Source organism: Microbispora sp. KK1-11 (genome assembly GCF_006874435.1).
Lineage (GTDB): Bacteria > Actinomycetota > Actinomycetes > Streptosporangiales > Streptosporangiaceae > Microbispora > Microbispora catharanthi.
This window is the reverse complement of sequence record NZ_VIRJ01000004.1, coordinates 229,121-286,791: the sequence shown is the minus strand read 5'-3', so window position 1 is coordinate 286,791 and position 57,671 is coordinate 229,121. Positions and strand designations below refer to the sequence as shown.

Below are 57,671 nucleotides of genomic sequence, written 5' to 3'. Positions count from 1 at the left end.
CCCGCAGCGAGCAGGCCCCCGTCGGGGCTGTAGGCAAGGCCGTTGGTCCAGTTGGTGTGGTCTCCGAGGGTGCGGATAAGGGCGGTGGTGCCCGCCTGCCGGATGCGCACTCCGCCGTCGTCTCCGGCGCTGGCGAGGTGGACGCCGTCCCGGCTATACGCCAGAGCCTGCACTATGCCCACGTGTCCGTCGAAGGTCCTGACGAGGTCTCCGTTTGAGGCGTCCCACAGACAGATCGCCCCTTCGGGGGTGCCCGTCGCCAGCATCTCGCTGGACGGACTCCAGGCGAGGCTGGTGATGGTTCCGGCGTTGCGGGGAATCTGCAGTGCGGGCGTGCGCGTCTGGGGAAGGGCCGCCCCCGCGTCCGCCCATCGGGTGAGGTCCTTGGGGGAGCCGGCGCTGGTGAGGAAGAGGACCGTTCGTCTCCCTCGGGCGCCGCTGAGGTCGGTATCGGTGAGATCAGCGGAGACGAGGCGTGCGAACGAGAGATCGGCCCCGGTGAGATCCGCCCGCACCAGTCGCAGCCCCTTGGCCAGCACGTGCTGGAGTCGAGCGTCACGCAGCGCCGCCTCGGACAGGTCCGCGTGGTTCAGGCGAGCGCCACGCAGGTCCGCACCGCGCAGGTCTGCACCGCGCAGATCCGCGCGGGACAGGTCTAATCCGCGGAGGTCGACGCCGTTCAGGAGGACCGGCGCGCGCCCACCGTCGCTGATCGACGCGCGGAGCCGCTTCAGCAGGGTCAGCGCGTTCACCTTGGCGGCGCCGGGCGCCGTGGCCTCCGCGAGCACGGCGCGGGCCCAGGTCTCGGTGTGAGCCCGGCCGGCCAGGGTGGACAGGAAATCGGCCATGAGATCGGAGATCGGCCGCATGGACAGTCCCTTAGGGCTGCCGCCGTCGCGGAGGGCGCGGGCCACGTGGTCGGCGACCAGCCACTCCATCACCGAGCGATGGACGAACGCGAACCGCTCGCCCTCCGCGCGGACGAGGAGTGTGCCTGAGCCGATCATGTGCGAGGCCTGCTCCGGGGTGATCTGCAGGTCCGCGAGGCGTCCGAGAGCGGTTGCGGCCTCACCCAGCTCCATCAGGCCGAGGGTGTCCTCGCCGGACTCCCACAACTGGTTGGCGAGCGTGCGAACGGCGTCCCAGCGGTCTGCGACCGGCAACGCCCGCATAGCCCCGCGTGGCTGGGCCCGCTCGAACTCGAACTCAAGCCACCGCTGGAGCAGCTCCCGGTAGAGCCGGGCGGCGCTGATCTCTCCCTCGTGGTCGCGGATCTCGCGCAGCCGCGCCTCGTCCAGGCGCGCGATGAAGCTCAGCATGCGCGGGTTGCGGGACAGGCCAAGCAGATCCCGGACATGTCCAAGGAGGTCGAGGCGGGCGCGGGCCTGTTCCCGGTCTCCGCGCATCTGTCGGGTGAGGAACTCCAGGATCTGCCCGTCGTCGAAGGGCAGGAGCTTGACCAGACGGTGTCCTGGCACCCAGGCGAGCTGGGCCGACAGGGCGGTCTCCACCTGCTGGTCCGACAGGAAATGCTGGGTGCGGCTGGTCAGCACAACCTTTGCGCGTCCCCGGGCCGCCTGCACCAGCGACTTAAGATGCTCGGTCGCCTGGTCGTAGGTGATGCGCAGGGCCAGCTCGTCGAACCCGTCGAACAGCAGCAGCACGCGGCCCTCCTCGACGAGGTAGCGCAGCCGCTGGAGATCGATCATCTCCTCGCCGCCGGCGGTCAGATGCGCCGCCAGCAGCTCGTCCAGGCTGTGGGCCTTCTCCAGCTCCCGTAACTGGATCAGGATCGGGATGACCGGTGGCCGGCCGTCCTCCCGCACGAGCCGGGTGAGCTCGCGTAACAGGAACGTCTTGCCATACCCGAAGTCACCCAGGACGACGACGAACCGGCCGTCGTGGTCGGCGACCCACTCGCGCAGACGCGCCAGCAGGTCGACCTCCGGCTCGGCCGGAGCGGTCGCGGAGCGGCCGCGCACGACCACGAACCGCTGGGGCACGAACAGCTCGGGCGGGTACACGCCGCTGCCGGCGAGCCTTTCGGCCTGGCGGGCGGCGTACGGGCGCAGGTCGTAGATGCCTTGGTACTCCACCAGGCCCTGAAGTCGCAGCCCCTGCAACTCCGCCCAGCGGCGCAGCTCGTCCGGCACCGGCTCGCCGTCGTAGACGAGAAACGACGTCAGGTAGGGGTCGCCCGCCCGGTAGAGGGCGTCGACCTCATCGAGGAACGCCTGAACCTCCTCTCTGCCGGGACGGCCCGCGCACACGCCGACCGGGAACATGGCCACATGGCGTCCGTCGGACCTGGCGACCCGCAGGTAGCTCTCCCTGCGCCCGTTCCTGACCTCCTCCACCACCGCGTCGCGATGGAGCAGCTCGCACACCCGCCGCACGCGCGAGAGCAGGTCGTCACGCCGGATGCCCGTGGCCGCGAACATGGGCAGGTCGGGGTCGAGGTCGAGGTCGTGCTTGCCCGGCCCGTCATGCTCGGGGTCGGGGAACACAGCGTGCGCCTGCCGGTGCGCCCGTCCGATCGTGAGCACGGACTGGTCGGGGTCGCGCCCGACGCCGGTGTCGGCCTCCCAACGCAGCCGGTCGGGGTTGTAGCGGCGGCCGTGGACCTTCAGCCCGGTGCGGGTGATCTCGACGAGCTGGTACTGGTTCGGGACGTCCTCAGGCCGGGCGCCCTGCCGTACGCCGACGCTGCCCGCGCAGAGCACGGGGAGGCCGTCGGGGCCGAGGCTTTCGATGCGGCCGTGATGGGTGTGGCCGTGCAGCAGCACGTGCAGACGCGGCGCGAGGATCTCGCGGAAGGCGGTGCGGTCCTTCAGGAACGCGTCGTCCTGCTCATCGCTGATCACGGGGTTGTGGTGCATGACCCCGATCCTCAGCCAGCCCTCGCGCTCGTAGGCCGAAAGCCGCTCGGCAAACGCCCGCAACTGGGCCTCGCCGCAATAGCCGTAGTGGTCCTCGTCCCGGTGGCTTTCTGCGATGGTGGAATTGAGTCCGGCGACCACGGTTTTCAGGTCGGGCATCTCGAACAGCGTCCAGGGCTCGTCGCGTGCGAAGGCGACTCCGGGGACGCCGTCGTAGAACCGTGTAATCAATCCGGCGTAAGGCTCCCACTTCGGCCAGTACGGTGGGACCGGCTCCGCGTCGTCGGCCTGGCGGTTGAGGAAATACGCCTCACACTTCTTCCGGCTTACGTCGTGGTTTCCGGGCACCATCGCCACCCGGGACCGGCTCAGCTCCAGCCCGCCGGCGAGTTCGGCCAAGAAATCATGCACCTGCGCGAACTCGGCCGGGCGCGCCCATTCCGCCAGATCGCCCGAGGCGACGACGATGTCGGGGGAGACCCCGCTCTCCTCACGGAGCCGGGCCAGATCGGCGAGTAGTCGCGTGGCGAGCGAGGCGTGCGTTCTGTCCCGCTCCGTGATGCCGTCGGTGCCGAACCGGTGGTAGGCACCGAACTGCGTGTCCGACACGTGGAGCACTGTGATCGCGTCCCGCTCCGCCACCGCGCCTCCCGCCCGTCGCGTTCCTCGTGGCTTCGCATTTCGCCGTGGCCGCTGATGCGAATCACTACCGGGCGGAAATAGTAACCCGGGCTTCCCTGACCTTCGGCGAACTCCATCAATTTGGACTTAAAGCGTATTCCGCGCAAAACGGGAGAATTGTGGACATGGAACGGCCGGGCGGGGGCGTGTGCCCCGGCCCGGCCGTTCCGTCGTGATCTCCCGGCTGTGATCTCCCGTCAGGGGGAGGCGATCCGTCCCAGGGATGGTGGGATCTTGTGCGCGGCGGCGCGGTCGAGCAGGAACAGCGTGCGCTGCCGCCCGCGCGCACCGGCGGCCGGAATCTGGAACGGTCCGGCGTCGGACAGCGCCATCCTGACCGCCTGCGCCTTCTCCTCGCCCGCCGCGACGACCCAGACCTCCCTGGCGGCCCGCAGCGCGGGGAACGTCAGCGACAGCCTGGTCGGCGGCGGCTTGGGGGAGCCGTGCACGGCCACGACCGGCCGCTCCTCCTCGTAGACGGCCGGCTGGCCGGGGAACAGCGAGGCCACGTGGCCGTCGGGGCCCATGCCGAGCAGCAGCACGTCGAACGAGGGCACCGGCCCGTGGTCCTCCGGCCTGGCCGCCTTGGCGAGCTCCACCGCGTACGCGTCGGCGGCCTCCTCGGCGGTCATCCCCGAGTCGGGGCCGGGCATCGGGTGCACCCGCGCCGGGTCCACGTCGACGTGGTCGAGCAGGGCCTGGCGTGCCCCGGTCTCGTTGCGCTCGGGATGGCCGGTCGGCAGGAACCGCTCGTCGCCCCACCAGATGTCGAGCGCCCGCCAGTCGATGGCGTCGTGCGCCGCCGTCCCCGCCAGGGCGGCCAGCGTCGCGATGCCCACGGTGCCGCCGGTCAGCACCAGGTGCGCGGAACCGCGGGCCGCCTGCGTGTCCACCAGCCCCGTGATGAGGCGGGCGGCCACGGCCTGGGCCAGCAGCTCTGCGTCCCGGTGGACGATGACGGTGGGAACGCCGGTCACACCCGTCCCCGCCCATTCATCTCCGCCAGGCGGCGGATCGAGGCGGCGTAGATGTCGTCGGGGTCGAGCCTGCGCAGCTCCTCGGCCAGCAGCTCCGAGGTCGGCCTGCGGGCCAGGGCGACCCGCCGGTCGGGGTTGCCGGGCCGCGACAGCGTGGCGAGCCTGGCGTCGGTCCTGCTCACCGTCAGCTCGCCACCGCCCTCGATGGACAGCCGCACGCCGGTCAAGCCGGGGCCGCCGGAGGGCGCGACCTCGATCGGCGCCTCCAGCCGGTCGCACAGCCAGGCGGCGAGCAGCGGCGCGCTGGGATTGCCCGCCGCGGCCTCCACCACGCCCCCGATGATCTTCCCCATGGGCTGGTCGAAGGCGGCGGCCAGCAGGCTGCGCCACGGCGTGAGCCGGGTCCAGGCCAGGTCGGTGTCGCCGGGGACGTAGCTGCCGGCCCGCGAGGAGATGGCGGCGACCGCGTCGGCGGCCGATCTGGCGTCCATGATCCGGCGGCTGCCCAGGTGGCCGATCGGGTGCTTGGCGGGGATCTCCGGGCACTCGCCCGGCCACCACACCACCACCGGCGTGTCGGTGAGCAGCAACGGCGTGATCACCGAGTCGGCGTGCTCGGTCAGCTCGCCGTACAGGCGCAGCAGCACGACCTCGCCCGGCGCCGACTCGCCCACGCGGATCTCCGCGTCCAGCCGGTTGGGCTCGGCCGGGTCGCGGATGATCACCATCAGGATGCGCGAGGGGTGCTCGCGCGCCGCGTCGGTGGCCGCGCGCAGGGCGTCGTACTGCCCCGCCTCGTCCACCACCACGACGAGGGTGAGCACCATGCCGACGGCGGGCGCGCCCATCTGGTGCCGCAGGCGGGTGAGCGTCGAAGAGATCTTCGACGCGGTCGTCTCGGTCAGGTTGAAGGTCGTCACACCGCTCTCCGCTCGCTCCGCCCCAGATGCGCCGCGCTCACAGCCGCCTCCAGGCGCGTCCGTCCCTGGCCAGCATCGCGTCGGCCGAGGCGGGACCCCAGGAACCCGACGGGTACCCCTCGGGCCTGCCCTGGGAGGCCCAGAACTCCTCGATCGGGTCGAGGATCATCCACGACAGCTCCACCTCCCGCTGGTGCGGGAACAGCGGCGGGTCGCCGATGAGCACGTCGAGCAGCAGCCGCTCGTACGCCTCGGGGGAGGACTCCATGAACGACTCGCCGTAGGCGAAGTCCATGTTGACGTCCCTGACCTCCATGGCCGTGCCCGGCACCTTGGAGCCGAAGCGCACCGTGATGCCCTCGTCCGGCTGGACGCGGATGACCAGCGCGTTGTGCCCGAGGATCTCGGTGTCGTCCTTGCTGAACGGCAGGTGAGGCGCCCGCTGGAAGACGACGGCCACCTCGGTCATGCGGCGGCTGAGCCGCTTGCCCGTACGCAGGTAGAACGGCACCCCTGCCCACCGGCGGTTGGCCACCTCCAGCTTCACCGCGGCGTACGTCTCCGTGGTGGAGTCGGGGGAGATGCCCTGCTCCTCCAGGTAGCCGACGACGGGCTCGCCGCCCTGCCAGCCTCGGACGTACTGACCGCGGGCGGTGCCCGTGGCCAGGTCGGCGGGCAGCTTGACGGCCCGCAGCACCTTCTCCTTCTCCCGGCGCAGCGCGTCGGCGTCGAAGGAGGTGGGGTCCTCCATCGCGACAAGCGCGAGGAGCTGGAGCAGGTGGTTCTGGATCACGTCACGGGCCGCGCCGATGCCGTCGTAGTAGCCGGCCCGGCCGCCGATGCCGATGTCCTCGGCCATCGTGATCTGGACGTGGTCGACGTAGCCCCGGTTCCAGATCGGCTCGTACAGCGTGTTGGCGAAGCGGAGGGCCAGGATGTTCTGGACGGTCTCCTTGCCGAGGTAGTGGTCGATCCGGAAGACCGAGCTCTCCGGGAACACCGCGCTGGTGATCGCGTTGAGCTCCTGGGCGCTCTTCAGGTCGTGCCCGAACGGCTTCTCGATGACGACCCTGCGCCAGGAGCCCTCGGGCGCCTTGGCCAGGTTCGTCCGCTTGAGCTGCTCGATCACGAGCGGGAAGAACTTCGGCGGCACCGACAGGTAGAACGCGTAGTTGCCGCCGGTGCCCCGGGTCTCGTCGATCTCCTTGAGCATCATGGCGAGCACGTCGAAGGCGCCGTCGTCGCCGAATTCGCCCGGGCAGAAGTGGATGCCCTCGCTGAGCTGCTTCCAGACCTCCTCGCGGAACGGCGTCCGCGCGTGCTCCTTGACCGCCTCGTACGTGACCTGGGCGAAGTCCTCGTGCGCCCAGTCGCGGCGGGCGAAGCCGACCAGGGAGAAGCCCGGGGGCAGCAGCCCCCGGTTCCCCAGGTCGTAGATCGCCGGCAGCAGCTTGCGCTTGGCGAGGTCGCCGGTGACGCCGAACAGCACGAGCACGCACGGCCCGGCGACCCTGGGCAGGCGCCGGTCGCGCGGGTCGCGCAGCGGGTTGGCGGCCATGGTCAGCTCGGTGGTCGCCGTCGTGGCGGCCTGAGCGGCGGCCAGGACCGTCCGCTCCGCGCTCGTCAGCTCGTCCCCCGCCTCCTGCGCGACGCTGCGCGGCTCCGGCGCCCGCAGGGCGTCGTCGGCGGGGGCCTGCGGCTCCTGTTGCTCCGTCATGTGTCCTCCCTGCGGACGGCCCCTTCGCCAGTAACGCATCGCATGGTCAGAGCTCCTCCGCCACGGAGAGCAGATGCCTGACCCCGGCGACGCGGTCGGTGAGGTGCAGGCGCACAGCCGGCCTGCCGCGGGAGGTCAGGGCTCCCAGATCGCCCAGCGCCTGCGCGAGCTGCAGCCTGCCCAGCGTGTAGGGCTTGCCCGGGACCTCGATGTCGTCGGTCACCGCCCCGGTGATCTGCAGGAACACACCCGTCGCCGGCCCGCCCTTGTGGTACTGGCCGGTGGAGTGCAGGAAGCGCGGGCCCCAGCCGAACGTGACCGCGTGGTCGGTGCGGTAGTCGAGCAGCGCCCGCAGGGTGGCGACGTCGGCGCTCGCCCAGGTCTCGGTCATCTCCTCGAAGGACGCCTCGCCGACGACCGCCGCGTCGAACGCGGCCTCGCGGTCGAGGTACGCCATGATCGCCAGGTAGCCGCGCTCGGGGATCGCGCGCAGCAGCCAGGTGAGGACGTCGGCCAGGTTCTTGAGGTCGCCGGGCAGGTCGCCGTACACCTCGACCGGGCCGTCGGTGAGCACCGGGGTGCCGGTCGGCAGCGGGCCGTCCCCGGCCTCCTGCAGGATCCGGGTGGTGTTCTCCTTCGACTCGGCGACGTTGGGCTGGTCGAACGGGTTGATCCCGAGCACCCGGCCCGCGACGGCCGTGGCGTACTCCCAGACGAGGAACTGCGCACCGAGCGGGCCGTCGACGGTCGTGCCGCTGTCGGGCCCGATGGTGACGAGGAACTGGTCGTCCGCCTCCGCGGCCTCGGCGCCGACGACGGGCAGGATGCCCTTGCCCTCCTTGCCGGTCGACTCGGCGATGAGCTGCTCGATCCAGTCGGGCAGGCCGGTGATGTCGGACATGCCGTCGCGCAGGATCAGCTTGTCGCGGCCGTGCAGCGCCTGCGCGCCGAGCAGCGCGCCGAGGTCCAGGCCCGGGTTGCCCTCGTCCTGCGCGAGCAGCGGCGCCACCGCGGCGGCGTCGTCGAGCAGCCCGGTCACGTCCGCGCCCGCCAGGGCGCTCGGGACCAGCCCGAACGCGGTGAGCGCGCTGTAGCGGCCGCCCACGTTCGGGTCGGCCAGGACGACCGGGTAGCCGGCCTCGATGGCCGTCTGCTCCAGCGGGGAGCCGGGGTCGGTGACGACCACGATCCGCTCGGCCGGGTCGATGCCGGCGTCCCGGAACGCCTTCTCGTAGATGCGCCGGTGGCTGTCGGTCTCGATCGTGCCGCCGCTCTTGCTCGACACCACCACGATGGTGCGGTCGAGCCGGTCGGCGAGCGCGCGCCGCACCTGGTGCGGGTCGGTGGTGTCGAGGACGGTCAGCGGCACGTCCTCGGTGGCGCAGATCACCTCGGGGGCGAGAGAGGAGCCGCCCATGCCGGCGAGCACGACGTGGTCCAGGCCCTCGGCGCGGGCCCGCTCCACCAGCTTGGCGATCTCCGGCAGCAGCTCCCGGCTCGTCCGGGGGAGGCTCAGCCAGCCCAGCCGGATCGCGGCCTCGGACTGCGCCTGCGGGCCCCACAGCGTGGAGTCGCCCGCGGCGAGGGCCGCGGGCACTCCCTCGGCGACGAGCTTGTCCTTCACCGCGTTGACGGCGTCCACCTCGTCGCCGAGGGTCACCTCGATTGTCATAGGTAGCTCAGGCCTTCCGCAGTTCGCCGTCGACGGTTTCGAGAAGCTCGCTCCAGGACGTCTCGAACTTCTCGACGCCCTCCTCCTCCAGCGCGCGGACGACGTCGTCGTAGTCGATGCCCGTCTGCTTCAGCGAGGCCATGACGTCCCACGCCTGCTGGTAGAAGGGGCGGATCGTGTCGCCCGAGATCCGTCCGTGGTCGGCCACCGCGTCCAGCGTCTTCTCCGGCATGGTGTTGACCACGCCGGCCGTGACCAGCTGCTCCACGTACAGGGTGTCGGGGTAGTCCGGGTTCTTCACGCCGGTGGAGGCCCACAGCGGGCGCTGCGGGTGCGCGCCGGCCGCGCGCAGCGCCTGCCACCGCGGCGAGTTCATGACCTCCTCGTACGCGGCGAACGCCAGGCGGGCGTTGGCCACGGCGGCCTTGCCCTTCAGCTCGGCGGCCTCCGGCGTGCCGATCTTGTCGAGGCGCTTGTCGATCTCGCTGTCGACGCGGCTGACGAAGAACGACGCGACCGACTCGATAGTGGCCAGGTTGAGGCCGTTGGCCTTCGCCTTCTCCAGGCCGCTCAGCCAGGCGTCCATCACCTGGCGGTACCGCTCGAGCGAGAAGATCAGCGTGACGTTGACGCTGATGCCCTCGGAGATGGCCTGCGTGATCGCCGGCAGGCCCTCGACGGTCGCCGGGATCTTGATGTGCACGTTGGGCCGGTCGACCAGCCACCACAGCGCGCGGGCCTCGGCGATCGTCGCCTCGGTCCTGCGGGCCAGGCGCGGGTCCACCTCGATCGACACGCGCCCGTCGACGCCGCGGGTGGCGTCGAAGACCGGCCGCAGCACGTCGGCCGCCCAGCGGATGTCGAACGTGGTGATCGCGCGTACGGCCTCCTCGACCGTGACGCCGCGGGTGGCGAGGTCGCGCAGCTGCGCGTCGTAGGCGTCGCCCTTGCTCAGCGCGGAGGCGAAGATCGTGGGATTGGAGGTGACCCCCGTCACGTTCTTGTCGCGGATCAGGGCGGCGAGGTTGCCGGAGCGCAGCCGCTCCCGGCTGATGTCGTCGAGCCAGATGGAGACTCCGGCGTCCGTCAGCCGCTTCAGATTCTCATTCATCCTTCGTCCCTCAGTTTCCGGTCGTCTCGCCCTTGTCGGCGCCCGTCTTGGCCAGGCTGGCCTTGGCGGCGGCGACGACGCGGTCGGCGGTGAGGCCGAACTGCTCGTAGATCGTCTTGTACGGCGCGGAGGCGCCGAAGTGCTCGAGACCCAGGACCTCGCCCGCATCTCCCACGAACTCGCGCCAGCCGAGCGTGATTCCCGCCTCGACCGCGACCCGGGCCTTGACGGCGGGGGGCAGCACGGTCTGCTTGTAGGCGGCGTCCTGCTCCCGGAACCACTCCACGCACGGCATCGAGACCACGCGGGTCGGAATGCCCTGCGACTCCAGGATCGTGCGAGCCTCGACGGCGAGCTGGACCTCGCTGCCGGTGCCGATGATCACGACCTCGGGCTGGCCGTTGGACGCGTCCTGCAGGACGTAGCCGCCCCGCGCGACGGCGTCGGGGTCGCCCGCGCCGTCCAGGGTGGGGACGTTCTGCCGGGTCAGGGCGAGGCCCGCCGGGCGGTCGTTGTGCTCGAGGACGGCCTTCCACGCGGCCGCCGTCTCGTTGGCGTCGGCCGGGCGGACGACGTCGAGGCCGGGGATCGCGCGCAGCGCCCACAGGTGCTCGATCGGCTGGTGGGTCGGGCCGTCCTCGCCGAGGCCGATCGAGTCGTGCGTCCAGACGTAGGTCACCGGCAGCTTCATCAGCGCGGCGAGCCGCACCGATGGCCGCATGTAGTCGCTGAACACCAGGAACGTGCCGCCGTAGGGGCGGGTGCCGTTGTGCAGCGCGATGCCGTTCAGGATGGCGCCCATGCCGTGCTCCCGGATGCCGAAGTGCAGCGTCCGGCCGTACCGGTTCCCCGGGAACTCCTTGGTCTGGTACTCGTCCGGGATGAAGGACGGCTCGCCCTTCATCGTGGTGTTGTTGGACTCCGCGAGGTCGGCCGAGCCGCCCCACAGCTCCGGCAGCACCGGCGCGAGCGCGCTCAGCACCTCGCCGGACGCCTTCCGGGTGGCGACCTGCGAGCCGATCTCGAACGACGGCAGCGCCTTGTCCCAGCCCTCCGGCAGCTTGCGCTTGGAGATCCGGTCGAACAGCTCCGCCCGCTCGGGGTTGGCCTCGCGCCAGCTCTGGTAGCTCTTGTCCCACTCGGCGCGCAGCGCCCGGCCGCGCTCGACGACCTCACGCGCGTGGTCGAGCACCTCGGCGGGCACCGCGAAGCTCTTTTCGGGGTCCATGCCGAGGACGCGCTTGGTCGCGGCGACCTCGTCGGCGCCCAGGGCCGAGCCGTGGATCTTGCCGGTGTTCTGCTTGTTCGGCGCCGGCCAGCCGATGATCGTGCGGAGCTTGATGAACGTCGGCCGCTCGGTCTCGGCGCGGGCCGCCTCAAGCGCGTCGTACAGCGCCTGGACGTCCTCCTTGTACTCGCCGGTCGCGGTCCAGTCGACCTCCAGGACGTGCCAGCCGTACGCCTCGTAGCGCTTGGTGATGTCCTCGGACAGGGCGATCTGGGTGTCGTCCTCGATGGAGATGTGGTTGGAGTCGAAGACCACGGCCAGGTTGCCGAGCTTCTGGTGACCCGCGAGGGCGCTGACCTCGTGGCTGATGCCCTCCTCGAGGTCGCCCTCGGAGGCGAAGCACCAGATCATGTGGTCGAACGGCGAGGCGCCGGGCGCGGCGTCCGGGTCGAACAGGCCGCGCTCGCGGCGGGCCGCCATGGCCATGCCGACCGCGTTGCCGACGCCCTGGCCGAGCGGGCCGGTCGTGGTCTCCACGCCGGCCGTGTGGCCGTACTCGGGGTGGCCCGGGGTGAGGCTGCCCCACTGCCGGAGCGCCTTGAGGTCGTCCAGGGTCAGGCCGTAGCCGGACAGGTAGAGCTGAATGTAAAGCGTCAGGCTCGAATGCCCGCAGGAAAGGACAAACCTGTCACGTCCCACCCACTTGGGATCCGAGGGGTCATGACGCAGGACCCGCTGGAAGAGAAGGTAGGCGGCGGGCGCGAGGCTCATCGCGGTGCCGGGGTGACCCGATCCCGCCTTCTCCACGGCGTCCATCGCCAGGGCCCGCACGACGTCGACCGCCTGCCGGTCAAGGTCACTCCACTCAAGGCTTGCGCTGCTCAACTGCTCGATCCCCTCTTGTTTTCGCGCCGGTTCTGGCATTTCCCGCCCACAGGGGACCCTAACGGGTTCCTCGTAATACCGTTTGGTAGCCACCTCGGTAACGGCGCCTGCGGCTTCGGCCCCGGTTCGGGGACCACCTGCGGTGGCGACTACAGTGATTTCGCAAGTGCCGGCTGCTGCCCGGAGACAGGCTGCCCGGAGATCCGCCCTAATCAGAGGTTACGCGTTGACCCCGCACGTGTTGGAAGCGCCTTGACGGTCCTGACGAACAAGCAGACGGTGGCCCCCCTCGGGTCCGCCGCGACGGCCACGGCTCCCCGCTCCATCGGGGCGCTCGTGAAGGCCTACGTGGCGCTCACCAAGCCTCGGATCATCGAGCTGCTGCTGATCACGACCCTGCCGGTCATGTTCCTCGCGGCGCATGGCCTGCCCGACCTGTGGACCGCGACGGCCACCATGGTGTTCGGCACCCTGTCGGCGGGCAGCGCGAACGTCCTGAACTGCTACATCGACCGGGACATCGACCGGACGATGCGGCGCACCCGCAGGCGGCCGCTCGCCAAGCACGACGTGTCGCCGATGGGCGCGCTGATTTTCGGTGTGATTCTCGGCACTCTTTCCACGCTCGGGCTCGCTCTCACGGTCAACGTGCTGGCAGCGGCGCTGGCGCTGGGCGCGATCCTGTTCTACGTCTTCGTGTACTCCCTGGTGCTCAAGCGGCGCACGTCGCAGAACATCGTGTGGGGCGGCATCGCCGGCTGCATGCCGGTGCTGATCGGCTGGGCGGGCATCACCGGCGGGCTGTCGTGGGCCCCGGTCGTGCTGTTCGGTGTCGTGTTCTTCTGGACGCCGCCGCACACCTGGACGCTCGCCATGCGCTACCGCGAGGACTACGCGGCGGCCGACGTGCCGATGCTCCCGGTGGTCACCACCGAGCGCCGGGTCGTCCAGCAGGTCGTCGCCTACACCTGGGCCACCGTGCTGTGCTCGCTGCTGCTGTGGCCGATCGCCGGCACCTCCCTGCTCTACCCGGCCGCCGCGCTCGTGCTCGGCGCGGTCTGCCTGGTCGAGGTCTACCGCCTGCTCGGCCGGGTGAACGCCGGCAAGACCGGCGTCGACCTGCGCCCGATGCGGTTCTTCCACTGGTCGAACATCTACCTGGCGCTGCTGTTCCTCGCCGTCGCGCTCGACTCCCTGTTCGTCTGACCCCTTCCCGCCCGGCCCGCCGCTTCGGCCGCAAACGCGTCGCCGCACGTGCCGTGGCCTCCCCGGGGAAGCAGGCGAGGTCCCGTCCGAGAGGAGTCGGACGGGGCCTCGTCTTCGTACGTGTTCGGTGTGGCGCCGGGCTTGGCCGGTCAGATGGTGATGACGACCTTGCCGAACGCCTTGCCCGAGGCGTAATAGCGGTAGGCGTCGTGAGCCTGGTCGAAGGGGAACACGCGGTCGACGACCGGATGGAGGTCGTTGACCTCGATGGCCCGGTTCATGGCGCGGAACTGGGCTCGGCTGCCGACCGCGACGGCGCGCACGGTGGCGCCGGAGGCGAAGAGTGTGCGGGCGTCGAGCGTAGGCGCGGTGTCGGAGACGAAGCCCACGCAGGCGACGTGCCCTGCCACCGCCACCGCCTTGAGGGACAGGTCCAGCAGGCCGGCGACGTCGATGACGCGGTCGGCGCCCCGCCCGCCGGTGAGTTCGCGGACCCTCGCGGGCCAGTCGGGGACGGCCCGGTAGTCGATGACCTCGTCCGCCCCGAGGTCGAGCAGGCGGGCTGCCTTCTCGGGGCCGCTGGTGGTGGCGATCACCCGTGCGCCGAGCGTCTTGGCGAACTGCAGGGCGAACAGCGACACCCCGCCCGATCCCTGCGTCACCACGGTCTGGCCCGGACGCAGGCCGTCCGCGCCGGTCACGGCGTTCCAGGCGGTGACGGCGGCGCACGGGAGCGTCGCCGCCTCCTGGTAGGACAGATGGCCGGGGACCGGCACCAAGGCGTCCTGGTCGACCACGGCGCGTTCGGTGAGCATGCCGTCCAGCGAGCCGCCGCGCTGCGGCAGGTGCTCGATGCCGAACGGGCCGTCCTGCCAGCTCGGGAAGAGGGTGGCGGTGACCCGTTCGCCGATCCGCCGGGAGTCGACCCCGGGCCCGACCGACACGATTTCGCCGGCCCCGTCGGACAGCGAGACCACGTCCGGCTTCACCGGCAGTACGTAGTCGCCGCGGGCGATCATCAGTTCCCGGAAGCTCAGAGACGCCGCGCGTACGGCGACGACGACCTGACCGGCGCCGGGGACCGGGTCGGGGTGGTCTCTGATCGTCAGACCCGCGAGCCCGGCGCCGCTGTCGAGGTGGTAGCTGCGCATCCTCAGGCCCGGGCCTCGGAGTCGGTGGCGAGCGGGACGGGGGCGCCGGTCTTGCTGTAGCCGAGAGCCGCGATGATTCTCCCGTCCCGGACCCGCATGAGGTTCACTCCGCGCACGGAGTCCTCGGGGCCCTCGCCGAAGCGGTAGCGCCACAGGATCGTCGCGCGGTCGCCGTCGACCCAGACGTCCTCGGGCCCGAACTGGGTGGTGCGATCGTCGGCGAGCGCCCGCCAGAACGTCAGGCACGCCTGGCGTCCCTCGACGCGTTCCCCGTCCGGAGCCGGCTGGATCGCCTCCATCACGCAGTCGTCGGCGATCAGGTCGTCGAGGATCTCGGGGTCGTGGTGGACGAACGCGTGGTTGAAGCGGTCGATGACCTCGGCCGTGGTTCGTTGCGGCACTTCGGCTCCCTGGGATGAATAGAACGCTTGGTCTACGAAGTTATATCGACCAGTCGATCTACTCGTCAACGGGGCCGGGCTCACGGTCAGGCCGGGTTCTTCCGCACGGGCGGCAGGCAGACCAGGACCACAGGGTCGCCACGGCGGAGCCCCGCGGCCGCCCCCGGCGACGCCGTGCGCGTCAGGCGCGGTAGGTGCGGCGGACGTTGTCGTCGGGCGTGGGAAGGCGCTCGGCGGCGGGTCCTTCGGCGAAGCCCTTCAGCAGGTTGGTCGTCGCGGTGGTGACGAAGGCCCGCGTACGCGCGTCGATCCCGTGGGCCCGGGGCAGGTCGCGGGTGCGCGCCATGAGCGTCTCGGCCCACCGCATGGTGCCCGAGGCGAACACCCCGGCCCCGCTCGGGACCGTGTAGTAGGCAGCGTCGGCGAAGCTGGGCCGCCCCACGCAGGTCACCGGCGAGTGGGCGAGGATCTGCAGCGGCCTCGGCGTCGGCACGTCCGTGTTCACCCGGTCGTACTCCACGCCCACGAGGTGCGGGAACGCGTCGCCGCCGCGCACACCGGTGCCCGCGAAGATCCAGTGACGGGGCTCGTGCACCACGAACGGCGCGTCCACGGGATATCCGTCGTAGTAGACCCCGATGAGCGACGACTCGGGATCGGCCTTCGGCGCCGCCCGGAAGTCGGTCGTCGCCAGCGACGGGCGCGTGCGGACCAGCGGGTCGCGGTCTACCGCGGTCTTGTAGCAGACCACCAGCTTGCCGTCCTCCTCCATCCGGACGCGGCGGTAGCAGGTGTTGGCGCCCAGGAAGGCCAGGTTGGCGCCGGCGTCGCGGGCCTCGGTCACCGTGCGGCGCACCCCGGGCGTCCAGTACTCGTCGTGCCCGAGGAAGATCACCGCGGAGGCGCCGGTGAGCACGTCGTCGCCGGCCTCCAGGTCGCCGCCCGTCGTGTACGCGAGGGGCAGGCCGAGCCGTTCGGCCAGCGCCACCACCGGCCGCTCGTGGATGAGGAACTTCTCCATCCCGGTGCTGTCGTAGGGCCGGTCGAAGCTGACCGCGAGCGAGCGGCTCTCGTAGCGGCCGTCCTCGCCGTAGTAGAGGCTGTAGCCGCCCCACCGGTTGTACGCCTGCCAGGTGGGGGTGGCGTGGACCAGGACCGTGCGGCCGGCCCCGGAGGCCGAGCGCACGACCAGCGGCACGTACCGCTGGTGGCCGCGCTCGGTGTCCAGGCGCAGCAGGTAGGCCCCCTCCGGCCAGCCTTCGGTGGACACGGTCAGGGAGCGCCGCCACCCGGCCCGTACGGTGCGCGTGTCGCCGGCGAGCCGTCCGCGGCCCTGGTCGCGTCCCCTCATCCACCCCGAACGCCACACCCGGCGGGCGAGCGTCCCGCCGTACCAGCCCATCCGGTAGGCCGTGACCCGGTAACGGCCCTCGGTGGTGGAGACGTGCAGCCCGAACGACTCCCCGGGCAGCACGCTCGCGCGGTCGCCGTAGCCCTCGATCGCCTCGTCGGGACCCCGCCTGCGCACCCGCCAGTCCGGGTCGCCGGGCAGCGACCGTTCCGCCGCCGGCCTCCTGGCCGGCGACGTGGAAGAGGGCGAAGGGGAGGCGGGAGAGGAGCCATCCCGGGACCCGGGCGCACATGCGGCGACCGAGCCGACGGCGGCGGCGCACGCGACACGGAGGAAACCGCGTCGTCCGAGCCCGTCACGAGGTGCGACATCCATGATCGCCCATTGTGCCCGCAACGGGGACGTGCTCGGGACGACCGGCCCGCCTGCGAGATACTTGTCTCGGCAGGGAATGCATGGGGATCTTTTGAGGCCGGAGGAGGACCGCGGCGGGCGTGGTCGGTTACAGTCGCACAGTGGCAGGCCTCGACCCCCGCGCCGTTCTCAGGGAGCGTCCGTCCATCGGCCTCATCGTGGGTCTGGTCGTCGCCGGAATCTGCGCCCTGGTGTCGTTCTCCTTCGACATCATCAACGGCGAGCCGGTCCAGTTCTTCATCGCGCTCGGGCTCGCCGTGGCTCCCGTGCCGCTGCTGCTCGCGGGCGTGCTCGCTCTCGACCGGATGGAGCCGGAACCGCGCAGCAACCTGATCTTCGCGTTCGCCTGGGGCGCCGGCATCGCCGTCCTGCTCGCCGGCGTGCTCAACTCGCTCAACCTCGTCTACGTGGCCCATCAGCTCGGGGACACGACCAGCGCGCGCAACCTCGTCGCCACGTTCGGCGCCCCGCCCGTGGAGGAGACGGCCAAGGGGCTTGTCCTGCTCGGGCTGCTGTGGTTCCGCCGGCAGGAGCTGGACGGGCCCACCGACGGGATCATCTACGCCAGCATGGTCGGGCTCGGCTTCGCCATGTCGGAGAACGTCAGCTACTACCTGGCCGCCCTGGAGGAGAACGGCGCACAGGGGCTGGCCGCCACGCTCGTGCTGCGGGCCGTGCTGTCGCCGTTCGCCCATCCGCTGTTCACCTCCCTGATCGGCATCGCCGTCGCGTACGCCGCCCAGCGCGGCGGTGCGGTGGGGGTCGTCGTCATCGTCATCGGGTGGATCGGGGCCATGCTGCTGCACGGCCTCTGGAACGGCTTCGCCTCCTTCGGCGGCCTCGGCGGGCTCGCCATCGCCTACCTGCTGCTGATGATCCTGCTCATCGTCGAGCTCATCGTGATCTTCCGGGACAGACGGCGGATCGTCGGCCTGATCCAGCACTACCTGCCGCCGTACGAGCGCAACGGGTTGATCAACCAGGCCGACATCTTCATGCTGTCGTCCCTGCGCCGCCGGCGGCAGGCCAGGGCGTGGGCCAAGGCCCACGGCGGCAGGGCCGGGGCACGGGCGATGATCGACTACCAGGTCGCCTCCACCGAACTCGGGCTGCTGCACGCCCGCGCGGCCCGGGGCGGGGTGGACGAGGAGACCTTCCGCGCTCAGCAGCGGTCGCTCGCGGACCTCATGGCCTACGCCCGGCTGTCGTTCCCGCTGCCGGAACGCCACCAGGCGAACGCCGCGCGGGGGGTGCCTCCGCCGGGGTACGCGCCGGGCGCCCCGCCCCCGGGCCGGTGGCCCGGCGCCGGCCCCGCGGCGCCCCCCTGGTACGCGCAGCAGCCGGGCGGACCGGGAAACCGGCAGCAACCGGGCGGACCGGGCTACGGTCCGCCGCCGGGCAGGCCGGAGTACGGTCCGCCGGGAGGGCCGCTTCCCGGGTACGGGCGCCCCTTGAGCGGTCCCGGACAGCCGCCGGGTCCGCCACAGGGTCCGCCACAGGGCCCGCCACAGGCCGGTCCCGAACCCGGTCCCGGGCCCGGCGATCCGCGGCGCTGATCCCGCCCGCCGCGAGACCGCGGTACCGCTTGGCCCGGGCGGCCGGTGCGTGTTTCAATCACTGTGCGCGGTGGCCACTTGATGGGTGGGCTCCAGGAGGGCGTGCGGCGATGCCGCATGCGTTCTTCTCGTACGACAGCCCGAGACGGCGCGACCTTCCCCCGAAGGCGTGCCCGCCCACCATGAGGAGAACCCCCCACCATGGGAACCCCCAGCACGAGAAGCACAGTGCAGTCCCCGCGTGCGAGATCGCTGTCCCTGAGATCCGGGCGCAAACTCGCCGTCCTCGCCGCGGTGGCGGCCGTGCTCGCCGGCCTCGTCGCGGTCCTGACGCAGACCGCGGCCGAGGCGCACGGCGCCCTGCAGGCCCCCGCGAGCCGCACGTACGCGTGTTACACCGACGGCCTCACCGGCGGCCAGATCATCCCGAACAACCCCGCCTGCAAGGACGCCGTGGCGGCCGGCGGCACCCAGCCTCTCTACGACTGGTACGGCGTGCTCCGCTCCGACGGAGGCGGCCGCACCCGGGGCTTCATCCCCGACGGCCAGCTGTGCAGCGGCGGTTTCAGCAAGTACGCCGCCTATGACGCGCCCAGGACCGACTGGCCGACCACCACGCTGAAGGCCAACAGCACGTACGACTTCGTCTACGGCGCGTGGGTGCCGCACCCCGGCGGCTTCAAGCTCTACGTCACCAAGGACGGCTACAACCCGACCAAGCCGCTGACGTGGGCCGACATGGAGGAGCAGCCGTTCCTCACGGCCGACCCCGAGCCCGCGGTGAGCAACGGCGCCTACCGCTTCTCCGGCAGGCTGCCCAACAAGAGCGGCCGGCACATCATCTACGCGGTCTGGTACCGGTCCGACAGCCAGGAGACCTTCTACGGCTGCTCGGACGTGAACTTCATCAATGACAACGCCACGCCCAGCCCCTCGCCGAGCCCGTCGCCGAGCGCCTCGCCCACCAGGAGCCCGTCGCCGAGCCCCTCGGCCTCCCCGACGTCCGGGAACCCGGCCTGCACGGCCACGGTGAAGCTGACCAACACCTGGCAGGGCGGCTTCCAGGGCGAGGTCACGATCAAGAACACCGGCACGGGCCCGCTCAACGGCTGGTACGTCCAGTGGCAGATGTCGAACGGCGCGACGATCACCCAGGCATGGAACGGGACGTCCATGCAGAGCGGGCCGTTCGCGATGATCCACGCCCCGGAGTGGAACTCCTCGCTGGCCCCGGGGGCCTCGGCCACGGCAGGGTTCCTCGGCAGCGGGTCGGCCACGCCGTCGATCAGCGACATCAGCTGCGGCTGAGCGGAGCCTGATCGCGCCGGGCACGGCCCGGCGCCGGAGTCCGCGGGAGACGCCCGGGGAGGCCGTCACGGCGGCCCCCCGGGCGTTGCGCGATGGGTGGACGGAGGAGGATCCGCCTCGTACCCGCGGTGCGATAGCCACTGTGGGTGTGGCCTCACCTCCCTCTGGGGATGGTGGGAGCGCTCCCACGTGGCCCGGACCCTAACGCGCCGCGCCGTCACCGGCCAGTGGACGGGCCTGCGCCCGTCCTGTCCGCCCAGCTCAGCGCGTGCCGCCCGATGAAAGTTTCGCCGTGCCGACCGCCGTGCCGACCGCCGTGCCGACCGCCGCGGCCCGGGGGAGGCGGGGATTCAGCCGGCCAGCGCGCGGTCGAGCGCGGTCTCGCGACGGCCGAGGAAGCGCGGCGAGGAGTGCAGGACCATGCTGTCCAGCAGGCCCTTGGCGGAGGCGGGGAACTCCCTGACGGCGTAGGCCACCGTCTCCATCGGCCAGTCGCGGCTGGAGTCGTCGCCGACGCCGAACGCGTCCAGCCCGGCCGCGCGGCACAGCGCGACGGCCCGGGGGAGGTGGAACACCTGGGTCACGACGACGAGGCGGGACGCGCCGAAGATCTCCTTGGCCCGTACGCAGGAGTCCCACGTGTCGAACCCCGCGTAGTCGAGCACGATCTTTCCGGCCGGGACGCCGTGCGCGATCAGGTAGTCACGCATGATCGAGGGCTCGTCGTAGTCCCTGCGGCTGTTGTCGCCGGACAGCAGCAGGGCCCGCACCCTGCCCGTGCGGTACAGCTCGGCGGCGATGTCGAGCCGGGCGCCCAGCATCGCACTGGGCTTCCCGTTCCAGACCCCCGCGCCCAGCACGAGCGCGGCCGGCATCGCGGGCACCTCGGCGGTCCAGCGCGTGCCCGGCTCGGCCGTCACCCGGTGGGCGGCACTGGTCAGCCAGGCCCAGGTCATCGGCGCCAGCGGCAGCACGCTCAGGGCGACCAGCCCCTGGAAACCCCGGCGCAGGGCCGTACGCGACCAGGTCCAGGGGCGGACGACCCGGGACAGGACGTCTCTGCCGGACGAGGAGGCCGGTGACCCGTCCACCTCGGGTCACACCCCCGCGTGGTGGAGCTCCGGCTGCTCGGGAGCGGGGGCGGGGACAGGGCCCCGGGTCCGCATCAGGAACACGACGCGCAGCGCGCAGACCCATACGAGCGTCGCTCCCAGCACGTGCAGGAGCACCAGGGCCGCGGGGACGGCGAGGAAGTACTGCACATACCCGACCACGCCCTGGGACAGCTCCACCCCGAGCAGCACGAGCGCGGCGCGCCGGGCGCGGCCGGGGGAGTCGGTGACGCGCAGGGCGAACAGCAGGGCGAACGTCAGCCCGACGACGACGTAGGCGATGTCGGTGTGCAGCCGCACCACGCTCTGGATGTCGAAGCCGAAGCGGGAGGCCGCGTCGTCGCCCGAGTGCGGCCCGGTGCCGGTCACCACCACCCCGGCCAGCAGCAGCGCGAAGGCGGCCGCGGCCAGCACGTACCCCAGTGTGCGGATCTCCTTGCGGACCAGGCCCTCCGCCGGGGCGTCGCCCTCGCCCGCCCGCGCGAACAGCACGACGGCGGCGGCGGTCATGCCGATGGACAGCAGGAAGTGGACGCTGACGGTCACCGGGTTGAGCATCGTGTGGACCACGAGCCCGCCCCACAGGGCCTGGACGACGACGCCGGCCGGCTGCACCAGCGCGAGCCGCAGCAGGACCGGGCGGCCGCGCTCGCCCCGCGACAGCTGCCACGCGGCGATCACACACGCGACCGCGACAGCGAGGACGAGGAACGACAGCAGCCGGTTGCCGAACTCGATCGCCATGTTGAGGGGCGCGTGCGTGTCGATCCTCGCCGGCACGAAGCTGTCCGGCGTGCAGCGCGGCCAGGTCGGGCAGCCGAGGCCGGAGCCGGTGACGCGGACGGCGGCGCCCGTGACGGTGATGCCGACGTTGACCACGATCGCCGCCAGGGCCCACCGCCGCATCGACTCGCCCGTCGGGAACATGAACGAGCGGTAGAAGGCGAGCAGCGCGCCGCGGATCCGGTCAGTCGTGGGATTCACGCAATTCATCGTAGGCGGCCCTGTGGGTGGTCCCTTCTCCGGGCCGCGCGCCGTCCTGCGAGCCCCGCGCCGCCCCCGCTCCCTCGGGCCCGCCCGGGCACGCGCTGATCGTTTTCCTGGCAGGGGCCGGTACGATCGGCCGTACGGGACCGAGGAGGGCGGTGGCCGGTCGATGGGCGGGGCGTGGGACGGACCGGCGGGCCGCGAGCGTGACGACCTCCGCGCGCCGGGCGCCGGAGCGCGGCAGAACCTGCGCGAGCAGGTGGCGCAGGCGCTGCGCGACGCGCTGGTGGCCGGTGAGATGCGGCCCGGCGTCGTCTATTCGGCCCCCGCGCTGGCGGCCAGGTTCGGAGTCTCGGCCACACCGGTGCGGGAGGCGATGCTCGACCTCGCCAAGGAGGGCCTGTTCGAGGCCCTGCGCAACAAGGGATTCCGGGTCGCGGAGGTGTCCGAGCGCGACCTCGACGAGATCATCGAGATCAGGCGGCTGCTCGAGGTGCCCACCGTGGCCCGGCTCGCCGGGCAGTCCCCGGCCGCGGAGGCCGAGGCGCTGCGCCCGATCGCCGAGGAGATCGTCTCGGCCGCCGGAAGGGGCGACCTGCTCGCCTACGTGGCCGCCGACCAGCGGTTCCACCTCGCGCTGCTGGCCCTGTCGGGCAACGCCCGCCTGGTCGAGACGGTCAGGGACCTGCGCGCCCGGGCCCGGCTCTACGGGCTGCGCGGGCTGCCCGACGCGCGGATGATGGCGGCTTCGGCGCGCGAGCACCTCGACCTTCTCGACGCCCTCGTACGCGGCGACGCCGCGGCGGCCGAGCGCCTGATGAACCACCATCTCCAGCACGTGCGCGCGATCTGGTCGGCGGATCCGTCCCCGGCCTGAGCGGTACGGCTCAGCCGTCGCCGGCGCGGGTGGCGCCGATGGAGGCGACGACCACGCAGCCGATCGCCGCCCACTCGCGGACCTGGAGCACCTCGTGCAGGACGAACAGGCCGACGAGCGCGGCGGCGGCGGGCTCCAGGCTCATCAGGATGCCGAAGACCCGCTTGGGCATCCGGCGCAGGGCCTCGAGTTCCAGCGAGTAGGGGATGACGGAGGAGAGCAGGCCGACCCCCGCGCCGATCAGCAGGATCTCGGGCCGCAGCAGGTCGCTCCCGCCCGCGGTGACGCCGATGGGCGCGACGACGATCGTGGACACGATCATGGCGAACGACAGCCCGCTCGCGCCGGGGAAGCGGGCGCCCGTGGCCGCGGAGAACACGATGTAGGCGGCCCAGCACGTCCCCGCCAGCGCCGCGAACCCGATGCCGACCCAGCTCGCGGTCCCCGCCCCTCCCCAGGGGGCGAGCAGGATCACGCCCGCGGCGGCCAGCGCCACCCACAGCAGGTCGAGCCGGCGGCGGGAGGACACCACGGCCAGCGTGAGCGGCCCGATGAACTCGATGGCCACCGCGATCCCGATCGGCAGCCGGGCGAGGGCCTCGTAGAACGACAGGTTCATCAGGCCGAGGCTGAGCCCGAACGCGACGCCGACGGCGAGGTCGCGCCGCGACAGCCCGCGCACCCTGGGCCGGACGACGGCCAGCAGCATGACGGCGCTGGTGGCGATACGCAGGAAGACCACGGCCGAAGGGGGCAGCTGCGTGAACAGGTTCTTGGCCAGTCCGGCGCCCACCTGGACCGACAGGATGCCCAGCAGCACCAGGCCCGACGGCGGTATCGCGTCCGAGGCGGCCCGCAGCGCCCTGCCCGGCGACGGCCTCATGCGATACGGCTCGGCCCCAGGAAGGGATTCAGCGGTCATGCCGGCGACCCCACAACATTGCCTAGATCACGAACAAACGCCCGCAATCATATGCGCCGGCCGTCAGACCGCAGGTAAGGCCCCCAGTGTCATGCCCGGCGGCCCGGTGTCATTCCCAGCGGAACGTGCGGGCGGCCAGGGCGAGCGCGGCCACCGTCCAGCACAGCAGCACGAGCAGCGCCCCGCCGGGGAAGCCGCCGCCGGCGCCCAGGACGGTCCGCAGGCCGGAGGTGAGCGCGCTGATCGGCAGCAGCCCGAGCACGTGCTGCACCCCGGCGGGGAACCGGTCCAGCGGGAACAGCACGCCCCCGAGCCCGAGCAGCACCAGATAGACGAGGTTGGCACCGGCCAGCGTGGCCTCCGCCCGCAGTGTGCCGGCCATGAGCAGGCCGAGGCCGCTGAAGGCCGCCGTGCCCAGCAACAGGAGCGGCACGGCCCACAGCGGGTCGCCATGCGGCGACCAGCCGAGCGCGAGCGCCACCGCGACGATCACCACGACCTGCAGCGCCTCCACGGCGACGACCGCGACGGTCTTGGCCAGCAGCAGCCCGGCCCGCGACAGCGGGGTCGCGCCCAGGCGCTTGAGCACGCCGTACCTGCGCTCGAAGCCGGTCGCGATGGCCTGCCCGGTGAACGCGGTCGACATGACCGCGAGCGCGAGGATGCCGGGGGCGACGAAGTCGACGCGCGCGCCGTCGCCGACGTCCACCAGCGGGGCCGTGGAGAAACCGACGAGCAGCAGGATCGGGATGATCATCGTGAGCAGGAGCTGCTCGCCGTTGCGCAGCATGGCCCGAATCTCCGCGCCCGCCTGGGCGAGGACCATCCGGTGCAGCGGCGCGGCTCCCGGCCGCGGCGTGAGGTCCAGCGTGGCGATCGTGCTCACCGCAGCTCCCTGCCGGTCAGTTCGAGGAAGACGTCCTCCAGCGTGCGCCGCTCGATGCGCAGGTCCTCGGTGGTGACGCCCTCGGTGGCGCACCAGGCGGTGACGGTGGCGAGCAGCTGCGGGCCGACCTGCCCCTCGATGATGTAGTGCCCCGAGGGCGACTCCTTGGCGGCGCTGCCGGGTGGCAGCGCGGCGAGCAGTTCCTCCAGGTCGAGTCCCGGGCGCGCGCGGAACCTGAGCTGGCGCTCGGCGCCGGTCAGCGACGCGGGCGTGCCCTCGGCCACCACCCGGCCGTGGTCGATGACCACCACGTGGTCGGAGAGCTTCTCGGCCTCGTCCATCTGGTGGGTCGTCAGCACCACCGACACCCCGGCGGCGCGCAGCGCGGCGACCAGATCCCAGCAGGCGTGCCGTGCCTGCGGGTCGAGCCCGGCGGTCGGCTCGTCGAGGAAGACCAGCTCGGGCCGCCCGATCACCGCCGCCGCGAGCGACAGGCGCTGCTGCTGGCCGCCCGACAGCCGCCGATAGGGCGTGCGCTGGTGGTCGGTCAGGCCGAGCACGCCGAGCAGGGCCTCGGGGTCGAGCGGGTGGGCATAGAACCGGGAGACCACCCGCAGCCACTCGCCCGCGCGGGCGGCGGGAGGCACCCCTCCCGTCTGCGGCATGATCCCCAGGCGCGGCCTCAGGGCGGGGTCGGCCGGGTCCAGGCCGAGCACGCGCACGGTCCCGCCGTCCGGCCGCCGGAAGCCCTCGCAGATCTCGATCGTCGAGGTCTTGCCCGCGCCGTTCGGCCCGAGGATCGCCGTGACGGCGCCCCGCGCGCAGGTGAGGGTCAGCCCGTCGATGGCCGTGGTGCTTCCGTAGCGCTTGACCAGCCCGTCGATCTCGACCGCCGGCGCGCCGTCGCCCGCGCTGCCGAGCGTGCTCTCGAACGTGCTGTCAACCCCCGGCACTCCCACCGGCCTCCCCTCGCAGGACCGACCGCCGGAGCCGGCCGGATGCGGGCCGCCCTGGTCAGTCGTCGACGGCATCGAGTCTAGGGAGCGGGAGGCGCGCTCTCGTCGGCGAGTGCCGCCATTCCAGCCCAGGGAGGTAAAGGATGCGGAAAAGTCCCATCGTCGCAGGTTAGGTAAGGCTTACCTGCGTGAGAAATTGCATCGCCGTCGACCTCGCCTTGGGTTTGTCGCCGGGGAAGGAATTACGGCACACTGATGTTGTGAAAAACGTGCAGGGGAAGCAGAACGCCGAGAAGGCCGTGGTGACGCGGCCCGTTCCGGCATCCCCTGTGCACATGGACATCAGTGCCGAGCGCGGCACCCGGGCCAGGGTGGCGCGGCTCATCCTGGAGCACGGCCCGGTGACCGCGGGGGCGCTCGGTGAGCGGCTCGGGCTGACCCCGGCCGCGGTGCGCCGCCATCTCGACGCGCTGCTGGCCGAGGGCATGATAGAGCCGCGTACGGCCCGCCCGCGCGGCCAGCGGGGGCGTGGCAGGCCGGCGAAGATGTTCGCGATCACCGACGCGGGCCGCAGCGCCTTCGTCCACGCCTACGACGACCTCGCCGGCAGCGCGCTGCGCTTCCTGGCCGAGCGCCTGGGCGGCGAGGCGGTGTCGGAGTTCGCGCGGGCGCAGGTGTCCGGGCTGGTCGGCCGGCTCGAGGCGCTGATGCGCGAGGTCCCCGCCGACCAGCGGGTCCGCGTGCTGGCCGAGGCCCTGTCCACCGAGGGCTACGCGGCGTCGGCGTCCGCGACGGGCAAGGGCGGCGAGCAGCTGTGCCAGCACCACTGCCCGGTCGCGCACGTCGCGGCGCAGTTTCCGCAGCTGTGCGAGGCGGAGACCGAGGCCTTCGCCCGGCTGCTGGGCACGCCGGTGCAGCGCCTGGCCACGATCGCCAACGGCGACGGGGTCTGCACCACCCACGTGAGTTCACACGCGCTCGCCGCACGGCACGCGCGCCCCGATCTATCGACCGCCGATTCATCGATCGCCGATCTATCGGCCGCACATCTATCGAGCACATCGACGAGCAAGGAGTCCGGAAGGTGACTGTCACCGACCGCCCGGAGCTGGAAGGCCTCGGGAATTACAAGTTCGGCTGGGCCGACACGGACGTGGCCGGGGCCACCGCCCGGCGTGGGCTGTCCGAAGAGGTCGTCCGCAACATCTCCGCGCTCAAGAACGAGCCGGAGTGGATGCTCGACCTGCGCCTCAAGGGCCTTCGGCTGTTCGGGAAGAAGCCGCTGCCGACCTGGGGCTCTGACCTCACCGGCATCGACTTCGACAACATCAAGTACTTCGTCCGCTCGACGGAGAAGCAGGCCGCGTCCTGGGACGAGCTGCCTCCCGACATCAAGAACACCTACGACAAGCTCGGCATCCCGGAGGCGGAGAAGCAGCGCCTCATCGCCGGCGTCGCCGCCCAGTACGAGTCCGAGGTCGTCTACCACAAGATCCGTGAGGACCTCGAGGAGAAGGGCGTCATCTTCGTCGACACCGACACGGGCCTGCGCGAGCACGAGGAGCTCTTCAAGGAGTACTTCGGCACGGTGATCCCGGTGGGCGACAACAAGTTCGCCGCGCTCAACACCGCCGTGTGGTCGGGCGGCTCGTTCATCTACGTGCCGCCGAACGTGAACGTCGAGATCCCGCTGCAGGCCTACTTCCGGATCAACACCGAGAACATGGGCCAGTTCGAGCGGACCCTGATCGTCGTGGACGAGAACTCCTACGTCCACTACGTCGAGGGCTGCACCGCGCCGATCTACTCGTCCGACTCGCTTCACTCGGCGGTCGTCGAGATCGTCGTGAAGAAGGGCGCCCGCTGCCGCTACACGACGATCCAGAACTGGTCGAACAACGTCTACAACCTGGTCACCAAGCGCGCCGTGGCGTACGAGGGCGCGACCATGGAATGGATCGACGGCAACATCGGCTCCAAGGTCACGATGAAGTACCCGGCCGTCTACCTGATGGGCGAGCACGCCAAGGGCGAGACGCTGTCGGTCGCCTTCGCCGGCGAGGGCCAGCACCAGGACGCGGGCGCCAAGATGGTGCACCTCGCGCCCAAGACGTCCTCGACGATCATCTCCAAGTCCGTGGCACGCGGCGGCGGCCGCACGTCCTACCGGGGCCTGGTGCAGATCGAGGAGGGCGCGGCCGGCTCGGCCTCGACCGTCAAGTGCGACGCGCTGCTGGTCGACCAGATCAGCCGCTCCGACACCTACCCCTACGTGGACGTCCGCGAGGACGACGTGTCGATGGGCCACGAGGCCACGGTCTCCAAGGTGTCGGAGGACCAGCTCTTCTACCTGATGAGCCGCGGCCTCGGCGAGGACGAGGCGATGGCCATGATCGTGCGCGGCTTCGTCGAGCCGATCGCCCGCGAGCTGCCCATGGAGTACGCCCTGGAGCTCAACCGCCTGATCGAGCTGCAGATGGAAGGAGCGGTCGGCTGATGGGCCTGGAGACCAAGCCGCTGTCGACACTTCACGAGAAGTCGTCGTACGAGGTGGCCGACTTCCCGGTGCCGACGGGCCGCGAGGAGGAGTGGCGCTTCACGCCGCTGTCGCGGCTGAAGGGGCTGCACAACGGCACGGCCGCCGTCACCGGCGGCGTCGTGGTGGACGTCGAGGCCGCGCCCGAGGTGCGCGTCGAGACCGTCGGCCGCGACGACGCCCGGCTCGGCAAGGCCTACACGCCGGCCGACCGGGTGAGCGCGCAGGCCTACTCGTCGTTCGAGAAGGCCACCGTCGTCACGGTGCCGAAGATGACGGCCGCCTCCCGGCCCACCGTGATCACGCTGCGGGGGTCCGGGGCCGGCGCCGCCGCGTACGGGCACATCCTCGTGTCGGTGGAGCCGATGGCCGAGGCCGTGCTGGTCCTGGACCACCGCGGCAGCGCCGTCTACGCCGACAACGTCGAGTTCGACGTGGCCGAAGGAGGGACGCTCAAGGTCGTCAGCCTGCAGGACTGGGACGACGACGCCGTGCACGTCTCCCACCACCACGCGCGGCTCGGCAAGGACGCGACGTTCCGCTCGTTCGTGGTCACCCTCGGGGGCGACCTCGTACGGCTGTCGCCCTCGGTGTCGTACACCGCCCCGGGCGGCGACGCCGACCTGACCGGCCTGTACTTCGTGGACGCGGGCCAGCACCTGGAGCACCGCCTGCTGGTGGACCACAGCGTGCCCAACTGCCGCAGCAACGTGACCTACAAGGGCGCGCTGCAGGGCGACGGCGCCCACGCGGTCTGGATCGGCGACGTGATCATCCGGGCCGAGGCCGAGGGCACCGACACCTACGAGCTGAACCGCAACCTCATCCTCACCGACGGCGCCCGCGCCGACTCGGTGCCGAACCTGGAGATCCTCACCGGCGAGGTCGCGGGAGCGGGCCACGCGTCCGCCTCCGGCCGCCTCGACGACGAGCACATCTTCTACCTGCAGGCCCGCGGCATCCCGTTCGACGAGGCCCGCCGTCTGGTCATCCACGGCTTCTTCGCCCAGCTGCTGGAGAAGATCGAGGTGCCGGAGATCCGCGAGCGCGTCCTGTCCGCGGTCGAGGCGGAGCTGGCTCGATGAGCGCCGAGACCGCCCACTGGGAGAAGGTCTGCCAGGTCGGCGACATCCCCGACGGCGGCGTCATCGGCCTGGAGGTCGGGGAGACGCCCGTCGCGCTGGTGCGGACCGGCGGCGAGGTCTTCGCCCTGCACGACGTGTGCTCCCACGCCGAGGTCCGCCTCAGCGAGGGCGAGGTCTACGACCACACGCTGGAGTGCTGGCTGCACGGCTCCTGCTTCGACCTGCGTAGCGGCAAGCCCACCGGGCCGCCCGCGACCAGGCCCGTCAACGTCTACCGAGTCAAGATCGAAGGCGACGACGTGTACGTCTCGCTCTCGAAGGAGTAAATACAAGTGTCCACCCTTGAGATTCGTGACCTGCACGTCGCCGTGGGCGACAAGGAGATCCTGCGCGGCGTCGACCTGACGGTCCGCAGCGGCGAGACGCACGCCATCATGGGCCCGAACGGCTCGGGCAAGTCCACGCTGGCGTACGCCGTCGCGGGGCACCCCAAGTACACCGTCACCTCCGGCACCGTGCTGCTCGACGGCGAGGACCTGCTGGAGATGTCGGTGGACGAGCGCGCCCGCGCCGGCCTGTTCCTCGCCATGCAGTACCCGGTCGAGGTGCCCGGCGTCAGCGTGTCGAACTTCCTGCGCTCGGCGATCACCGCGGTCCGCGGCGAGGCGCCCAAGCTGCGCGAGTTCGCCAAGGAGCTGAAGGGGGGCATGGACGCGCTGTCCATCGACCCGGCCTTCGCCCAGCGCAACACCAACGAGGGCTTCTCCGGCGGCGAGAAGAAGCGCCACGAGATCCTCCAGCTCGAGCTCCTCAAGCCCAAGATCGCGGTGCTGGACGAGACCGACTCCGGCCTCGACGTCGACGCCCTGCGCGTCGTGTCCGAGGGCATCAACCGGTTCCGCGCCTCCGGTGACACCGGCGTGCTGCTGATCACCCACTACACCCGCATCCTGCGCTACGTGAAGCCGGACTTCGTCCACGTCTTCGCCGGCGGGCGCGTGGTCGAGGAGGGTGGCCCCGAGCTGGCCGACAAGCTGGAGAACGAGGGCTACGAGGCCTACACGAAGGCGGCGTCCGCCTGATGAGTGCGCCCGGCTTCGACGTGGAGAGGATCAGGAAGGACTTTCCGGTCCTCGGCCGCGAACTCCCCGGAGGCAGGTCGCTGGTCTACCTCGACTCCGGCAACTCCTCCCAGAAGCCGACCCAGGTGATCGAGACCATGCGCGATCACCTGACCTGGCACTACGGCAACGTCGGCCGGGCGCTGCACGTGCTGGGCAGTGAGTCGACCGAGGCGTACGAGGCCGCGCGCGACAAGATCGCCGCGTTCGTGAAGGCCCCGTCGCGCGACGAGATCGTCTTCACCAAGAACGCCTCCGAGGCCCTCAACCTCGTGGCGTACGCCTTCGGCAACCCCGTCGGCGAGGACGAGCGGTTCCGGATCGGCCCCGGCGACGAGATCGTCATCTCGGAGATGGAGCACCACTCCAACATCGTGCCGTGGCAGCTGCTCGCGCAGCGGACCGGCGCGACGCTGCGCTGGTTCCCGGTCACCGACGAGGGCCGCCTCGACATCGAGGGCCTGGAGGAGCTGGTCAACGAGCGCACGAAGATCGTCTCGATCGCGCACCAGTCGAACGTGCTCGGCACGGTCAACTCGGTCTCGCCGATCCTGGCCCGCGTGCGCGAGGTCGGCGCGCTGATGATGCTCGACGCGTCGCAGTCGGTGCCCCACCAGCCCGTGGACGTGACCGAGCTGGGCGTCGACTTCGTCGCGTTCACCGGCCACAAGATGGTCGGGCCGTCCGGCATCGGCGTGCTGTGGGGCCGCCGCGAGCTGCTCGACGCCATGCCGCCGTTCCTCGGCGGCGGCGAGATGATCGAGGCGGTCTGGATGGACCGCTCGACGTACGCGCCGGTGCCGCACAAGTTCGAGGCGGGCACGCCCCCCATCGTCGAGGCGATCGGCCTCGGTGCCGCGGCCGACTACCTGACGGCCGTGGGCATGGACCAGATCAAGGCGCACGAGAAGGAACTGGTCGCGTACGCGCTGGAGGCGCTGCCGGAGATCCCCGGGCTCAGGATCATCGGCCCGCGCACGCCCATCGCCCGCGGCGGCACGATCTCTTTCACACTGGAGGGGATCCACCCGCACGACGTGGGGCAGATCCTCGACGACGTGTACGGGATCGCGGTGCGGGTAGGTCATCACTGCGCCCGGCCGCTCCACCTCAGGTTCGGAATTCCAGCGACCACGCGGGCGTCTTTCTACCTGTACAACACGACGGCCGAGATCGACGCACTGGTCCGCGGCCTCCACCACGTGCAGAAGGTGTTCGGCTGAGCCATGATCGGTGAATCCATGTACCAGGAGCTGATCCTGGAGCACTACAAGCATCCCCAGGGGCGGGGCCTGCGTGACCCGTTCGACGCGGAGGTGCACCACGTCAACCCGACCTGCGGCGACGAGGTGACGCTGCGGGTGAAGGTGGCCGACGGGGGCAAGGTGCTCGACGTGTCCTACGACGGCCAGGGCTGCTCCATCAGCCAGGCCGCCGCCTCGGTGCTGCACGAGCTCGCCACCGGCTCCACGGTGGAGGAGTCGCTGTCGGTGGTGGAGGAGTTCACCCGGCTCATGCAGGGCAGGGGCCAGGTGGAGCCCGACGAGGACGTGCTGGGCGACGCGGTGGCGTTCGCCGGTGTGGCGAAGTTCCCCGCCCGCGTCAAGTGCGCGTTGCTGGCCTGGATGGCCTACAAGGACGCGCTGATGAGGAGCCAGGGATGACCGGCCGCCCCGGCCGCGTTGAGGAGTACGGCGCCGCGCCGCGGGCGCCGCGAGGTGAGGAGACGACGTGAGCAAGCCGACCGAGACCCCGACGGGAACCGCGACAGAGGCGGCGACCGGAACCTACGACGGGGAGAGCTCCCTCGACGACGTGCTCGAGGCGCTGAAGGACGTCGTGGACCCCGAGCTGGGGATCAACGTGGTGGACCTCGGCCTCGTGTACGGCGTAAACCTCGACCCGGCCGGCGAGGGCGAGCGCCCGATCGCCACCATCGACATGACGCTGACCAGTGCGGCCTGCCCGCTGACCGACGTGATCGAGGACCAGGCCAACTCGGCGCTCGCCGACCTGGTCTCCAACGTGGTCATCAACTGGGTCTGGCTGCCGCCGTGGGGCCCCGACAAGATCACCGACGAGGGCCGCGACCAGCTTCGCATGCTCGGTTTCAACGTCTGACCGGCAGGACCGGGCCCGGTCCCGCCACCCGCGTGTGTCCGGGGCATCGCGCCCCGGACACACGCGTTCCGCCGGTCGTTCCCCGGAGTGTTCTCGACGCGGTGTTCAGGACAGGGTGTTCAAGACACGGTAGTGAAGACACGGCGCTCGCGACACGGTTGCTTGCGACACGGTGTTCACGACACGGTGCTCGCGACACGGCGCCCCCGCCGCCGTCCGCCCGGCAAATCGCCGTCGCGGCGCGGGAATGCCGTACAGTTGTTCTTTGCTTTGCTTTGTGCGACGTGAGTGACGGGCGTCCGTGGGATGCCGCCACCAGGCGGTCTCCACTTCTGCGGGACGCGCTCACGGCATCACCCGGGCGCAGGCCGCTTCATTCTCCGGCCCGCGGCGCCCCGATCGGTACGGCCTCGCTCGCCGTACGTGTACAGGCTCGTCCTTTCGCAGAAGTGACGCGCCCACGTGTTCCGGCACGTTCTTTCTACGAAAGGCACGATTTCGTGACCATGCTTGACCTCGGTGAGGGCACCGAGACCCGCGCCGAGTTCGCACTGCTGGGTCTGCCCAAGCCGCTCGTGGCGGGGCTGGCCCGGCAGGGCATCACCGCGCCGTTCCCCATCCAGCGGGCGGCCATCCCCGACATCCTCGCCGGGCACGACGTCCTCGGCCGTGGCCAGACCGGCTCCGGCAAGACGCTCGCCTTCGGCCTGCCCACGCTGACCAGGGTCGCGGGGGAGAAGGCACGCCCCGGCCGGCCCCGGGCCCTCGTCCTGGTGCCCACCCGCGAACTGGCCCTGCAGGTGGCCGACGCCCTCGAACCGCTCGGCCGCGGGCTGTCGCTGCGCACCCGCACGGTCGTCGGCGGCATGTCCATGGGCCGCCAGATCGAGGACCTGCGCCGGGGGGTCGACATCGTCGTCGCCACGCCCGGCCGCCTCACCGACCTCATCGAGCAGGGCGAGTGCGCACTGGACGACGTCCAGATCACCGTCCTCGACGAGGCCGACCACATGTGCGACCTCGGGTTCCTGCCCGTGGTCAGCGCGCTGCTGGCGCGCACGCCCGCCGACGGGCAGCGCCTGCTGTTCTCCGCGACGCTCGACGGCGACGTGGACACGCTGGTCACGCGCTTCCTGACCGACCCGGTCATCCACTCCCTTGACCCGGCCACCTCCTCGGTGGAGACGATGGAGCACCACCTGCTCCAGGTGCACCGCGACGACAAGGCGGACGTGACGGCGGAGATCGCCAACCGGGACGGGCGTACGATCATGTTCGTCCGCACCCAGCACGGCGTCGACCGCGTCGTGAAGCAGCTCGCCCGGTCGGGGATCCGCGCGGGCGGCCTGCACGGCGGCAAGCGGCAGAACCAGCGCACCCGCATCCTCGACGGGTTCCGCGAGGGCACCATCGGGGTGCTCGTCTGCACCGACGTCGCCGCCCGCGGCATCCACGTGGACGACGTGAGCCTCGTGCTGCACGTGGACCCGCCGGCCGACCACAAGAGCTACCTGCACCGGGGCGGCCGCACGGCCCGCGCGGGCGAGCGCGGCGTGGTGCTGACGCTGGTCCTGCCGAGCGAGCGCCGCGCCACCGAGTCGATGACCCGCAAGGCCGGGGTGACCCCGTCCCGTCACCGGGTGGCGCCGGGCGATCCGATCCTGGCCGAGATCGCCGGGGCCCGGCGGCCGAACGGCGCGGCCGTTCCCGTGTGGGAGCCAGACGTGCGCAGGCCGCTGCGGCCCGCGCGGGACGACCGGGCGCCCGGCCGCCGGCGGCACGGCGGGGACCGTCATCGCGGCGCCGACCGTCCGGGTGACGGCGACGGCCGGCGCAGGCGGTCCGACCAGGGCGAGCGGCCTCGCGGTCCCTGGACCGGCGACGGCCGGGCCGACGGCCGCGCCGAGTCCGGCGGCGGCCACCGTCGTGGCCGCACCGGCGGACACGGCGCCCAGTCCGGGCACAGCGGTCAGGGCGGATACGGCGGCGGCCAGGCCGGGTACAGCGGCCAGTCCGGGTACAGCGGTCAGGGCGGACGCGGAGGCTACGGCGGGGACGGCGGGCGCCGCGGCCGCGGAAGCCGCTTCACCGGCCGCTGAATCCTCCCAACCACGCTGCCTTGAGCACCACCTCCACCGGGCCGTCCGTACGGGCGGCCCGGTGGCATGTGGGGGGCCGGCCCTCAGCCAGTGCGCCTGCCAGACCCACGGCTCCAGCCCGCCCAAGCGCACGGACCCTGGCTTGAACAGAATATGTAGACCGGTCTATTCTCCTGCGCATGGTTGGAACCAAAGGAGCCGAGACCAGTGCCCGGCTGGTGGAGTCGATGCTGGAGCTGATCCAGCGGCACGGCTACAGCGGCACGGGACTCAACGCGGTGGTGGAGCACGCGGGCGCGCCGAAGGGATCGCTCTATTTCCACTTCCCCCAGGGCAAGGAGGCGCTGGGAGAGAAGGCCGTCGAACTCGCGGCGGCGCGGTTCGGCTCTCTCGTCGCCGATTCCGCTCTGGAAGCGGCCACCCCGGGCGCGGTGGTGAGCCGCGCGATCGAGACGCTGGCCGGGATCCTCACCGACAGCGACTTCCACCTGGGCTGCCCGGTTTCGGTGGTGACGCTGGAGATGGGCGCGCAGAGCGAGCGGCTGCGGGAGGCCTGCGCGAACGCCTTCGAGTCGTGGATCGCGCCGGTGACCGAGTATCTCGTCGCGCACGGCCGTGCCCGCCCCGATGCCCGTGCGACGGCCACGGCCGTCGTCAGCATGGTGGAGGGAGCAGTGATCGTGTCGCGTGCCCAGCGGTCGACCGAGCCGCTGCACTGCGCGGCGCGGGCGCTCGCCGTACTGCTGGACGGCGCACACGGGAAGGCGTCCCCGGACAAGGGGACGGAGGTCCTGTCGTGAGCGCCGGGGAGCGGCACGCGCTGGTCCTGGGCGCGACCGGCTTCGTCGGACGCCATCTGGTGCTCGCGCTCGGTCATGCCGGCGTCCGGGTGAGCACGGCCAATCGGAGTCACGAGTCCTACCGGCGGCTCGCCCGCTGGCTGGCCGAGCACGGGCACGACCAGGCCCCGGCCGACCTCCGGGTCGATTTCACGACGCCGTCCTTGATCGAGGGGGCGCTGATCGAGGGGCGACTCGACGATGTCACGGAGGTCTACAACTGCGCAGGCGCCTACCGGTTCGGCATGTCGGCGGACGAGGCCCGCCGTGCGAACGTCGGCAGCGTCCGCGCGGTCGTCGCCTTCGCGGCGCGACTGCCGCGGCTGCGCCGCCTCGTCCACGTCTCCGGCTATCGCGTGGGCGGGCAGGACCTTCGCCCCTGGACTGAGGAGCAGCGGCGGGAGACCTACCGGGCCCTGGGCGCGTACGAGGCGTCCAAGGTGGAGGCGGACGCCGTCTTCCGGACCGAGGCGGAGCGGCTGGGCGTGCCCTGGTCGGTCGTCAATCCGGCGAGCGTGATCGGCGACAGCGTCACCGGCGAGTCGGGCCAGTACCTTGGGCTCGCGTCGACCCTGCGCGACCTCTGGCAGGGCGGTCTCGCGGCGGTGCCGGGGAACGCGCGGACGTTCGTCCCCGTGGTCGCGGTCGACTACCTCGCCCGCTTCATGACCCTGCTGCCGGCGGACGAGACCGCCGAGCGCGCCTCCTACTGGCTGCTGGACGACGACACGCCCGCGCTGCCCGGCCTGATCGCGCTCGTCGCGGAGCACTACCGTGTCACGGCGCCCCGGGTGCGGGTTCCGGTGGCCGTGGTGAAGCGCCTGCCCCGCCGGCTCACCAAGGCCGATCCGGAGACGCTGACGTTCCTGTCGGACGACCGCTATCCCACCGGCTCGGCGCGTGCCCTCGCCGCCCGTCACGGGCTGGCCATGCCGGACACCGCCACGACGATCCGCCGCTGGGCCGACCACCTGGCGGCGAGCCGGTTCGGGGACGCCCCCGCCGGCGGCAGGCGGTTCACCGGCCCGGGCGGGTTGCGGACGTTCGAGCTCGGCGAGCCGGGCGCGCCCACGGTGGTGCTGCCGGGTCTGCCGGTCAACGCCGACACCTGGGCGCCGGTCGTCGCGGCGCTGGGCCGGGCCCGTGCCGCCGACCTGCCGGGGCTGGGGATGAGCACGGGAGGCCGCGACGACTGGCCGTCCTGGCTGACCGCCCTCGTCACCGAGACCGGCGCACGCCACCTGGTCGGTCACTCCATCGGCGCCGCGGCCGCCGTCGAGGCCGCGGCCGCCCATCCGGACGCGGTGGACCGGCTCACGCTCGTGGCGCCGTTCTTCCTCCAGGCGCGCCCCGCTCGCGCCGCCCGGTGGGCGCTCACGGCCCGCTGGTATCTCGGCCGGGTCTCTCCCCGGGCGCTGGCCGAGCGGCTCACCGGAGACCCGGCGCACGCGGCCGCGCTCCACTCGAGCGTGGCGGACCTGCGCCGCGGCGCCGCCGCCACCGCCGCCCGGCTCCTCGCCGCCTCGGCGTCGCCCGGGTGGCGGGCGGACCTCCGGGCCGGGCTGGCGCGCTACCCGGGGCACGTGCACGTCGTCGTGGGCTCTGGCGACCCTCTCGGCCCGGAAGGGCGGGCCCTTCTCGACGCGCTCCCGCGGGCCACCGTGACGGTGATCCCGGGCGCGGGTCACCACCCCCAGCTGACGCACCCCGAGGAGGTCGCCGAAGCCGTCGGCGCGTGGAACGCCTCCCCGGGCGCGCCTGCCGTTCCGCCCTTCAGAACGTTCAGCCCTTGAGAACGTTCAGCCCTTGAGAACGTTCAGCCCTTCAGGCCGCTCAGCACGATCCCCCGGGTGAAGTAGCGCTGGAAGGCGAGGAAGAAGGCGATCGACGGCAGGGAGGCGAGCAGGCCGCCCGCCATGATCGCTCCCTGGTTCTGCGCGCCCGTGAAGTAGGAGTTGAGGCGGGCCAGCGCGACGGGGATGTTCGCCATCTCGTCGCTCTGCACGATGATCAGCGGCCACAGGAAGTTGTTCCACTCCGCCAGCACGATGAAGATCGACATCGCGGCGAGGGCCGGGCGCAGCAGCGGCAGCACGATCTGCCACCAGATGCGCCACTCCCCGGCGCCGTCGACCCGGGCGGCCTGGATGAGCTCGTCCGGCACCGAGTGGAGGAACTGCACCAGGAAGAACAGCACGAACGCCTTGGCCAGCGCCGGGATGACGTAGCCCTGGTAGGTGTCCAGCCAGCCCAGGTTCCGCATGATGACGTAGTTCGGCACCAGGGTGGTCTGCCAGGGCACCATCATCGAGGCGACGATCAGCAGGAAGATCAGCCGCCGTCCCGGCACCCGGTGCTTGGTGATCACGTACGCCGCCAGCGAGGCGATCAGCAGCGACCCGACCGTGACGGCGACCGTGATCACCAGGCTGTTGAACATGAAGCGGCCGAACCCGAAGTCCACCTGGAACCGCTGGAAGATGCCCTGGAGATGGCCGGGGTTGACCTGGGTGGGGGAGTAGCCGGGGTCGTAGAAGTTGTTCAACGTGGGATGCTCGGGCACGAACGACGGCGGCTGCCGGTTCAGCTCCGTCACCGGCTTGAACACCGTGATCAGCATCCAGTAGAACGGCGCGATCATGGTGAGCGACAGCAGGTAGAACGGCAGGCGCAGCAGGTGGCCGCGCCAGGTGGTGCCCGTCCCGGCGGCCGGCGCCCGCCGGGGCGCGGCGGCCGGGTCGGCGACGATCGGTGTGGTCGTGGGGGCGACGGCCATCACAGCTCCTTCAGGGCGCGGCCGATGCGGAGGTTGACCATGCTGAGGGCGAAGATGATCAGGAAGAGCACCCAGGCGATGGCCGAGGCGTAGCCGAGCTTGAAGTGCGTGAAGCCCTGGTCGTAGAGGTAGGGCACGATCATCAGGCCCGAGTCGAGCACGCCGCCGATGTTGTTGGTGCCCCGGAACACGATGTAGACGGCTTCGAAGACCTGGAAGGCTCCGATCAGGCCGGTCACGACCACGTACGTGGTCACCGGGCGCAGCAGCGGCAGCGTCACCCGGCGGAACTGCTGCCAGGTGCCGGCGCCGTCGATGCGGGCCGCCTCGTAGTACTCCTGCGGGATCGTGTTGAGCCCGGCGACGTACAGGACCATCCCGTAGCCCATCCCGCCCCACACCGACATGAGCACGAGGATGGGGATCGTGAGCCCGGGGGTGGCGAGCCACTCGACGGCCCTGCCGCCGAACCAGGTCACGACGGTGTTGGCCAGGCCGAAGTCGCCGGGGTTGAGGATCCACTTCCAGAGCAGCATGAGCGCGATCGACGAGGTCACCGAGGGCAGGAAGAAGATCGTCCGCATGATGCGATGCGGCCAGTTCGACCCGCTGAAGGCCAGCGCGAGGCCGAGCGACAGCAGCGTGCCGATCCCGACGGACGCCACGACGTAGACGAACGTGTTGCCGAGGGCGTGCCGGAACCGGTCGTCGTCGAACAGCAGGCGGCGGAAGTTCTCCAGGCCCTGGAACTCGGGGGCGTTCACCCCGTCGAACTTCGTGAAGCTGAGGTAGAGCGAGTTGGCCAGAGGCCAGACCAGGAAACCGGCGAACAGGCCGAGGAACGGCAGCAGCATCAGATAGGAGGTGCCGTAGCGGCGCCATCGTTGCCGGGGCGCGGCGGCGTGAATTGCCATGTCGTTCTCCATCCGGAGGGAAACCGTGGACGGGACCCGGGCCGGTGCGGGGTCGGGCGGCACCGGCCCGGGCAGGTGTGGAGGACGGAGGCCGCGGCCGGTGAGGGGTCAGGCGTCACCGGCGAGCCACGGCCGTCCCGGCTATCCGGCGTTGCGCTCCATGACCTTGGCGGCCTCGGTCAGGGCCGTCTTCACGTCGGCCTTGCCGAGGATCGCGGCCTGGAACTGCTTGGCCACGTCGGACGCGCTCTCGTCCCAGCCGGGGCATCCGGGCGCCGCCGCGCCGGTCTTGATGATCCCCGCGAACACGGCCGAGTGCTCCGGCGTGAACGGGGAGTCGGCGACCTTGTCCGGACGGGGCGGGATGTAGGCGATGTTGCGGGCCTTCGACTCCGCCGTCACCGCGCCGACGGCCTCGTCGGTGTAGAGGAACTTGACGAAGTCCGCCGCCTGCTGGATGTGCTTGCTGTACGACGTGACCCCGACGGCCCGCCCGCCGATGAAGGTCGTGGGCGCCGCCGGGCCGGCCGGCAGCGGGGCGATCGTCCACTTGCCCTTCAGCTTGGGCTTGCTGGTGTCGATGCCCAGGGCGTTCCAGTTGCCGCCGTAGACCATCGCGATGCCCTGGTCCAGCGCGTCCGAGGTCGTCACCGTGTCGGTCGGCGCGCCGTACTTGCGGTGCAGGCCGATCCAGTACGACAGCGCCTGCTCGGCCTGCGGGGTGTCGAGTGAGGGCTTGCAGTCCGGCGTGTAGAAGCTGCCGCCGGCCTGGTAGAGGAAGTTGAAGTAGCCGATCCAGTCGAGGTTGCCCCAGTCGATGCTGAACGGCGTCTTCACCCCGGATTTCTTGAGTTTCTCGATGTCGGCGGTCAGTTCCTCCCAGGTCTTGGGCGGCTCCTTGAGCCCGGCCTTCTCGAACAGGTCGGTCCGGTAGTAGAGCGCCTCGGTGGACATGTCGAGGGGAACGCCGTAGATCGTGCCGTCGGGGGAGACGGCCGACTTCCACTGGGCGGGCTGCGCCTGGGCCTGGAGCTGCTCGACGCCGTATTTGCGCAGGTCGACCATGCCGCCGCGCAGACCGAACTGGATGGTCCAGGTCATGCCGCCGGAGATGATGTCGGGCCCGCTGCGGCTGGTCGAGGCCGCGAGCAGCTTGGCGTACGCGTCGTCCCAGGCCAGCGTCTGCACCTTGATCGTCACATTGGGGTGCGACTTCGTGTACAGGTCGGCCGCCTTCTGGAAGGCCGCGCTCTCGTCGTCGCCCCCGGTGGACCACCACGTGATCGCGGCGGGGGCGTTCGCGTCGGCCTGCTTGGTATCCGAGGTGCCGCTGGTCGCGCAGCCCGCGCCGAAGGCGGCGATCAGGGCGGCGCAGGTGGCCGCCGTCGTTCGTCGCATGGACGTCTCCGATCTCTACGGAAAGTGATCGACTGACATGTCGTGCCCCCCGAGAGGCGGCCCGCCGCGAGGCCCTGCCCGTGCGGCGCACCGCCCACGCTTCGAATTCGTGCAGAGTCCAGCACTAAACCGGATTAGTTTCAAGAGGGCGTTTCATCCCGTCAATCCGGACGTCACGCCGTTCAGGGCGTGATTTCCCAGTTCAGGTGGGTTAACGATGGTGAGGCGGATTCCGGCGGACGACTCTTAACCGGGTCAGAAGTCTGAAACAAGGCACTTGTGTAACCTTGCGGCGTACACGAGCCAGGCCCACCACCCCCACGGGAGCCCCCATGTTCGTCGACATGCCCCTCGACCAGCTGCGCGCGTACCTGCCCGAGCGCCGGGAACCCGCCGACTTCGACGCCTTCTGGGACCGCACGCTCGCCGAGGCCCGCGTGCACGACCTGAACCCCGTCTTCGAGCCGTACGAGGCCGACCTCGCGCTGGTCGACGTGGCCGACGTGACGTTCGCGGGATTCGGCGGGCATCCGATCAAGGGGTGGTTCCTCGCGCCCGCGGGCGCGTCAGGCCCGTTGCCGTGCGTGGTGGAGTTCATCGGGTACGGCGGCGGCCGCGGCCGGCCGCACGACTGGCTGCTGTGGCCGGCCGCCGGATACGCGACGTTCGTGATGGACACCCGTGGGCAGGGCGGCACCTGGCGCTCGGGCGACACCCCCGACCCCGTGGGCGGCAACGGCGCGCAGATCCCCGGCAAGCTCACCCAGGGGGTGTTCGACCGGGACGACTACTACTACCGGCGGCTCTACACCGATGTCGTGCGTGCGGTCGAGGCGGCCAGGTCGCATCCCCTGGTGGACGCCGGGCGGGTCGTCGTGGCCGGCGGCAGCCAGGGCGGCGGCATGGCGCTGGCCGCCGCCGCGCTCGTGCCGGACCTCGCCTACGCGTTCGTCAACGTGCCGTTCATGTGCGACATCCGGCGCGCCGTCGAGATCACCGACGAGGACCCGTACGGCGAGCTGGGCCGGTTCTGCGGGATCCACAGGACCCGGGTCGAGGACATCTTCGCGACCCTCGACTACTTCGACGGACTGCACTTCGCGGCGCGGGCCCGCACGCCGGCCCGGTTCTCCGTCGCCCTGCGCGACGGCGTCACCCCGGCCTCGACCGTGTTCGGGGCCTACAACCACTACGCCGGCCCCAAGGACATCACGGTCTGGCCGTTCAACGGCCACGAGGGCGGGGAGTCTCAGCAGGCGCTCGAACTGCTCAGGCTGGCCAGGAAGATCCTCGGCTGAACCCGATCCGGCAGGGCCCGAGCGGGGCCGATCTCGCAGGGTGGACGCGGGGCGCGGCGGCCCGCCCCCGCGACTACCCTGGGGCCGATACCCTGAACGCGCAGGCACACGACCCGAGAGAGACCATGAAGACCTTCGAAGAGCTGTACGCCGAGCTGGCAGAGAAGGCGCGCACCCGGCCCGCGGGGTCCGGCACCGTGGCCGCCCTGGACGCCGGCGTCCATGCCATCGGCAAGAAGGTCGTCGAGGAGGCCGCGGAGAGCTGGATGGCGGCCGAGCACGAGTCGGCGGACCGGGCGGCCGAGGAGATCTCGCAGCTGCTCTACCACGTCCAGGTCCTGATGCTGGCGCGCGGAATCGGGCTGGACGAGGTCTACAAGCATCTGTAGCCGCCACGGCGGCTGCAGATCGTCCATCGACCTCGTTCTTGCCCGAAAGGATCTCCCACTCATGCTGCGCATCGCCGTACCGAACAAGGGCGCGCTCTCCGAGGCCGCCCAGACCATGCTGAAGGAGGCGGGCTACCGCCAGCGCAGGGACAGCAAGGAGCTCGTGGTCGTCGACTCCGAGAACTCCTGCGAGCTGTTCTTCCTCCGCCCGCGCGACATCGCCGTCTACGTCGGCGAGGGCACTCTGGACGCCGGGATCACCGGGCGCGACATGCTGTTCGACTCCGGCGCCCCGGCCGAGGAGGTCATGCCGCTCGGGTTCGGCCGGTCGACGTTCCGCTTCGCCTCCACGCCGGGCGCCTACTCCGGCGTCGCCGACCTGTCCGGCCTGCGCATCGCCACCTCGTACGCGGGGCTGCTCGGCAAGTACCTCGCCGACCAGGGCGTGGACGCCCGGGTCATCAAGCTCGACGGCGCGGTCGAGACGGCGATCAGGCTCGGCGTCGCCGACGCGGTCGCCGACGTCGTGGAGACCGGCACGACGCTGCGCAACGTCGGCCTGGAGGTGTTCGGCGAGCCGATCGCGCACTCCGAGGCCGTTTTGATCAAGCGGGCCGGCGCCCCCGAGGCCAACGGGTTCCAGCAGCTCATCCGCCGCCTGCAGGGCGTGATCGTGGCCCGCGACTTCGTGATGATCGACTATGACATCCGGGCCGAGCGCATCGACGAGGCCATCGCCATCACCCCCGGTATGGAGGGGCCGACCGTCTCCCCGCTCCACCGCGAGGGCTGGGTGGCCGTGCGGGCGATGGTCCCGCGCAAGGGCCACCAGCAGGTGATGGACCAGCTCTGGGAGATCGGCGCGAAGGCGATCCTCGTCACCGCCATCTTCGCCTGCCGCCTCTGACCCGCCGCGCCTGACCCGCCGCGCCTGGCCCGCAGCGCCCGCCGGGTGGCGTCACCCGGCGGGGGCGGGAGCCGCCCGTGCTCTCCGGCCGGGCGGCGGGGGCCTCCGTCCCCCTGTCTCTTCCTTCCTCTCCACGTGTGAACCCGCGGCCTGCCCGTACAGGAGCCCCGGGCGGGGACCGTTTGACACTTCTAATGGCTAACCGCTATCCATTGGCTAACCGTTAGAGGGGGTCACGTGCAGGACGCAGTGCTGGCGATGCTCGCCAAGGAGCCGTCGCACGGGTACGACCTGCGCGCCCGGCTGCGGCGCAGTCTCGGCCCGCTGGGCGAGTCGATGAACCCCGGGCAGATCTACGTGACGCTTGCCCGGCTGGAAAAGGCCGGGCTCGTCGTCTCCGAGCGGGCCGACGGCCTGCCCGAGCGGCCGGAGCGCAAGGTCTACGCGCTGACGCCGGCCGGGCAGGAGCGGGTGGCAGCCTGGCTGACCGAGGTGGGCTGGCCGAAACCGGACCTGGCGGAGTTTCATCTCAAGCTCGTCGCGGCGGCCGCGGCCCGGCTCGCCGACCCGGTCGAGCTCGTGGCGGCGCAGCGCCGTGAGTTGCTGCGCCGCCTGCGTGAGGCCCAGCACGCGGCTCTGGCCGAGCCGGACGGCTCGCCCGCCGTCCTGCTGCTGGAAGGGGTCGTGCTGCGGCTGCAGGCGGACCTGCGCTGGCTGGAGGCCTGCGAGCGGGCCTGGTCCACCGTGTCCACGGTCGATGACGAAGCTGAGGATGCATGAACGCGTTGATCGGAGTTCGCGGCCTGGTCAAGGAGCACGGCGAGGGACAGAGCCGGGTCCGTGCGGTCGACGAGGTCGACCTGGAGGTCCCAGAGGGGCAGACGCTGGCGGTGATGGGGCCGAGCGGCTGCGGGAAGTCGACCCTGCTGCATCTGCTGGGCGGCCTCGAGCGGCCCACCGGCGGGGAGGTGTGGCTGGCCGGGCGGCGCGTCGACACCCTGAGCGAGCGGGCTCTGGCGCGGCTGCGGCGCCGGTCGGTGGGATTCGTCTTCCAGGCCTTCCATCTCATGGAGGAGCTGTCGGCGGCCGAGAACGTGGAGTTGCCCGCGTTGCTGGCCGGGCGCTCACGGCGCGAGGCGAGGCGGCGCGCGAGCCTGCTGCTGGACCGGGTCGGGCTCGCCGGCCGGGCCCGGCATCTGCCTTCGCAGCTGTCCGGCGGGCAACGCCAGCGGGTCGCCATCGCCCGCGCGCTGGTCAACGACCCGCTGGTCGTCCTGGCCGACGAGCCGACCGGCAATCTCGACACCACGGCGACACACGACGTGCTGAGGATCTTCGAGGAACTGCGTTCCGCGGGGCAGACCCTCGTGATCGTCACGCACGACGAGCGCGTCGCGGCCACTGCGGACCGGCTGGTTTCCATGCGCGACGGGATGTTCGTCGACGACACCCGGCTGGCCGGCACCGGCACCGGGTGGCTCGGCGGCCTGATCGGGCTGGACGGCTGACCGCCATGGGCCGCGCCGTGGTCGTGTTCCGTCTCGTCCTGGCCGACATCCGCCGGCACAGGGCCCAGGCCGCGATGCTCCTGCTCGCGGTGACCGTGGCCACCGCGGCCTACGCCCTGGGCCTGTCGCTGCGCGGGGCGAGCCAGGCGTTGTACCAGCAGACCCGGGAGGCGACCGCCGGGCCCGACGTGGTGGCGCTCGTCCCCGATCCGGGTCCCGCCGTGGCCCCCGCCCTGACCTCGCTGGCGCGTGCCCCCGAGGTCGTCGCCCACAACGGTCCCTACCGCATCGTCTACGCCACTCTCACCGCGGGGGACGTCACCTCCAACGTGGTGGTGCACGGCGCCGCGGAGAAACCCGGCGCGGTCGACCGCCCGCTGGTGACCTCGGGCCGCTGGGTGCGTTCCGGCGGCGCGGTGCTCGAACGGGGCTTCGCCACCGCGCTCGGTGTGCGCGTCGGCGACCAGGTCACCATCGAGGGCCGCGCGTACCCCGTCGTCGGGATCGCCGTCACCGCGGCCACCTCCATCTACCCGTGGGCGGCGCAGATCGGCCCGGGCGGCGGCCCAAGCGACCCGAGCGGCCTGGCCTGGCTCACCCGATCGGACGCCCGCGCGCTGGCCGCCCGGAATGATCTGCCGGTGACCACGGCCATGGACCTCAAGCTGCGCGACCCCGACGCCACCCAGGCCTTCGTCGACGCCGGCCACCCGGAGCTTTCCACCGTCAGGGTCAGCTTCCACACCTGGCAGTTCAAGGCCGGGCAGGACGCCGTCATGCTCAACAACAGCCAGCCGATCCTGGTCGTCGGCAGCTGGCTGCTCGGCTTCCTGGCCATCGCCGGACTGGCGGCTCTGGCCGCGGGACGCGCCGCCGAGCAGACGCGCCGGGCGGGACTGCTCAAGGCCGTCGGCGCCACCCCCGGCCTGATCGCCGCCGTCCTGCTCACCGAATATCTGGCGCCGGCACTGCTGGCCGAAGCACTGGGCCTGGCGCTCGCCCGCCTGGCCGAGCCCGCGATCGCCAGCCCCACCGCCAGCCGGATCGGCGAGGTCGCGGGCCCGGCCGGAGCCACCATCGCCGCCACGACCGCTCTCGCCGTGGCGGTGGCGGGGCTGTCCACTCTGCGTCCCACGCTGCGCGCCCTGCGCACCGCGACCGTCACCGCGCTGGGCGGCGCCGCCCGCCGGCCCCGCCACCGCCCCCTGCTGACCGCTCTGTCCGCGCTGCTGCCCACCCCGCTTCTGCTCGGGCTGCGACTGACCGCACGGCGGCCCGGCCGCGCCGTCCTGCAGGCGTGCTCCACCGCCACCACGCTGATCGCGGTCATCGCCTTGCTGGCCGTCCACGCCCAGCCCGTCAGGGAGTACGGCCTGGGCTCGTCCGCCCTGGCCAACCTGCGGGACGTCCACGACCGCCGGCTGCTGCTGGCGGTCACCGTCCTGCTGATCGCGCTCGCCGCCGTGAACACCGTCGCGCTCGCCTGGACCACGGCGATGGAGGCCCGGGCGAACATGGCCGTCGCGCGTACACTCGGCGCCACCCCCGGACAGGTCTCCGCGGGGCTGTCGGCCGCCCAGCTCCTGCCCGCCCTGCCCGGCGCCGTCGCCGGCGTGCCCCTGGGCGTCTTCGTGTTCTGGCTGTTCAGCGCTGGTGAGACGACCACGCCTCCCCTGTCCTGGATGCTCGCCGCCGCGCTCGCGGCCCTCCTGGCGACGGCGGCGCTCACCGCCCTCCCCGCACGCCTGGCGGCCCGCCGGCCCGTGGCACCGACCCTCAGCGCCGAAACGGCCTGACCTCCTTGGGAACGCGCGGATGACAAATGTCACCGCGAAGGCCGGAGACGCGGCACTGATGATCGGACCCGCCCGATCCCTACCGTGAGGGCATGAACGCCATCGCCTTCACCGACGTCACCAAGAGGTACGGGGACGTGCTCGCGGTCGACGGCCTCGACCTGGAGGTCCCGGCCGGCGCCACGGTCGCCCTCCTCGGGCCGAACGGGGCCGGGAAGTCCACCTCGATCAACATGCTGCTGGGTCTGCTGCGGCCCAGCTCCGGCGAGATCCGGGTCTTCGGCGAGCCGCCGGAGACGGCGGTCGCCAACGGGGAGATCGGCGCGATGCTCCAGGAGGGCGCGCTGATCCCCGAGCTGACCGTGGCCGAGACCGTGGACTTCGTCCGGCGGCTCTACCCCCGTCCGCTGCCGCTGGAGGAGATCCTCCGGCTCGCCGACCTCACCGAGCTCGCCCGGCGGCGGGCCGACCGGCTGTCCGGCGGACAGACCCAGCGGGTCCGGTTCGCGCTGGCGATCGCCGGCGGGCCGAGGCTGCTGCTGCTCGACGAGCCGACCGCGGCCATGGACGTCGAGTCCCGCCGTACGTTCTGGGACAACATGCGGGCGTACGCCGCGCGGGGCCGGACGATCCTGTTCGCCACCCACTATCTGGAGGAGGCCGACGAGAACGCCGACCGGGTCGTCGTGATCGCCCGCGGCCGGGTCGTCGCCGACGGCAGCGCCGCCGAGATCAAGGCCGGGGTCGCCGGTCAGGCGGTGAGCTTCCTGCTGGGCGAGCAGCCGGTCGCCGGGCTCGACGCCCTGCCGGGGACGACCGGCGTGGAACTCCAGGGCGGCCGGGTCACGCTGCGCACCAGCGACCTCGACGCCACCGTCGCCGCCTTGTATCGCAAGACCACCCTCGACATCCGCGACCTCCAGCTCCACGGGGCCGACCTGGAGGACGCCTTCCTCGCCCTCACCAAGGAGGCCTGACGATGCGGCACTACATCAAGATCGAGCTGCTGCGGATGCTGCGCAACAAGCGCTACGTCATCTTCGTGGTCGCCTTCCCCGTCGGGTTCTACCTCCTCTACTCCAACCTCTGGGGGTCGGAGTCCGACCAGGCGACCGGGCTGCGCGGCAGCGTCCTGCTGATGGTCTCGATGGCCGCGTACGGCGCGCTGGCCGCCGCCATGATGTCGACGGCCGTGCCCTGGTCGCAGGAGCGGCACAGCGGCTGGCTGCGGCAGCTCCAGATCACCCCGCTGCCGGGCCGGGCGATCATCCTCACGAAGCTGATCTCCTCGCTACTGCTGGTGCTGCCGTCGCTGCTGCTGGTCGGCCTGGCCGCGGTGCTGACCCAGCACGTGTCGCTGTCGCCGGTGCGGTGGGTGGAGCTGATCCTGGCGATGTGGGCCGGCACGATCCCCTTCGCGGCGCTGGGCCTGGCGATCGGATCCCTGCTGCCGCCCGACACCGCGCAGCCCGTCGCGATGATCGGCATGTTCGGCCTGGCCCTGCTCGGCGGGCTCTGGTTCCCCGAGAGCATCATGCCCGCGGCCATGAAGAGCATCGCCCACGTGACCCCGTCGTACGACTACGCGCGCATCGGATGGCGGATCGCGGCGGGCGAGACCCCGCACGCGGCCGACGCGGCCGGCATCCTCGCCTGGGCGGTGGCACTGGTGGCACTGGCGCTCGTCGCCTACCGTCGCGCTACGGTGCGAGCCTGATCGGACACGGCGCAACGGCGCGCGCCTGATATCCACCACGTTCGGAGGGGCAGCGGGATGAGCAGGCTGGCCAGAGTGTTCACCTTCGGCGGGATGGACGACCGTCCCTCCCGCCTGAGGCGCCTGATGGGCATGTCGCTGGGCCTGATCTACCTCTTCTACCCGGTGTCCGAGGTGGTCGACGGCACGGTGACCGGCGCGCGGGCGGTGTGGTGGATGGCCGCGCTCGCGGTCTTCGTGGCCGTCTACCTGACGGTCGTGCTGGGGCCGCGCGCCCTCGACGATCACCCCCGGTGGATGTTCCCCCTGCTCGGCGTCGCGACGATGATGGGGGCCGTCTTCCCCTTGATCTTCCGGAGCCCTTCCTGGCTGACCCTGCCGGTCTACCTCGTGGTCGCCTACGCCATGGGACTGCCGCCCCGCCGCGCCCTGCTGGGCGTCGCGGCCATGGCCGCGCTCGTCCTCGCCGAGGGCAAGGCCATGGGCGCCGACGACGGCACGGTGTGGGCGCTCGTGCTGCAGGTCGTCACGCTCGGCGTGCTGTTCATGAGCGTCCGCAACACCCGCGTGCTCGTCGTGCAGCTCAGGCAGGCGCAGAGCGAGGTCGCCAGGCTGGCCGCAACCGAGGAGCGGCTGCGGATCGCCCGCGACCTGCACGACCTGCTGGGACACAGCCTCTCGCTCATCGTGCTCAAGAGCGAGCTGGCCCGCCGTCTGGGCGAGCAGGGCTCGCCGAAGGCCGCAGGGGAGGTGGCCGACATCGAGTCGGTGGCGCGGCAGGCGCTGGCCCAGGTGCGCGAGGCCGTCAGCGGATACCGCCGGCGCCGCCTGACGGAGGAGATCGACGGCGCCAGGTCGGCGCTGGGCGCCGCCGACGTCGCCCTCACCGTGCGCACCCGCGGCACCCCGCTGCCCGAGGACCTCGACGGCCTGTTCGCCTGGGCCGTACGCGAGGCCACCACCAACGTCGTACGGCACTCCGGGGCGACCCGCTGCGAGATCGACGTGTCGTACGGCGAGGAGGGCGCGGTGCTGGAGATCGCCGACAACGGCGGCGGCGGCGGGGCGTACGGGCCGGGCAACGGCCTCACCGGGCTCGGCGAGCGGGTGCGCGCGGCGGGCGGGGACCTGGAGGTCGAGGCCGGCAAGCGGGGGTTCAGGGTGCGGATCGCGGTTCCGCCGCCCCTGGGCCGTACGGCGGAGATGATCGCGGATAGGTTGGCCGAATGATCAGGGTCGTGCTGGCGGAGGACCAGAGCATGGTGCGGGGAGCGCTCGCCTCCCTGCTCGGCCTGGAGCCCGACATCGAGGTGGTCGGAGAGGCGGCGAACGGGGACGAGGTGATCACCGTCGCCGAGGCGACCAGACCGGACATCGCGCTGCTCGACATCGAGATGCCCGGCAGGGACGGGATCTCCGCCGCCGAGGAGCTGCGCCGCCGGGTGCCCGGGTGCCGGGTGGTGATCCTCACGACGTTCGGTAGGCCCGGATACCTGCGCCGCGCGATGGAGGCCGGGGCGGTGGCCTTCCTGGTGAAGGACAGTCCCGCGAGCGAGCTGGCCGCCGCCATCAGGCGGGTGCTGCGGGGCGAGCGCGTGATCGACCCGGGTCTTGCCGCCGCCGCGCTCAGCGCCGGGCCGAACCCGCTGTCGCCGCGCGAGCGCGACGTGCTGGCCGCCGCCGCGGACGGCTCGACGATCAACGACATCTCGCTGCGGCTGCACCTGTCGGAGGGCACGGTGCGCAACTACCTCTCGGCGGCCATCCAGAAGACCGGCGCGCGCAACCGGATCGAGGCCGTCCAGAAGGCCCAGGCGCAGGGCTGGCTCTAGTCCGCGAGGGTCACCAGGCGTACGCCTCGGGCGCGGGCCTGGCTCCGTTGGGCCCGGGGGACGGGAAGAGCTCGTCCAGCTTGGCGAGCGTGCCGTCGTCGAGCGTGATCCTCAGTGCGCGCAGCGAGCCGTCGAGCTGCTCGACCGTCCGCGGCCCGACGATCGGCCCGGTCACGCCGTCCTGCGCGAGCAGCCATGCCAGTCCGACGTGGGCCGGGTCCTCGCCGATGTCGGCGCACAACTTCTCGTACGCCTCGACGGAGTCCCGGTGCTCGGCCAGCGCGGCGGCCCAGAGCCCCGAGCCGCTGCGGCCGGCGACCCCTTCACGCTGCTTGCGCAGGACGCCGCTGAGCACTCCGCCGTGCAGCGGCGACCATGGGATCACCCCCAGCCCGTAGTGCCGCGCGGCGGGCAGCACCTCCAGTTCGGCCCAGCGCGACATCAGGTTGTAGATGGACTGTTCGCTGACGAGCCCGAGGAAGTGCCGGGACCGCGCGGCCTCCTGCGCCTGAGCGATGTGCCACCCGGCGAAGTTGGACGAGCCGAAGTAGAGCACTTTTCCCTGTCGGCGAAGGACGCTGAACGCCTCCCAGATCTCCTCCCACGGCGTGCTCCGGTCGATGTGGTGCATCTGGTACAGGTCGATGTGGTCGGTCCGCAGCCGCCTGAGCGACGCCTCGCAGGCGCGCCGGATGTGCAGGGCGGACAGGAACTGTTCGTTGGGCCGGCTCCCCATCGGCTGGTAGACCTTGGTGGCCAGCACGGTCCTGTCGCGCCGGTCGCCGCCCTTGGCGAACCAGCGGCCGATGATCTGCTCGGTGACGCCTTCGCCCTGCTGCCCGCCGTACGCGTCGGCCGTGTCGAAGAAGTTGAGGCCGTGCTCGTGCGCACGGTCCATGATCGCGTGACTGTCCTCTTCGGACGTACGCGACCCGAAGTTCATGGTGCCGAGGACGAGCCGGGACACCGACAGGCCGCTGCGGCCGAGGCGGGTGTACTCCACGTGTTTCTCCCTCTCAGGGACGTCACTGATCGCATCAATCAAGATGCAGTGAAGGTACAACCTGCAACACGGGTGTTGCAATTCAGCGGCGAGCGGCGACGGCCGTACGCATCGTCCGTGAAGAAGGCGGAACGCGCTCCCGGCCGTGGTCCCGCGGCGGGCTCAGCGGGCCGGCTGCGCCTGGAGGTCGGCGGCGTGCCGCAGCAGGTCGCCGACCCGCACCACGCCCATGCACCTGCCGACTTCGTCGACCACCACGAGGTCGTCGTACACGCGGGAGTTGTCCCGCCCCGCCACCTGCATGGCCGCGATCACCGGGGTCGTCTTCGCCACGATCTTCGCGGTGTCCGCCAGGCGGCCGGCCGACTTCTTCGCATGCAGCGCGTGGCCGTACGCCCCGGCCATGAAGAGCAGGAACCGGCTGCGGTCGATGCTGCCCTGCGGCCGCTGGTATTCGTCCACCAGGATCACGCTCGTGATCGAGGGCTCGGCGCTCAGCACGGCGACCACCTCCTCGGCCGTCGACCCGGCCGGCAGCGTCACCGCGGGAAGCAGGAGCTCCTGCACCCGGGGGCCCAGCGACGCGGTGACGGCGGCCGCCTCCGGCACCGGCAGCGGCACGTGGACGCGGTTGTACCCGTGGGAGGGCCGCCAGTCGGGCGGCGCGAGCAGGGGACCCTGCGCGAGCCGGATGCCCCAGCCGCGTACGGCGGCCAGCTCCGTCTCGTCCCGCACGCCCGGCGCGAGCACGTGCGCGCCGACGCCGCGCGCCAGCCGGACCAGCGACTCCGCGAGCGCGCCGCGCCGGGGATCGCGCGGCCCGCGCGCCACCAGGTCGGGGGACAGCGCGATCACGTACGGCGAGGCGTCGGCGAGCAGGTCGAGCGGCAGCGCGGTGGTGCCGATCCCGCCGAACGCGATGAGGTAGCCGACCGCGCGCAGACCGTCGATCCCGGACAGCAGGGCCGTGCGCTCCACGGGCGCGGGATCGCCCTCGATCACGAGGATGACCTCACGGGGACGCCGGTTGCACATGCGCATGGCCTCGTGCAGCCGTGCGAGGCCGGCCGTGCCCCCGGCCACGGCGGCGGCGGAGATCGGCAGGACCAGCGGCAGCAGGGCCTCCTCGCGGGCGGCGGCCAGCAGGCCGTTCACCGTGCCCGCCACGCCCGGGCCGCCGGAGGAGGCGCCCTCGGCGATCACCTCGATGGCCACGGCGCCGCCGGTGTCGAGGTCGACCACCGGGAGAAAGAGCGGGCCGGCCGGCCCGGGGAGGCCGGGCCCGGGACCCGCGGGCGCGTACGCGCGCTGGTCGTACGGCTGGGCGGCGGCCGCCGGGGTGTACCTCCGCACCATGGTGGCCGGGCCGTGTTCCCACGCGGTGTCCGCCGGCGCGTGTTCCCGCGCGCTGTCCGGGGGGAACGGGGTCGCCGGGGCCGGACCGGACGCCGGGACGCTTTGCGAGGTCGCGGCGAGCGGCGCCGCCGAAGGCGAGGGGAGCGACACGATTGAATTGTGGGACGCCGGGCCCCCGGACTTGCCGTCCGCAGGAGGAAATTCACCTATATTTCCCCGTCAGTTGGAAGGAATCCGACAGACGGTGCACGAGTAGGCTGATCAGCCATGACGGCAGGGCCCGCCGCGGGAGGCGGCAGATGGATCCCGGTCGCCCCCGAGCGGCTCGCCGGATGGATCGCGCGCTTCGCCGAGCGGCACGGCGCGATCGAGGCCGTCGTCCTGCCCGACCTGGTCCGTCTCGACGCCGCCGACGGGGCGGTCGCCGAGTGCCACGTGCCGTTCCCGCCGCTGCGCCTCTCCCGTGACCGTGAAGGTGACGGCGCGTTCCGCCTTCCCCCGCCTGCGGCGGCGCTGGTGGCCCACGTGTGCCGTGAGCGGACCGTGGGCGTGCTGCTGGCCCGGCTCGGCGGGCACGCCGCCGGCGTCTTCACCGGCGCCCGCCTCGTGACGGGCAAGGTCGGCTCGCGTCAGGTGCACGGGCGCAGCGCGGCGGGCGGGTGGTCGCAGCAGCGCTTCGCCCGGCGCAGGGACAAGCAGTCGGCAGAGGCGCTGGGTGCCGCCGCCGACCTGGCCGTCCGGGTGCTCCTGCCGAGACTCGCGGACCTGGAGGCCGTCGTGCTCGGCGGGGACCGGCGCTCGATCGACGAGATCCGGCGCGACCGGCGCCTCGCGCCGCTGTTCGCCCTGGAGACCGGCCCCTTCCTCACCGTCCCCGACCCCCGGCCGGCGGTCCTGGAGGGCGCCCCCGCGCTGTTCCGCGCCGTACGGATCCGCCTGATCGACCCCTGACCGGCCGCGTGGCGGCGGGGCGAGGGAGGTTTCACCGCAGGCGGTGGTGGACACGGCGGCACTACACTTGAGCCCATGCGCACTCCCGATTGATCGCTCCCGGTGCCGATCCTGACCTCATCACCTACGGGAGTGTCCCCTTAACCATGATCATCGCTTCTGACATCGAACTCCGCGCCGGCTCGCGCCTGCTCATCGAGGGCGCCTCGTTCCGGGTGAACCCGGGCGACAAGATCGGTCTGGTCGGCCGCAACGGAGCCGGCAAGACCACCCTCACCAAGGTCCTGGCGGGAGAGGGCCTGCCCGCCGCGGGCACGGTCACGATCTCCGGCAGCGTCGGCTACCTGCCCCAGGACCCCCGCACCGGCGACCTGAGCGTACTGGCGCGCGACCGGATCCTGTCGGCCCGCGGCCTCGACGACGTGCTCCGCGAACTGCGCGAGGCCGAGGCCGGGATGGCGGCCGACGACCAGCGCGTACGCGACCGGGCGGTGCGCGCCTACGGTCGCCTGGAGGACCGTCTGCACGTCCTCGGCGGCTACGCCGCGGAGTCGGAGGCGGCCTCGATCGCCTCCAGCCTCGGGCTGCCCGACCGCGTCCTCGGCCAGCCGCTGGAGACCCTGTCCGGTGGCCAGCGACGGCGGGTGGAACTGGCCCGCATCCTTTTCTCCGGAGCGGAGACTCTCCTGCTTGACGAGCCGACAAACCACCTCGATGCGGACTCGATCGGCTGGCTTCGTGATTTTTTGCGCTCGCACCAGGGCGGCTTGGTGATCATCAGCCATGACGTAAACCTTCTTGATGCGACGGTAAACCGGGTGCTCCACCTCGACGCCAACCGCTGCGTGATCGACACCTACAACGTCGGCTGGAAGGCCTACCTCGCCCAGCGGGAGACCGACGAGAAGCGGCGCAAGCGCGAGCGGGTCAACGCCGAGCGGCAGGCGTCCGCCCTGCTGTCCCAGGCCGACCGCATGCGGGCGAAGGCCACCAAGGCCAAGGCGGCCCAGGACATGGAGCGGCGCGCCCGGCGGCTGCTCTCCGGCGTCGAGGGCGAGCGGCGCTCCGACCGCGTCGCCAGGCTGCGTTTCCCCGACCCCGCGCCCTGCGGGAAGACCCCGCTGACGGCCCGCGGCCTGTCCAAGTCGTACGGCTCGCTGGAGGTGTTCACCGACGTCGACGCCGCCGTCGACCGGGGCTCACGGGTCGTCATCCTGGGCCTGAACGGCGCGGGCAAGACCACGCTGTTGCGCCTGTTCGCGGGCATCGAGAAGCCCGACACCGGTGAGGTCGTGCCCGGTCACGGGCTCAAGCTCGGCTACTACGCGCAGGAGCACGAGACGCTCGACCCCGGGCGCACGGTCCTGGAGAACATGCGCTCGGCCGGGCCCGACATGGCCGACGTCGACCTGCGCAAGGTGCTGGGGTCGTTCCTGTTCACCGGCGACGACGTGGACAAGCCCGCCGGGGTCCTGTCCGGCGGCGAGAAGACCCGTCTCGCCCTCGCGACGCTGGTGCTGTCGAGCGCCAACGTGCTGCTGCTCGACGAGCCCACCAACAACCTCGATCCGGCCTCCCGCGATCAGGTGCTGGCGGCCCTCGGCTCCTACACGGGCGCGATTGTGCTGGTCACGCACGACGAGGGAGCCGTGGAGGCGCTGCGGCCCGATAGGGTGATTCTGTTGCCAGACGGAGTAGAAGACGCATGGAGCGACGAATTTTCCGATCTTGTGGCGCTTGCCTGATCTTAATTTGAGCGGGTAGGGATCTTTTCCCGCGGAGTAGGTAGCCGATCCCGTCGAAATGACTGATCATGGGCTGAAGTAACGCTGCGGAAGTCTGGCACTACAGGAGGTACTCGTGGCCGAGACTCTGAAGAAGGGCACCCGGGTGACCGGGGCCGACCGGGAAAAGCTGGCCGCTGATCTCAAGAAGCGCTATTCCGCGGGTGAGAGCATCCGCGCTCTGGCTGCTTCCACCGGCCGCTCGTACGGGTTCATCCACCGCATCCTGAGCGAGTCCGGGGTGACTCTGCGCGGGCGCGGCGGCGCGACCCGGGGCAAGTCCAAGCGCTAGAGATCCACCTCAAGACGCGCGACCGCAGCCGCTCGTTCCTGCAGGAGGAGCGGTCGCGTCCGACTCGCCAGAACGATATTCGGTAAGCTCGGGCGCGACCGCGAGATGAACAGGAGGGCGGACGCCCGGCACGGACGGTGCGCCGCACCGGACCGGCCGTGCGAGGCGACGCCGCTCCGCACCGGAGCAGGAGCAGGGCATGGCGGAAGCGGCAATGGGGGGGAATCTGGAGCACGCCCGTGAGACGGGCGACGGCTCCGATGTGTCGACGATCTCGGCGGCCGCGCCGGCCGAGGTCGGAGTGCGCTTCGAGGTGGACGGCGAGATCGCGACCGTCACTTTGGACCGGCCGGACAAGCGGAACGCTCAGACGTTCGCGACATGGTCGGCCCTGGCCCGGATCGGGGAGACCCTTCCGGAGCAGGTGAGAGTGGTCGTGGTCGAAGGCGAGGGGCCGTCCTTCTCAGCCGGGATAGACCTGCGTATGTTCACGCCTGAGGGGGTGCCCGGACAGGGATCGTTCGCGAGCGCCGCGGCGCTCGACGACACCGAGTTCGAGCAGCGGATCGCCGAAGCCCAGAAGGGCTTCCTGTGGCTGCGCAGGCCGGAGATCGTGTCGATCGCGGCCGTGCAGGGCCACGCGATCGGGGCGGGCTTCCAGCTCGCGCTCGCGTGCGACCTGCGTGTCGTCGCGGACGACGTGAAGTTCTGCATGAAGGAGCCCGCGCTGGGGCTGGTTCCCGACCTGACCGGGACCAAGCCCCTGGCCGACATCGTGGGGGTTCCCCGGGCCATCGAGATGTGCCTGACCGCGCGTACCGTCGGGGCCGCCGAGGCCGTACGGCTCGGCCTGGCCGAGATCGCGGTGCCCGCGTCCGAGCTGGCCCAGGCCGTACAGGACCTGGCCGCCGCGCTGCTGGCGACCGACCGCGCCGCCGCGGCCGCCACGAAGCGGCTGCTGCAGGCCGCGCCGGGACGCACGCTGGAGGAGCAGGCCGCAGCCGAGCGGGCCGAGCAGGCGGCGCGCATCCGGGCACTGTTCGGGTCGAACTGAGGGGCACTGTTCGGGTCGAACTGAGGGGTACGGTTCGGGGCGAACGCATAAGTCCTGTTCGCTTCGAGCTGACGGGGGAATCGGGGGAGTCCTCCCACCGCTGCACGCCTGGGAGGATGTACGACATATGTCGATGATGAACGGGGGCTACGGCCTTCAGGTGATGCGGTCCTTACGGCGTGACAGCTCCGTGACGAAAGAGCGGCTCGCGCCGGGGACCGTCCGGCGCATCGCCGGCTACGCCCGGCCGTTCCGCGCCCAGATCGCCGGTTTCCTCGCGCTGGTCGTGGTCGACGCGGTCATCGTGGTCGCCAACCCGCTGCTGATGAAGGCGATCATCGACTACGGCATCACCCCCGGGCGGGTCGACGTGGTCGTGTGGCTCGCCGCGGCGATCGGAGCGCTCGCGGTGCTGGACGCCGGGCTCGGCCTGGTGCAGCGCTGGTACTCCGCTCGCATCGGAGAGGGACTGATCTACAACCTGCGCACCGAGGTCTTCGACCACGTGCAGCGCATGCCGGTCGCGTTCTTCATGCGCGCCCAGACCGGCGCGCTGGTCTCCCGGCTGAACACCGACGTCATCGGGGCGCAGCGGGCTCTCACCAGCACGTTGTCGTCGGTGGTGTCCAACGTCATCAGCCTGGTCATGGTGCTCGGCACCATGCTCGTGCTGTCGTGGCAGGTCACGCTGGTCGCGCTGGTCCTGTTGCCGATCTTCATCTTCCCGGCCAAGTGGGTCGGCCGCCGGATGTCCGCGCTGACCCGCGAGCAGATGCAGCTCGACGCCGAGATGAGCTCGGTGATGACCGAGCGGTTCAACGTGGCCGGGGCCATGGTCGCCAAGCTGTACGGCAGGCCGGACGACGAGGCGGCCCACTTCGCGGAGCGCGCGGGCCGGGTCCGCGACGTGGGCGTGATCGTCGCCATGTACGGCGCGGTGTTCCGCATCGCGCTCGGCCTGGTCGCCGCGCTGGCGACCGCTCTCGTCTACGGTCTCGGCGGTGTGCTCGCGATCTCCGGGGCCTTCGCGCTCGGCACCCTGGTCGCCCAGTCGTCCCTGCTCATGCGCCTGTACGGCCCGCTGACCAGCCTGTCGAACGTCCACGTGGACGTGATGACCGCGCTGGTGAGCTTCGACCGGGTCTTCGAGGTGCTCGACCTCAAGCCGATGGTGGCAGAGAAGCCGGACGCGGAGCCGATCCCCGAAGGGCCGGTCACGATCGAGTTCGACGACGTCCGTTTCCGCTACCCGGCCGCCTCCGAGGTGTCGCTGGCGTCGCTCGAGTCGGTGGCCCGCCCGGACACCGGGCCCTCGCAGGAGGTGCTCAAGGGCGTGTCGTTCACCGCGCACCCGGGCGAGCTGGTGGCGCTCGTCGGCCACTCGGGCGCGGGCAAGACGACCATCACCCAACTGGTCTCGCGGCTGTACGACGTGGACGAGGGCGCCGTCCGGATCAACGGACTGGACGTCCGCGACGCCACCCTGGACGGCATCAGGGACACGGTGGGAGTGGTCATGCAGGACGCTCATCTGTTCCACGACACGATCGGCAACAACCTCCGCTACGCCCGTCCGGAGGCGACCGACGAGGAGGTCTGGGACGCCCTGCGCGCGGCCCAGATCGCCGACCTCGTCAAGAACCTGCCGGAGGAGCTGGAGACGGTCGTCGGCGACCGCGGCTACCGGCTGTCGGGAGG

At 71.7% G+C, this 57,671-nt stretch carries 50 protein-coding genes (2 of these 50 running past the window's edge); 30 read left to right on the top strand and 20 right to left on the bottom strand.

All coding sequences use genetic code 11. From position 1 onward, the window contains the following. The 7 genes from FLW16_RS08935 to tkt form a co-directional block, all read right to left on the bottom strand. Nucleotides 1–3,521, bottom strand: the 5' portion of a protein-coding gene (locus FLW16_RS08935; protein WP_142559489.1) for a pentapeptide repeat-containing protein. The gene continues 1,648 nt to the left of window position 1, outside the view; the window shows 3,521 of its 5,169 coding nt (coding positions 1–3,521); the start codon lies at nt 3,519–3,521; its stop codon lies off the left edge, out of view. 236 nt (nt 3,522–3,757) lie between these two features. Continuing rightward, the gene (gene pgl / locus FLW16_RS08930) at nt 3,758–4,537 is read right to left on the bottom strand and encodes a 6-phosphogluconolactonase (protein WP_142559488.1); all 780 of its coding nucleotides are present in this window, start codon (nt 4,535–4,537) and stop codon (nt 3,758–3,760) included. Then, entirely contained in the window at nt 4,534–5,457 is a 924-nt protein-coding gene (locus FLW16_RS08925) for a glucose-6-phosphate dehydrogenase assembly protein OpcA (protein WP_142559487.1), read from the bottom strand. Before FLW16_RS08925 ends, pgl begins: the two co-directional genes overlap by 4 nt. 37 nt (nt 5,458–5,494) lie before the next feature. Further along, nucleotides 5,495–7,015, bottom strand: coding sequence for a glucose-6-phosphate dehydrogenase (gene zwf, locus FLW16_RS08920; protein WP_142559566.1), 1,521 nt, complete (start codon nt 7,013–7,015; stop codon nt 5,495–5,497). A 205-nt stretch (nt 7,016–7,220) separates the two neighbouring features. Further along, a complete protein-coding gene (locus tag FLW16_RS08915) occupies nt 7,221–8,846 on the bottom strand; it encodes a glucose-6-phosphate isomerase (protein WP_142559486.1) in 1,626 nt (541 codons plus the stop codon). A 7-nt stretch (nt 8,847–8,853) separates the two neighbouring features. Beyond that, nucleotides 8,854–9,957, bottom strand: coding sequence for a transaldolase (gene tal / locus FLW16_RS08910; RefSeq protein ID WP_142559485.1), 1,104 nt, complete (start codon nt 9,955–9,957; stop codon nt 8,854–8,856). Between the two features lie 10 nt (nt 9,958–9,967). Next, a complete protein-coding gene (gene tkt, locus FLW16_RS08905; protein WP_185949326.1) occupies nt 9,968–12,109 on the bottom strand; it encodes a transketolase in 2,142 nt (713 codons plus the stop codon). A gap of 213 nt (nt 12,110–12,322) precedes the next feature. Here tkt and FLW16_RS08900 point away from each other — a divergent pair, with 213 nt between their 5' ends. Beyond that, nucleotides 12,323–13,276 (top strand): heme o synthase, encoded by a 954-nt coding sequence (locus FLW16_RS08900; RefSeq protein ID WP_142559484.1) that lies wholly within the window; start codon nt 12,323–12,325, stop codon nt 13,274–13,276. A gap of 149 nt (nt 13,277–13,425) precedes the next feature. On the opposite strand, the gene FLW16_RS08895 is transcribed toward FLW16_RS08900, so the two are convergent. The 3 genes from FLW16_RS08895 to FLW16_RS08885 form a co-directional block, all read right to left on the bottom strand. After that, nucleotides 13,426–14,427, bottom strand: a complete 1,002-nt coding sequence (locus FLW16_RS08895; protein ID WP_142559483.1) for an NAD(P)-dependent alcohol dehydrogenase — start codon at nt 14,425–14,427, stop codon at nt 13,426–13,428. A gap of 2 nt (nt 14,428–14,429) precedes the next feature. Next, nucleotides 14,430–14,828, bottom strand: coding sequence for a nuclear transport factor 2 family protein (locus FLW16_RS08890; RefSeq protein ID WP_142559482.1), 399 nt, complete (start codon nt 14,826–14,828; stop codon nt 14,430–14,432). 181 nt (nt 14,829–15,009) lie between these two features. Further along, nucleotides 15,010–16,554, bottom strand: a complete 1,545-nt coding sequence (locus FLW16_RS08885) for a N,N-dimethylformamidase beta subunit family domain-containing protein (protein WP_142559481.1) — start codon at nt 16,552–16,554, stop codon at nt 15,010–15,012. A 140-nt stretch (nt 16,555–16,694) separates the two neighbouring features. Here FLW16_RS08885 and FLW16_RS45905 point away from each other — a divergent pair, with 140 nt between their 5' ends. Together FLW16_RS45905 and FLW16_RS08875 are read left to right on the top strand one after the other, a co-directional pair. Further along, entirely contained in the window at nt 16,695–18,149 is a 1,455-nt protein-coding gene (locus FLW16_RS45905) for a PrsW family intramembrane metalloprotease (RefSeq protein WP_142559480.1), read from the top strand. A 201-nt stretch (nt 18,150–18,350) separates the two neighbouring features. Next, nucleotides 18,351–19,457, top strand: coding sequence for a lytic polysaccharide monooxygenase (locus tag FLW16_RS08875; protein WP_142559479.1), 1,107 nt, complete (start codon nt 18,351–18,353; stop codon nt 19,455–19,457). 350 nt (nt 19,458–19,807) lie between these two features. Here FLW16_RS08875 and FLW16_RS08870 read toward each other — a convergent pair whose 3' ends face one another. Both FLW16_RS08870 and FLW16_RS08865 read right to left on the bottom strand, forming a co-directional pair. Then, nucleotides 19,808–20,548: a vancomycin high temperature exclusion protein gene (locus tag FLW16_RS08870; protein ID WP_260615055.1), complete on the bottom strand. Its 741-nt coding sequence runs from the start codon at nt 20,546–20,548 to the stop codon at nt 19,808–19,810. A gap of 6 nt (nt 20,549–20,554) precedes the next feature. Next, nucleotides 20,555–21,562 (bottom strand): heme A synthase, encoded by a 1,008-nt coding sequence (locus tag FLW16_RS08865; RefSeq protein ID WP_142559478.1) that lies wholly within the window; start codon nt 21,560–21,562, stop codon nt 20,555–20,557. A 163-nt stretch (nt 21,563–21,725) separates the two neighbouring features. Here FLW16_RS08865 and FLW16_RS08860 point away from each other — a divergent pair, with 163 nt between their 5' ends. Continuing rightward, the gene (locus FLW16_RS08860; protein WP_142559477.1) at nt 21,726–22,433 is read left to right on the top strand and encodes a GntR family transcriptional regulator; all 708 of its coding nucleotides are present in this window, start codon (nt 21,726–21,728) and stop codon (nt 22,431–22,433) included. A gap of 10 nt (nt 22,434–22,443) precedes the next feature. On the opposite strand, the gene FLW16_RS08855 is transcribed toward FLW16_RS08860, so the two are convergent. From FLW16_RS08855 to FLW16_RS08845, 3 genes are all read right to left on the bottom strand, one after another. After that, nucleotides 22,444–23,355, bottom strand: coding sequence for a DMT family transporter (locus tag FLW16_RS08855; protein WP_142559476.1), 912 nt, complete (start codon nt 23,353–23,355; stop codon nt 22,444–22,446). 109 nt (nt 23,356–23,464) lie between these two features. Next, nucleotides 23,465–24,181, bottom strand: coding sequence for an ABC transporter permease (locus FLW16_RS08850; protein WP_142559563.1), 717 nt, complete (start codon nt 24,179–24,181; stop codon nt 23,465–23,467). 56 nt (nt 24,182–24,237) lie between these two features. After that, nucleotides 24,238–25,194: an ABC transporter ATP-binding protein gene (locus FLW16_RS08845; protein ID WP_260615053.1), complete on the bottom strand. Its 957-nt coding sequence runs from the start codon at nt 25,192–25,194 to the stop codon at nt 24,238–24,240. Nucleotides 25,195–25,532: 338 nt separating this feature from the next. On the opposite strand from FLW16_RS08845, the gene FLW16_RS08840 reads away from it, so the two are divergent. The 11 genes from FLW16_RS08840 to FLW16_RS08790 all read left to right on the top strand — a co-directional run bounded on the left by FLW16_RS08840 (nt 25,533) and on the right by FLW16_RS08790 (nt 36,791). Then, entirely contained in the window at nt 25,533–26,285 is a 753-nt protein-coding gene (locus tag FLW16_RS08840; RefSeq protein ID WP_142559562.1) for a metalloregulator ArsR/SmtB family transcription factor, read from the top strand. Next, on the top strand, nt 26,282–27,694 hold the full coding sequence (gene sufB, locus FLW16_RS08835) for a Fe-S cluster assembly protein SufB (RefSeq protein ID WP_030507291.1): 1,413 nt from the start codon (nt 26,282–26,284) through the stop codon (nt 27,692–27,694). The genes FLW16_RS08840 and sufB overlap by 4 nt, the downstream gene beginning before the upstream one ends. Further along, a complete protein-coding gene (gene sufD / locus FLW16_RS08830) occupies nt 27,694–28,818 on the top strand; it encodes a Fe-S cluster assembly protein SufD (RefSeq protein ID WP_142559474.1) in 1,125 nt (374 codons plus the stop codon). Before sufB ends, sufD begins: the two co-directional genes overlap by 1 nt. Next, nucleotides 28,815–29,144 carry a non-heme iron oxygenase ferredoxin subunit gene (locus FLW16_RS08825; protein ID WP_139573122.1) on the top strand — a complete coding sequence of 110 codons (330 nt, stop codon included), beginning with the start codon at nt 28,815–28,817 and terminating at the stop codon, nt 29,142–29,144. The genes sufD and FLW16_RS08825 overlap by 4 nt, the downstream gene beginning before the upstream one ends. 6 nt (nt 29,145–29,150) lie before the next feature. Continuing rightward, nucleotides 29,151–29,900, top strand: a complete 750-nt coding sequence (gene sufC / locus FLW16_RS08820) for a Fe-S cluster assembly ATPase SufC (protein ID WP_142559473.1) — start codon at nt 29,151–29,153, stop codon at nt 29,898–29,900. Continuing rightward, entirely contained in the window at nt 29,900–31,162 is a 1,263-nt protein-coding gene (locus FLW16_RS08815) for a cysteine desulfurase (protein WP_142559472.1), read from the top strand. Before sufC ends, FLW16_RS08815 begins: the two co-directional genes overlap by 1 nt. A 3-nt stretch (nt 31,163–31,165) precedes the next feature. After that, nucleotides 31,166–31,603, top strand: coding sequence for a Fe-S cluster assembly sulfur transfer protein SufU (gene sufU / locus FLW16_RS08810; protein ID WP_142559471.1), 438 nt, complete (start codon nt 31,166–31,168; stop codon nt 31,601–31,603). Between the two features lie 67 nt (nt 31,604–31,670). After that, nucleotides 31,671–32,060: a metal-sulfur cluster assembly factor gene (locus tag FLW16_RS08805; protein ID WP_139573118.1), complete on the top strand. Its 390-nt coding sequence runs from the start codon at nt 31,671–31,673 to the stop codon at nt 32,058–32,060. Nucleotides 32,061–32,566: 506 nt separating this feature from the next. Next, a complete protein-coding gene (locus tag FLW16_RS08800) occupies nt 32,567–34,159 on the top strand; it encodes a DEAD/DEAH box helicase (protein WP_142559561.1) in 1,593 nt (530 codons plus the stop codon). A gap of 179 nt (nt 34,160–34,338) precedes the next feature. After that, entirely contained in the window at nt 34,339–34,959 is a 621-nt protein-coding gene (locus FLW16_RS08795; RefSeq protein ID WP_142559470.1) for a TetR/AcrR family transcriptional regulator, read from the top strand. After that, nucleotides 34,956–36,791 carry an alpha/beta fold hydrolase gene (locus FLW16_RS08790; RefSeq protein WP_142559469.1) on the top strand — a complete coding sequence of 612 codons (1,836 nt, stop codon included), beginning with the start codon at nt 34,956–34,958 and terminating at the stop codon, nt 36,789–36,791. Before FLW16_RS08795 ends, FLW16_RS08790 begins: the two co-directional genes overlap by 4 nt. Nucleotides 36,792–36,814: 23 nt before the next feature. On the opposite strand, the gene FLW16_RS08785 is transcribed toward FLW16_RS08790, so the two are convergent. The 3 genes from FLW16_RS08785 to FLW16_RS08775 all read right to left on the bottom strand — a co-directional run bounded on the left by FLW16_RS08785 (nt 36,815) and on the right by FLW16_RS08775 (nt 40,086). Then, the gene (locus FLW16_RS08785) at nt 36,815–37,774 is read right to left on the bottom strand and encodes a carbohydrate ABC transporter permease (protein WP_142559468.1); all 960 of its coding nucleotides are present in this window, start codon (nt 37,772–37,774) and stop codon (nt 36,815–36,817) included. Then, nucleotides 37,774–38,688, bottom strand: a complete 915-nt coding sequence (locus tag FLW16_RS08780; RefSeq protein WP_185949325.1) for a carbohydrate ABC transporter permease — start codon at nt 38,686–38,688, stop codon at nt 37,774–37,776. Before FLW16_RS08780 ends, FLW16_RS08785 begins: the two co-directional genes overlap by 1 nt. A gap of 141 nt (nt 38,689–38,829) precedes the next feature. Then, nucleotides 38,830–40,086 (bottom strand): extracellular solute-binding protein, encoded by a 1,257-nt coding sequence (locus FLW16_RS08775; protein WP_142559466.1) that lies wholly within the window; start codon nt 40,084–40,086, stop codon nt 38,830–38,832. 332 nt (nt 40,087–40,418) lie between these two features. On the opposite strand from FLW16_RS08775, the gene FLW16_RS08770 reads away from it, so the two are divergent. The 10 genes from FLW16_RS08770 (at nt 40,419) to FLW16_RS08725 (ending at nt 49,533) form a co-directional block, all read left to right on the top strand. Beyond that, the gene (locus FLW16_RS08770) at nt 40,419–41,384 is read left to right on the top strand and encodes an acetylxylan esterase (RefSeq protein ID WP_142559465.1); all 966 of its coding nucleotides are present in this window, start codon (nt 40,419–40,421) and stop codon (nt 41,382–41,384) included. Between the two features lie 125 nt (nt 41,385–41,509). Next, complete coding sequence (locus FLW16_RS08765) at nt 41,510–41,773, top strand: phosphoribosyl-ATP diphosphatase (RefSeq protein ID WP_030507281.1); 264 nt, start codon at nt 41,510–41,512, stop codon at nt 41,771–41,773. Nucleotides 41,774–41,834: 61 nt separating this feature from the next. Then, nucleotides 41,835–42,680, top strand: a complete 846-nt coding sequence (gene hisG / locus FLW16_RS08760; RefSeq protein ID WP_142559464.1) for an ATP phosphoribosyltransferase — start codon at nt 41,835–41,837, stop codon at nt 42,678–42,680. A gap of 237 nt (nt 42,681–42,917) precedes the next feature. After that, nucleotides 42,918–43,460: a PadR family transcriptional regulator gene (locus tag FLW16_RS08755; RefSeq protein WP_142559463.1), complete on the top strand. Its 543-nt coding sequence runs from the start codon at nt 42,918–42,920 to the stop codon at nt 43,458–43,460. Beyond that, the gene (locus FLW16_RS08750) at nt 43,457–44,188 is read left to right on the top strand and encodes an ABC transporter ATP-binding protein (protein WP_142559462.1); all 732 of its coding nucleotides are present in this window, start codon (nt 43,457–43,459) and stop codon (nt 44,186–44,188) included. The genes FLW16_RS08755 and FLW16_RS08750 overlap by 4 nt, the downstream gene beginning before the upstream one ends. Nucleotides 44,189–44,193: 5 nt before the next feature. Further along, nucleotides 44,194–45,984: an FtsX-like permease family protein gene (locus FLW16_RS08745; RefSeq protein WP_142559461.1), complete on the top strand. Its 1,791-nt coding sequence runs from the start codon at nt 44,194–44,196 to the stop codon at nt 45,982–45,984. A 92-nt stretch (nt 45,985–46,076) separates the two neighbouring features. Next, nucleotides 46,077–46,961: an ABC transporter ATP-binding protein gene (locus tag FLW16_RS08740; protein WP_142559460.1), complete on the top strand. Its 885-nt coding sequence runs from the start codon at nt 46,077–46,079 to the stop codon at nt 46,959–46,961. Nucleotides 46,962–46,963: 2 nt separating this feature from the next. After that, a complete protein-coding gene (locus FLW16_RS08735) occupies nt 46,964–47,701 on the top strand; it encodes an ABC transporter permease (RefSeq protein ID WP_142559459.1) in 738 nt (245 codons plus the stop codon). 57 nt (nt 47,702–47,758) lie between these two features. After that, on the top strand, nt 47,759–48,931 hold the full coding sequence (locus tag FLW16_RS08730) for a sensor histidine kinase (protein WP_142559458.1): 1,173 nt from the start codon (nt 47,759–47,761) through the stop codon (nt 48,929–48,931). Continuing rightward, nucleotides 48,928–49,533 (top strand): response regulator transcription factor, encoded by a 606-nt coding sequence (locus tag FLW16_RS08725; RefSeq protein WP_142559457.1) that lies wholly within the window; start codon nt 48,928–48,930, stop codon nt 49,531–49,533. The genes FLW16_RS08730 and FLW16_RS08725 overlap by 4 nt, the downstream gene beginning before the upstream one ends. Before the next feature lie 10 nt (nt 49,534–49,543). On the opposite strand, the gene FLW16_RS08720 is transcribed toward FLW16_RS08725, so the two are convergent. Together FLW16_RS08720 and FLW16_RS08715 are read right to left on the bottom strand one after the other, a co-directional pair. Next, nucleotides 49,544–50,536, bottom strand: a complete 993-nt coding sequence (locus FLW16_RS08720) for an aldo/keto reductase (RefSeq protein WP_142559456.1) — start codon at nt 50,534–50,536, stop codon at nt 49,544–49,546. Between the two features lie 162 nt (nt 50,537–50,698). Next, a complete protein-coding gene (locus FLW16_RS08715; RefSeq protein ID WP_260615042.1) occupies nt 50,699–52,042 on the bottom strand; it encodes an EAL domain-containing protein in 1,344 nt (447 codons plus the stop codon). 117 nt (nt 52,043–52,159) lie between these two features. Here FLW16_RS08715 and FLW16_RS08710 point away from each other — a divergent pair, with 117 nt between their 5' ends. The 5 genes from FLW16_RS08710 to FLW16_RS08690 all read left to right on the top strand — a co-directional run. Beyond that, on the top strand, nt 52,160–52,843 hold the full coding sequence (locus FLW16_RS08710; RefSeq protein ID WP_142559455.1) for an acVLRF1 family peptidyl-tRNA hydrolase: 684 nt from the start codon (nt 52,160–52,162) through the stop codon (nt 52,841–52,843). 146 nt (nt 52,844–52,989) lie between these two features. Continuing rightward, nucleotides 52,990–54,588 (top strand): ABC-F family ATP-binding cassette domain-containing protein, encoded by a 1,599-nt coding sequence (locus FLW16_RS08705; protein WP_142559454.1) that lies wholly within the window; start codon nt 52,990–52,992, stop codon nt 54,586–54,588. A gap of 115 nt (nt 54,589–54,703) precedes the next feature. Further along, entirely contained in the window at nt 54,704–54,919 is a 216-nt protein-coding gene (locus tag FLW16_RS08700; RefSeq protein WP_030507271.1) for a helix-turn-helix domain-containing protein, read from the top strand. Between the two features lie 199 nt (nt 54,920–55,118). Further along, nucleotides 55,119–55,973: an enoyl-CoA hydratase/isomerase family protein gene (locus FLW16_RS08695; protein ID WP_142559452.1), complete on the top strand. Its 855-nt coding sequence runs from the start codon at nt 55,119–55,121 to the stop codon at nt 55,971–55,973. A gap of 127 nt (nt 55,974–56,100) precedes the next feature. Beyond that, a protein-coding gene (locus FLW16_RS08690) for an ABC transporter ATP-binding protein (protein ID WP_142559450.1) crosses the window boundary here: on the top strand, nt 56,101–57,671 show its 5' portion. The gene runs 316 nt beyond the window's last position; the window shows 1,571 of its 1,887 coding nt (coding positions 1–1,571); it begins with the start codon at nt 56,101–56,103; the stop codon falls past the right edge of the window.

Bases quoted from the DNA above. Each gene is read 5' to 3' on its own strand.
- zwf (WP_142559566.1), bottom strand. From the start codon at position 7,015: ATGGCCGCCAACCCGCTGCGCGACCCGCGCGACCGGCGCCTGCCCAGG.
- FLW16_RS08915 (WP_142559486.1), bottom strand. From the start codon at position 8,846: ATGACAATCGAGGTGACCCTCGGCGACGAGGTGGACGCCGTCAACGCG.
- tal (WP_142559485.1), bottom strand. From the start codon at position 9,957: ATGAATGAGAATCTGAAGCGGCTGACGGACGCCGGAGTCTCCATCTGG.
- tkt (WP_185949326.1), bottom strand. From the start codon at position 12,109: ATGCCAGAACCGGCGCGAAAACAAGAGGGGATCGAGCAGTTGAGCAGC.
- FLW16_RS08895 (WP_142559483.1), bottom strand. From the start codon at position 14,427: ATGCGCAGCTACCACCTCGACAGCGGCGCCGGGCTCGCGGGTCTGACG.
- FLW16_RS08885 (WP_142559481.1), bottom strand. From the start codon at position 16,554: ATGGATGTCGCACCTCGTGACGGGCTCGGACGACGCGGTTTCCTCCGT.
- FLW16_RS08875 (WP_142559479.1), top strand. From the start codon at position 18,351: ATGGGAACCCCCAGCACGAGAAGCACAGTGCAGTCCCCGCGTGCGAGA.
- FLW16_RS08865 (WP_142559478.1), bottom strand. From the start codon at position 21,562: ATGAATTGCGTGAATCCCACGACTGACCGGATCCGCGGCGCGCTGCTC.
- FLW16_RS08860 (WP_142559477.1), top strand. From the start codon at position 21,726: ATGGGCGGGGCGTGGGACGGACCGGCGGGCCGCGAGCGTGACGACCTC.
- FLW16_RS08855 (WP_142559476.1), bottom strand. From the start codon at position 23,355: ATGACCGCTGAATCCCTTCCTGGGGCCGAGCCGTATCGCATGAGGCCG.
- FLW16_RS08850 (WP_142559563.1), bottom strand. From the start codon at position 24,181: ATGGTCCTCGCCCAGGCGGGCGCGGAGATTCGGGCCATGCTGCGCAAC.
- FLW16_RS08840 (WP_142559562.1), top strand. From the start codon at position 25,533: ATGGACATCAGTGCCGAGCGCGGCACCCGGGCCAGGGTGGCGCGGCTC.
- sufD (WP_142559474.1), top strand. From the start codon at position 27,694: ATGGGCCTGGAGACCAAGCCGCTGTCGACACTTCACGAGAAGTCGTCG.
- FLW16_RS08825 (WP_139573122.1), top strand. From the start codon at position 28,815: ATGAGCGCCGAGACCGCCCACTGGGAGAAGGTCTGCCAGGTCGGCGAC.
- FLW16_RS08815 (WP_142559472.1), top strand. From the start codon at position 29,900: ATGAGTGCGCCCGGCTTCGACGTGGAGAGGATCAGGAAGGACTTTCCG.
- sufU (WP_142559471.1), top strand. From the start codon at position 31,166: ATGATCGGTGAATCCATGTACCAGGAGCTGATCCTGGAGCACTACAAG.
- FLW16_RS08800 (WP_142559561.1), top strand. From the start codon at position 32,567: ATGCTTGACCTCGGTGAGGGCACCGAGACCCGCGCCGAGTTCGCACTG.
- FLW16_RS08795 (WP_142559470.1), top strand. From the start codon at position 34,339: ATGGTTGGAACCAAAGGAGCCGAGACCAGTGCCCGGCTGGTGGAGTCG.
- FLW16_RS08785 (WP_142559468.1), bottom strand. From the start codon at position 37,774: ATGGCCGTCGCCCCCACGACCACACCGATCGTCGCCGACCCGGCCGCC.
- FLW16_RS08780 (WP_185949325.1), bottom strand. From the start codon at position 38,688: ATGGCAATTCACGCCGCCGCGCCCCGGCAACGATGGCGCCGCTACGGC.
- FLW16_RS08775 (WP_142559466.1), bottom strand. From the start codon at position 40,086: ATGCGACGAACGACGGCGGCCACCTGCGCCGCCCTGATCGCCGCCTTC.
- FLW16_RS08770 (WP_142559465.1), top strand. From the start codon at position 40,419: ATGTTCGTCGACATGCCCCTCGACCAGCTGCGCGCGTACCTGCCCGAG.
- FLW16_RS08765 (WP_030507281.1), top strand. From the start codon at position 41,510: ATGAAGACCTTCGAAGAGCTGTACGCCGAGCTGGCAGAGAAGGCGCGC.
- hisG (WP_142559464.1), top strand. From the start codon at position 41,835: ATGCTGCGCATCGCCGTACCGAACAAGGGCGCGCTCTCCGAGGCCGCC.
- FLW16_RS08750 (WP_142559462.1), top strand. From the start codon at position 43,457: ATGAACGCGTTGATCGGAGTTCGCGGCCTGGTCAAGGAGCACGGCGAG.
- FLW16_RS08745 (WP_142559461.1), top strand. From the start codon at position 44,194: ATGGGCCGCGCCGTGGTCGTGTTCCGTCTCGTCCTGGCCGACATCCGC.
- FLW16_RS08740 (WP_142559460.1), top strand. From the start codon at position 46,077: ATGAACGCCATCGCCTTCACCGACGTCACCAAGAGGTACGGGGACGTG.
- FLW16_RS08735 (WP_142559459.1), top strand. From the start codon at position 46,964: ATGCGGCACTACATCAAGATCGAGCTGCTGCGGATGCTGCGCAACAAG.
- FLW16_RS08730 (WP_142559458.1), top strand. From the start codon at position 47,759: ATGAGCAGGCTGGCCAGAGTGTTCACCTTCGGCGGGATGGACGACCGT.
- FLW16_RS08725 (WP_142559457.1), top strand. From the start codon at position 48,928: ATGATCAGGGTCGTGCTGGCGGAGGACCAGAGCATGGTGCGGGGAGCG.
- FLW16_RS08710 (WP_142559455.1), top strand. From the start codon at position 52,160: ATGACGGCAGGGCCCGCCGCGGGAGGCGGCAGATGGATCCCGGTCGCC.
- FLW16_RS08705 (WP_142559454.1), top strand. From the start codon at position 52,990: ATGATCATCGCTTCTGACATCGAACTCCGCGCCGGCTCGCGCCTGCTC.
- FLW16_RS08695 (WP_142559452.1), top strand. From the start codon at position 55,119: ATGGCGGAAGCGGCAATGGGGGGGAATCTGGAGCACGCCCGTGAGACG.